This is a genomic window from Gordonia sesuvii (assembly GCF_036350415.1).
GTDB lineage: Bacteria > Actinomycetota > Actinomycetes > Mycobacteriales > Mycobacteriaceae > Gordonia > Gordonia sesuvii.
Genome location: NZ_JAZDUF010000004.1, coordinates 287,396 through 343,261, shown reverse-complemented (window position 1 = coordinate 343,261; position 55,866 = coordinate 287,396). Strand labels below are relative to the sequence as shown.

Annotated in this window: 55 protein-coding genes and 1 pseudogene (2 of these 56 only partly in view); 31 read left to right on the top strand and 25 right to left on the bottom strand. The window is 67.4% G+C overall.

Features of this window, described 5'->3' with window-relative positions:
- The 3 genes in view from VZC37_RS15420 to VZC37_RS15410 are tightly spaced (at most 32 nt apart) and all read left to right on the top strand, a layout consistent with a single transcriptional unit that may run on beyond the window.
- Window positions 1–736: the final stretch of an aldehyde dehydrogenase (NADP(+)) gene (locus VZC37_RS15420; protein ID WP_330433444.1), read on the top strand. The gene continues 875 nt to the left of window position 1, outside the view; the window shows 736 of its 1,611 coding nt (coding positions 876–1,611); its start codon lies beyond the left edge, outside the window; it ends in the stop codon at window positions 734–736.
- A 32-nt stretch (window positions 737–768) separates the two neighbouring features.
- Window positions 769–1,704, top strand: coding sequence for a 5-dehydro-4-deoxyglucarate dehydratase (locus tag VZC37_RS15415; protein ID WP_330433443.1), 936 nt, complete (start codon window positions 769–771; stop codon window positions 1,702–1,704).
- The gene (locus VZC37_RS15410; RefSeq protein WP_330433442.1) at window positions 1,704–2,984 is read left to right on the top strand and encodes a glucarate dehydratase family protein; all 1,281 of its coding nucleotides are present in this window, start codon (window positions 1,704–1,706) and stop codon (window positions 2,982–2,984) included. The genes VZC37_RS15415 and VZC37_RS15410 overlap by 1 nt, the downstream gene beginning before the upstream one ends.
- Window positions 2,985–2,996: 12 nt before the next feature.
- Here the strand turns inward: VZC37_RS15410 and VZC37_RS15405 are convergent, their stop codons facing one another.
- The 3 genes from VZC37_RS15405 to VZC37_RS15395 are packed head-to-tail and all read right to left on the bottom strand — an operon-like array spanning window position 2,997 to window position 4,694.
- Window positions 2,997–3,122 (bottom strand): PIN domain-containing protein, encoded by a 126-nt coding sequence (locus VZC37_RS15405; protein ID WP_330433441.1) that lies wholly within the window; start codon window positions 3,120–3,122, stop codon window positions 2,997–2,999.
- Window positions 3,119–3,391 (bottom strand): type II toxin-antitoxin system Phd/YefM family antitoxin, encoded by a 273-nt coding sequence (locus VZC37_RS15400; RefSeq protein ID WP_330433440.1) that lies wholly within the window; start codon window positions 3,389–3,391, stop codon window positions 3,119–3,121. Before VZC37_RS15400 ends, VZC37_RS15405 begins: the two co-directional genes overlap by 4 nt.
- Window positions 3,392–3,440: 49 nt before the next feature.
- Window positions 3,441–4,694, bottom strand: coding sequence for an APC family permease (locus VZC37_RS15395; RefSeq protein ID WP_330433439.1), 1,254 nt, complete (start codon window positions 4,692–4,694; stop codon window positions 3,441–3,443).
- Window positions 4,695–4,769: 75 nt separating this feature from the next.
- Here VZC37_RS15395 and VZC37_RS15390 point away from each other — a divergent pair, with 75 nt between their 5' ends.
- On the top strand, window positions 4,770–5,747 hold the full coding sequence (locus VZC37_RS15390) for an NAD(P)-dependent alcohol dehydrogenase (RefSeq protein WP_330433438.1): 978 nt from the start codon (window positions 4,770–4,772) through the stop codon (window positions 5,745–5,747).
- A gap of 77 nt (window positions 5,748–5,824) precedes the next feature.
- Window positions 5,825–6,718 carry a LysR family transcriptional regulator gene (locus VZC37_RS15385; RefSeq protein WP_330433437.1) on the top strand — a complete coding sequence of 298 codons (894 nt, stop codon included), beginning with the start codon at window positions 5,825–5,827 and terminating at the stop codon, window positions 6,716–6,718.
- A gap of 2 nt (window positions 6,719–6,720) precedes the next feature.
- On the opposite strand, the gene VZC37_RS15380 is transcribed toward VZC37_RS15385, so the two are convergent.
- Together VZC37_RS15380 and VZC37_RS15375 are read right to left on the bottom strand one after the other, a co-directional pair.
- Window positions 6,721–7,116: a universal stress protein gene (locus VZC37_RS15380; RefSeq protein WP_330433436.1), complete on the bottom strand. Its 396-nt coding sequence runs from the start codon at window positions 7,114–7,116 to the stop codon at window positions 6,721–6,723.
- Window positions 7,117–7,125: 9 nt separating this feature from the next.
- Window positions 7,126–8,130 (bottom strand): 2-hydroxyacid dehydrogenase, encoded by a 1,005-nt coding sequence (locus tag VZC37_RS15375; protein ID WP_330433776.1) that lies wholly within the window; start codon window positions 8,128–8,130, stop codon window positions 7,126–7,128.
- 395 nt (window positions 8,131–8,525) lie between these two features.
- On the opposite strand from VZC37_RS15375, the gene VZC37_RS15370 reads away from it, so the two are divergent.
- Genes VZC37_RS15370 through VZC37_RS15335 form a run of 8 tightly spaced genes read left to right on the top strand, consistent with a single transcriptional unit; the run spans window position 8,526 to window position 17,198 of the window.
- Window positions 8,526–10,103: an ABC transporter substrate-binding protein gene (locus tag VZC37_RS15370; protein ID WP_330433435.1), complete on the top strand. Its 1,578-nt coding sequence runs from the start codon at window positions 8,526–8,528 to the stop codon at window positions 10,101–10,103.
- A 14-nt stretch (window positions 10,104–10,117) separates the two neighbouring features.
- Window positions 10,118–11,044 carry an ABC transporter permease gene (locus tag VZC37_RS15365; protein WP_330433434.1) on the top strand — a complete coding sequence of 309 codons (927 nt, stop codon included), beginning with the start codon at window positions 10,118–10,120 and terminating at the stop codon, window positions 11,042–11,044.
- A 9-nt stretch (window positions 11,045–11,053) separates the two neighbouring features.
- Complete coding sequence (locus tag VZC37_RS15360) at window positions 11,054–12,052, top strand: ABC transporter permease (protein ID WP_431309223.1); 999 nt, start codon at window positions 11,054–11,056, stop codon at window positions 12,050–12,052.
- Window positions 12,049–13,068, top strand: a complete 1,020-nt coding sequence (locus tag VZC37_RS15355; protein ID WP_330433433.1) for an ABC transporter ATP-binding protein — start codon at window positions 12,049–12,051, stop codon at window positions 13,066–13,068. The genes VZC37_RS15360 and VZC37_RS15355 overlap by 4 nt, the downstream gene beginning before the upstream one ends.
- The gene (locus VZC37_RS15350) at window positions 13,061–14,074 is read left to right on the top strand and encodes an ABC transporter ATP-binding protein (RefSeq protein ID WP_330433432.1); all 1,014 of its coding nucleotides are present in this window, start codon (window positions 13,061–13,063) and stop codon (window positions 14,072–14,074) included. Before VZC37_RS15355 ends, VZC37_RS15350 begins: the two co-directional genes overlap by 8 nt.
- A 24-nt stretch (window positions 14,075–14,098) precedes the next feature.
- A complete protein-coding gene (locus VZC37_RS15345) occupies window positions 14,099–14,818 on the top strand; it encodes a sulfite exporter TauE/SafE family protein (RefSeq protein ID WP_330433431.1) in 720 nt (239 codons plus the stop codon).
- Window positions 14,819–14,859: 41 nt separating this feature from the next.
- Window positions 14,860–16,194 carry a glucarate dehydratase gene (gudD, locus tag VZC37_RS15340; RefSeq protein ID WP_330433430.1) on the top strand — a complete coding sequence of 445 codons (1,335 nt, stop codon included), beginning with the start codon at window positions 14,860–14,862 and terminating at the stop codon, window positions 16,192–16,194.
- A 5-nt stretch (window positions 16,195–16,199) separates the two neighbouring features.
- A complete protein-coding gene (locus tag VZC37_RS15335; RefSeq protein ID WP_330433429.1) occupies window positions 16,200–17,198 on the top strand; it encodes a 2-hydroxyacid dehydrogenase in 999 nt (332 codons plus the stop codon).
- Window positions 17,199–17,402: 204 nt separating this feature from the next.
- On the opposite strand, the pseudogene VZC37_RS15330 reads toward VZC37_RS15335, so the two are convergent.
- Window positions 17,403–17,696 (bottom strand): annotated as a pseudogene (locus VZC37_RS15330) (phosphatase PAP2 family protein); the annotation flags it as partial.
- 449 nt (window positions 17,697–18,145) lie between these two features.
- Here VZC37_RS15330 and VZC37_RS15325 point away from each other — a divergent pair.
- Window positions 18,146–19,258, top strand: coding sequence for a ferredoxin reductase (locus VZC37_RS15325; protein WP_330433428.1), 1,113 nt, complete (start codon window positions 18,146–18,148; stop codon window positions 19,256–19,258).
- Window positions 19,259–19,266: 8 nt separating this feature from the next.
- The gene (locus VZC37_RS15320; RefSeq protein ID WP_330433427.1) at window positions 19,267–20,508 is read left to right on the top strand and encodes a fatty acid desaturase family protein; all 1,242 of its coding nucleotides are present in this window, start codon (window positions 19,267–19,269) and stop codon (window positions 20,506–20,508) included.
- A gap of 317 nt (window positions 20,509–20,825) precedes the next feature.
- On the opposite strand, the gene VZC37_RS15315 is transcribed toward VZC37_RS15320, so the two are convergent.
- The 3 genes from VZC37_RS15315 to fmdA form a co-directional block, all read right to left on the bottom strand.
- Window positions 20,826–22,007: an HNH endonuclease gene (locus VZC37_RS15315; RefSeq protein WP_330433426.1), complete on the bottom strand. Its 1,182-nt coding sequence runs from the start codon at window positions 22,005–22,007 to the stop codon at window positions 20,826–20,828.
- A 231-nt stretch (window positions 22,008–22,238) separates the two neighbouring features.
- Window positions 22,239–23,732 (bottom strand): ArnT family glycosyltransferase, encoded by a 1,494-nt coding sequence (locus VZC37_RS15310; RefSeq protein WP_330433425.1) that lies wholly within the window; start codon window positions 23,730–23,732, stop codon window positions 22,239–22,241.
- Window positions 23,733–23,738: 6 nt separating this feature from the next.
- The gene (gene fmdA, locus VZC37_RS15305) at window positions 23,739–24,992 is read right to left on the bottom strand and encodes a formamidase (protein ID WP_330433424.1); all 1,254 of its coding nucleotides are present in this window, start codon (window positions 24,990–24,992) and stop codon (window positions 23,739–23,741) included.
- Window positions 24,993–25,071: 79 nt separating this feature from the next.
- Between fmdA and VZC37_RS15300 the strand changes: the two genes are divergently transcribed.
- The gene (locus VZC37_RS15300; protein WP_330433423.1) at window positions 25,072–25,359 is read left to right on the top strand and encodes an FmdB family zinc ribbon protein; all 288 of its coding nucleotides are present in this window, start codon (window positions 25,072–25,074) and stop codon (window positions 25,357–25,359) included.
- A gap of 5 nt (window positions 25,360–25,364) precedes the next feature.
- Here VZC37_RS15300 and VZC37_RS15295 read toward each other — a convergent pair whose 3' ends face one another.
- Together VZC37_RS15295 and VZC37_RS15290 are read right to left on the bottom strand one after the other, a co-directional pair.
- On the bottom strand, window positions 25,365–26,606 hold the full coding sequence (locus VZC37_RS15295; RefSeq protein WP_330433422.1) for an esterase/lipase family protein: 1,242 nt from the start codon (window positions 26,604–26,606) through the stop codon (window positions 25,365–25,367).
- Between the two features lie 28 nt (window positions 26,607–26,634).
- Entirely contained in the window at window positions 26,635–27,414 is a 780-nt protein-coding gene (locus VZC37_RS15290; protein WP_330433421.1) for a class I SAM-dependent methyltransferase, read from the bottom strand.
- Window positions 27,415–28,264: 850 nt separating this feature from the next.
- Here VZC37_RS15290 and VZC37_RS15285 point away from each other — a divergent pair.
- Together VZC37_RS15285 and VZC37_RS15280 are read left to right on the top strand one after the other, a co-directional pair.
- Complete coding sequence (locus tag VZC37_RS15285; protein ID WP_330433420.1) at window positions 28,265–28,837, top strand: hypothetical protein; 573 nt, start codon at window positions 28,265–28,267, stop codon at window positions 28,835–28,837.
- Between the two features lie 18 nt (window positions 28,838–28,855).
- On the top strand, window positions 28,856–29,317 hold the full coding sequence (locus tag VZC37_RS15280; protein ID WP_330433419.1) for a hypothetical protein: 462 nt from the start codon (window positions 28,856–28,858) through the stop codon (window positions 29,315–29,317).
- A gap of 203 nt (window positions 29,318–29,520) precedes the next feature.
- Here the strand turns inward: VZC37_RS15280 and VZC37_RS15275 are convergent, their stop codons facing one another.
- Window positions 29,521–30,189 (bottom strand): fasciclin domain-containing protein, encoded by a 669-nt coding sequence (locus VZC37_RS15275; protein WP_330433418.1) that lies wholly within the window; start codon window positions 30,187–30,189, stop codon window positions 29,521–29,523.
- A gap of 193 nt (window positions 30,190–30,382) precedes the next feature.
- Here VZC37_RS15275 and VZC37_RS15270 point away from each other — a divergent pair, with 193 nt between their 5' ends.
- Complete coding sequence (locus VZC37_RS15270; protein ID WP_330433417.1) at window positions 30,383–31,900, top strand: molybdopterin-dependent oxidoreductase; 1,518 nt, start codon at window positions 30,383–30,385, stop codon at window positions 31,898–31,900.
- Here the strand turns inward: VZC37_RS15270 and VZC37_RS15265 are convergent, their stop codons facing one another.
- The gene (locus tag VZC37_RS15265; protein WP_330433416.1) at window positions 31,901–33,379 is read right to left on the bottom strand and encodes a flavin-containing monooxygenase; all 1,479 of its coding nucleotides are present in this window, start codon (window positions 33,377–33,379) and stop codon (window positions 31,901–31,903) included.
- A 304-nt stretch (window positions 33,380–33,683) separates the two neighbouring features.
- On the opposite strand from VZC37_RS15265, the gene VZC37_RS15260 reads away from it, so the two are divergent.
- Together VZC37_RS15260 and VZC37_RS15255 are read left to right on the top strand one after the other, a co-directional pair.
- On the top strand, window positions 33,684–34,271 hold the full coding sequence (locus VZC37_RS15260) for a TetR/AcrR family transcriptional regulator (protein ID WP_330433415.1): 588 nt from the start codon (window positions 33,684–33,686) through the stop codon (window positions 34,269–34,271).
- A gap of 63 nt (window positions 34,272–34,334) precedes the next feature.
- Complete coding sequence (locus VZC37_RS15255; protein WP_330433414.1) at window positions 34,335–36,575, top strand: molybdopterin-containing oxidoreductase family protein; 2,241 nt, start codon at window positions 34,335–34,337, stop codon at window positions 36,573–36,575.
- A gap of 6 nt (window positions 36,576–36,581) precedes the next feature.
- On the opposite strand, the gene VZC37_RS15250 is transcribed toward VZC37_RS15255, so the two are convergent.
- Both VZC37_RS15250 and VZC37_RS15245 read right to left on the bottom strand, forming a co-directional pair.
- Window positions 36,582–37,151: a DinB family protein gene (locus tag VZC37_RS15250; protein WP_330433413.1), complete on the bottom strand. Its 570-nt coding sequence runs from the start codon at window positions 37,149–37,151 to the stop codon at window positions 36,582–36,584.
- A 129-nt stretch (window positions 37,152–37,280) separates the two neighbouring features.
- Window positions 37,281–38,849 carry an AMP-binding protein gene (locus VZC37_RS15245; protein ID WP_330433412.1) on the bottom strand — a complete coding sequence of 523 codons (1,569 nt, stop codon included), beginning with the start codon at window positions 38,847–38,849 and terminating at the stop codon, window positions 37,281–37,283.
- Between the two features lie 136 nt (window positions 38,850–38,985).
- Between VZC37_RS15245 and VZC37_RS15240 the strand changes: the two genes are divergently transcribed.
- A complete protein-coding gene (locus VZC37_RS15240) occupies window positions 38,986–39,801 on the top strand; it encodes a helix-turn-helix transcriptional regulator (RefSeq protein WP_330433411.1) in 816 nt (271 codons plus the stop codon).
- A gap of 4 nt (window positions 39,802–39,805) precedes the next feature.
- Here VZC37_RS15240 and VZC37_RS15235 read toward each other — a convergent pair whose 3' ends face one another.
- Window positions 39,806–40,075, bottom strand: coding sequence for a DUF7218 family protein (locus tag VZC37_RS15235; RefSeq protein ID WP_330433410.1), 270 nt, complete (start codon window positions 40,073–40,075; stop codon window positions 39,806–39,808).
- A 145-nt stretch (window positions 40,076–40,220) separates the two neighbouring features.
- Between VZC37_RS15235 and VZC37_RS15230 the strand changes: the two genes are divergently transcribed.
- From VZC37_RS15230 to VZC37_RS15205, 6 genes are all read left to right on the top strand, one after another.
- Window positions 40,221–40,679: a Rho termination factor N-terminal domain-containing protein gene (locus VZC37_RS15230; RefSeq protein ID WP_330433409.1), complete on the top strand. Its 459-nt coding sequence runs from the start codon at window positions 40,221–40,223 to the stop codon at window positions 40,677–40,679.
- Window positions 40,680–40,745: 66 nt separating this feature from the next.
- Entirely contained in the window at window positions 40,746–42,065 is a 1,320-nt protein-coding gene (locus tag VZC37_RS15225) for a response regulator transcription factor (RefSeq protein WP_431309421.1), read from the top strand.
- Between the two features lie 171 nt (window positions 42,066–42,236).
- A complete protein-coding gene (locus tag VZC37_RS15220) occupies window positions 42,237–43,325 on the top strand; it encodes an S-(hydroxymethyl)mycothiol dehydrogenase (RefSeq protein ID WP_330433408.1) in 1,089 nt (362 codons plus the stop codon).
- 2 nt (window positions 43,326–43,327) lie between these two features.
- Complete coding sequence (locus VZC37_RS15215) at window positions 43,328–43,954, top strand: MBL fold metallo-hydrolase (protein WP_431309420.1); 627 nt, start codon at window positions 43,328–43,330, stop codon at window positions 43,952–43,954.
- A 70-nt stretch (window positions 43,955–44,024) separates the two neighbouring features.
- Window positions 44,025–44,477 carry a DoxX family protein gene (locus tag VZC37_RS15210; RefSeq protein ID WP_330433407.1) on the top strand — a complete coding sequence of 151 codons (453 nt, stop codon included), beginning with the start codon at window positions 44,025–44,027 and terminating at the stop codon, window positions 44,475–44,477.
- Window positions 44,478–44,501: 24 nt separating this feature from the next.
- The gene (locus VZC37_RS15205; RefSeq protein WP_330433406.1) at window positions 44,502–46,022 is read left to right on the top strand and encodes an ATP-dependent DNA ligase; all 1,521 of its coding nucleotides are present in this window, start codon (window positions 44,502–44,504) and stop codon (window positions 46,020–46,022) included.
- A gap of 107 nt (window positions 46,023–46,129) precedes the next feature.
- Here VZC37_RS15205 and VZC37_RS15200 read toward each other — a convergent pair whose 3' ends face one another.
- From VZC37_RS15200 to VZC37_RS15170, 7 genes are all read right to left on the bottom strand, one after another.
- Complete coding sequence (locus tag VZC37_RS15200) at window positions 46,130–46,888, bottom strand: anti-sigma factor (RefSeq protein ID WP_330433405.1); 759 nt, start codon at window positions 46,886–46,888, stop codon at window positions 46,130–46,132.
- The gene (sigK, locus tag VZC37_RS15195; RefSeq protein WP_431309419.1) at window positions 46,881–47,552 is read right to left on the bottom strand and encodes an ECF RNA polymerase sigma factor SigK; all 672 of its coding nucleotides are present in this window, start codon (window positions 47,550–47,552) and stop codon (window positions 46,881–46,883) included. The genes VZC37_RS15200 and sigK overlap by 8 nt, the downstream gene beginning before the upstream one ends.
- A complete protein-coding gene (locus VZC37_RS15190; protein WP_330433404.1) occupies window positions 47,549–48,370 on the bottom strand; it encodes a DUF1295 domain-containing protein in 822 nt (273 codons plus the stop codon). The genes sigK and VZC37_RS15190 overlap by 4 nt, the downstream gene beginning before the upstream one ends.
- Complete coding sequence (locus VZC37_RS15185) at window positions 48,370–49,710, bottom strand: class I SAM-dependent methyltransferase (RefSeq protein ID WP_330433403.1); 1,341 nt, start codon at window positions 49,708–49,710, stop codon at window positions 48,370–48,372. Before VZC37_RS15185 ends, VZC37_RS15190 begins: the two co-directional genes overlap by 1 nt.
- Complete coding sequence (locus VZC37_RS15180) at window positions 49,691–50,518, bottom strand: DUF1365 domain-containing protein (RefSeq protein ID WP_431309418.1); 828 nt, start codon at window positions 50,516–50,518, stop codon at window positions 49,691–49,693. The genes VZC37_RS15185 and VZC37_RS15180 overlap by 20 nt, the downstream gene beginning before the upstream one ends.
- A gap of 29 nt (window positions 50,519–50,547) precedes the next feature.
- Window positions 50,548–51,861, bottom strand: a complete 1,314-nt coding sequence (locus VZC37_RS15175; RefSeq protein ID WP_330433401.1) for an NAD(P)/FAD-dependent oxidoreductase — start codon at window positions 51,859–51,861, stop codon at window positions 50,548–50,550.
- 86 nt (window positions 51,862–51,947) lie between these two features.
- Window positions 51,948–52,367 carry a YccF domain-containing protein gene (locus VZC37_RS15170; protein WP_330433400.1) on the bottom strand — a complete coding sequence of 140 codons (420 nt, stop codon included), beginning with the start codon at window positions 52,365–52,367 and terminating at the stop codon, window positions 51,948–51,950.
- 62 nt (window positions 52,368–52,429) lie between these two features.
- Here VZC37_RS15170 and VZC37_RS15165 point away from each other — a divergent pair, with 62 nt between their 5' ends.
- A complete protein-coding gene (locus VZC37_RS15165) occupies window positions 52,430–52,675 on the top strand; it encodes a hypothetical protein (protein WP_330433399.1) in 246 nt (81 codons plus the stop codon).
- Window positions 52,676–52,682: 7 nt separating this feature from the next.
- Here the strand turns inward: VZC37_RS15165 and VZC37_RS15160 are convergent, their stop codons facing one another.
- Window positions 52,683–53,261 (bottom strand): TIGR03086 family metal-binding protein, encoded by a 579-nt coding sequence (locus VZC37_RS15160; RefSeq protein ID WP_330433398.1) that lies wholly within the window; start codon window positions 53,259–53,261, stop codon window positions 52,683–52,685.
- 37 nt (window positions 53,262–53,298) lie between these two features.
- On the opposite strand from VZC37_RS15160, the gene VZC37_RS15155 reads away from it, so the two are divergent.
- Window positions 53,299–54,144: a helix-turn-helix domain-containing protein gene (locus tag VZC37_RS15155; protein WP_330433397.1), complete on the top strand. Its 846-nt coding sequence runs from the start codon at window positions 53,299–53,301 to the stop codon at window positions 54,142–54,144.
- Window positions 54,145–54,254: 110 nt separating this feature from the next.
- A complete protein-coding gene (locus VZC37_RS15150; RefSeq protein WP_330433396.1) occupies window positions 54,255–55,520 on the top strand; it encodes a GAF domain-containing protein in 1,266 nt (421 codons plus the stop codon).
- 3 nt (window positions 55,521–55,523) lie between these two features.
- Here VZC37_RS15150 and VZC37_RS15145 read toward each other — a convergent pair whose 3' ends face one another.
- A protein-coding gene (locus VZC37_RS15145) for a class I SAM-dependent methyltransferase (protein ID WP_330433395.1) crosses the window boundary here: on the bottom strand, window positions 55,524–55,866 show its 3' portion. Its footprint extends 260 nt past the window's final position; the window shows 343 of its 603 coding nt (coding positions 261–603); its start codon lies off the right edge, out of view; the stop codon is at window positions 55,524–55,526.

Here is a 55,866-nt window from a genome sequence, read left to right as displayed (position 1 = left end):
CGCCAAGGCCGCCGACCTGGGCAAGGCCTTCGTCGGCTCGCTCACCATGGGTTCCGGCCAGTTCTGCACCAACCCCGGCCTGGTCATCGCCGTCGACAGCCCCGACCTCGGCACCTTCGTCGCCGCCGCCGCGGACGCGGTGCGTGAGACCACGCCGACGCCGATGCTGACCCCCACCATCGCCGCCTCCTACGCCGACGGCGTGCAGACCTTCGACGGCGCCGCGCAGGCGGTCGCCCGAGGAGCGGAATCGACGGCGCCCAACGCCTGCCGCGCCGCACTGTTCACCACCACAGCCGACGACTTCCTGGCGTCGGAGACGTTGCAGCAGGAGATCTTCGGCTCCTCCAGCCTCGTCGTGAAGTGCCGCGATCAGCAGCAGGTGCAGGAGGTGACCGCGAAGCTCGAGGGCCAGCTCACCGCGACCATCCACGCCGACGACACCGATCACACCGCCGCCGGCGAACTGCTCCAACTGCTCGAGCTCAAGGCCGGGCGCATCCTGTTCAACGGATGGCCCACCGGCGTCGAGGTCGGTCATGCGATGGTGCACGGCGGCCCCTACCCGGCCACCTCCGACAGCCGCACCACCTCGGTCGGCTCGCTGGCCATCGAACGCTTCCTCCGTCCCGTCGCCTACCAGGACGTCCCGGCCTCGCTGCTGCCGACACCGGTCGCCGACGGCAATCCCGAACAGATCTGGCGCCGCATCGACGGCGAACTCTCCCGCGACTGACCAACCCGCACAACCATTTCCAAGGAGTCCCCATGCTCGACGGTGTCCTGTTCTTCCCCGTCACCCCCTTCGATCATGACGGAGAGGTCGACTACGACCGCCTCGTCGAGCACATCGAGCGCGGCGTCGCCGCCGGCCCCGGTGGCGTGTTCGTCGCCTGCGGAACCGGTGAGTTCCACGCGCTCGGCCTGGCCGAGTTCGGTGAGATCGTGCGCCGCACCGTCGAGACCGTTGCCGGACGTGTCCCGGTGTTCGCCGGGGCGGGCGGTTCGCTCGTGCAGGCCAAGGAGTTCGCGGTCAGCGCGAAAGTCAATGGTGCCGACGGCATCCTGCTCCTGCCGCCGTACCTGGTGACGATGCCGGCCGCCGGTCTCGCCGAGTACACGCGGGCCGTCGCCGCGGCCACCGACCTGCCGCTCATCGTCTACAACCGTGGCAACGCGGTGTTCGACGAGGTCTCGGCGGTCACGGTCGCCAAGCTGCCCACGGTCATCGGATTCAAGGACGGCACCGGCGATCTCGACAACGTCGCGCGGATCGTCATCGCCGTCAAGAAGTCGCTGGCCGGCACCGGCAAGGAGTTCCTGTTCTTCAACGGACTGCCGACCGCCGAGATCACCCAGCAGGCGTACCGGGCCATCGGCGTCACCCTCTACTCGTCGGCGACCTTCGCGTTCGCGCCGGAAATCGCTCTCGCCTTCTACAATTCGCTGGAGAGCGGCAACGACGAGCTGACCGAGGCCCTGCTGCGTGACTTCTTCCACCCGCTGGTTCGTCTGCGCAACAAGGTGCCCGGTTACGCGGTGTCGCTGGTCAAGCATGGCGTCACCGTGGAAGGCATCGATGCCGGACCGGTCCGTGCGCCGCTGGTCGCGCCCACTCCCGAACACCAGGCCGAACTCGAGCAGATCATCGCCGCCGGGCGCGCCGTGCTCGCGGGCTCGCTGGCCGTCAACGCCACCGCGTGATGACCGTGTCCACCATCCGCCGGGTTACGGTCACCCCCGTCGCCTTCGTCGACCCGCCACTGCTCAACACCGTCGGCGTCCACCAGCCGTATGCCTTGCGGGCGATCATCCGGATCGAGACCGACAACGGCCTGACCGGCCTCGGCGAAACCTACGCCGACACCGCGCACATCGCCCGGATGGAGGCGGCCGCGGACGCGATCATCGGATCGGATGTGTTCGCCCTCAACCGCATTCACCGAATCATCGACGACTGTGTGGCGCAACTGTCGGTGACCGGCGGTGACGGTGTGGCCGGCATGATCACCACGGCGAGTACCACCGACCGGGTGTTCTCACCATTCGAGGTGGCCTGCCTAGACATCCAGGGCAAAACCCTCGGGCGGCCCGTCAGTGACCTGCTCGGCGGAGCGGTCCGCGAGGCGGTGCCGTTCAGCGCCTACCTCTTCTACAAGTGGGCCGGGCATCCGGGCGCCACCGGAGGCATCGACGAGCACGACCAGTGGGGCGAGGCGATCGACCCCGACGGACTGATCCGTCAGGCGCACCGCATGATCGACGAGTACGGCTTCACCGCCATCAAACTCAAGGGCGGGGTGTTCCCACCCGACGAAGAGGTCGCCGCGATCAAAGCGCTCCACGCCGAATTCCCAGACATCCCACTGCGACTCGACCCGAACGCCGCGTGGACGGTCGACACGTCGGTGCGGGTGGCGGCCGAACTCGACGGGATCGTGGAGTACCTCGAGGACCCGACCCCCGGCCTCGACGGCATGGCCGAGGTGGCAGCCGAGGCGAAGATGCCGCTGGCGACCAACATGTGTGTGGTCGCATTCGATCACCTCAAGCCCGCCGTGCTGAAGAACTCGGTGTCCGTGGTGCTCTCGGATCACCACTATTGGGGCGGTCTGCAACGCTCCCGTCTGCTGGGCGGGATCTGCGAGACCTTCGGCATGGGACTGTCCATGCACTCCAACTCGCACCTGGGGATCAGCCTGGCGGCGATGACCCACCTCGCCGCGGCCACACCGAATCTCACCTATGCCTGTGACACCCACTGGCCGTGGAAGTTCGAAGATGTGGTCAAGCCCGGAGCGCTGCGGTTCGTCGACGGCGCGGTGCCCGTCCCGACGGGTCCCGGACTCGGCGTCGAGATCGACGAGGCTGCGCTCGAGCGGCTGCATCAGCAGTATCTCGACTGCGGTATCCGCGACCGCGACGACACCGGCTACATGCAGTCGATCGACCCGAGTTTCGTGAACACCAGCCCGCGGTGGTGAGGTTCCCGGCGTTCAGGCGTCGCCTTCTGCTCCGGGCGACGGGCTCGCCACACGCTCACCGAACCACGCGATCAGCGCATCGGACTCGTTCTCGCGCACCAACAGTTTGATCATCGCGGACGTATCGATGTAGGTCACCGTTCGGCGCGGATCTCATCGAGCACCGTGGTCAGATCCCGTTGCGGCAGCCGTTCCGGTGCGATGGCCTCGAGGAGGCCTGGCCGGCGGGCGGGTACCAGCACACCGGCGTCGATCAGCGCCTCCCTGCTGCGTTCGGCTTCTGACACCGGGACGATTCGCGCGACGGCCCGTCCGCGGTTGGTCACCGTCAGTTCCTCGCCCGCCTCGACCCGGGCCAGGTACCTCGACGCGTGCCGGCGTAGTTCGCGGAGGCCGATCGTCGTCATCACACCACGGTAGCGCTCACAGTGCTACCGCACGGTCGGTCATGAACAGTCACCGCCGCCGTATGAAGTACACCGCCGCACCCACGGCGACGACGACGATCCCCGCGACCACCGAGCCGATCGGCAAGGTCGCCGCGAGCACTGCGCAGCCGGCCAGGCCGATCGTCGTGACGACCCGCGACGGCCGGCGTTCGTCGCGACTCAACGTCGCCGCCGAGGCGTTGGCGATCGCGTAGTAGAGCAGCACACCGAACGACGAGAACCCGATCGCGGCCCGCACATCGGCGGTGGCGGCCAGGACCGCGACCACCACACCGATGGCGATCTCGGCGTGATGCGGTACGCGATGTCGGGGATGGATCGCGGCCAGCGTCCGCGGCAGGTGCCCGTCACGCGCCATCGCCAGGGTGGTGCGGGACACCCCGAGAACCATCGCCAGCAGGGAACCGATCGCGGCGATCGCCGCCCCGATCTGCACGACCGGCGCCAACGCGGGAACGCCTGCGGCACGAACTGTTTCGACCAGGGGTGCGGTCGCATCGGCCAGGCCGGACGGTCCGACGACGGCGAGAGCGGCCACGGCGACGGCCACGTAGGCGAGCAGGACGATGCCCAGCGCCGTGGGGATCGCGCGTCCGATGGTGCGCGCCGGATCGCGGACCTCCTCGCCGAGGGTGGCGATCCGCGCATACCCCGCGAACGCGAAGAACAGCAGCCCCGCCGCCTGCAGCACCCCATACACCGACGCGTCGGACCCGATGCCGAGGTTGTCCGCCGCATCGTCGGGGGTCGAGGCCACGGCCGCGACCACGACCGCGGCGAGCACCGCGAGGACCACCGCGACGATCACGCGGGTGACCAGCGCCGACTTCTGGATGCCGCGATAGTTGACCGCGGTCACCCCGACGACCGCTGCGACGGCGACCGCGTGCGCATACTCGGGCCACAAGTAGACACCCACGGTCAGCGCCATCGCCGCGCACGACGCGATCTTGCCGACGACGAAGCACCAACCGGCGAGATAGCCCCACACCTCGCCGAGACGTTCGCGGCCGTACACGTACGTGCCACCGGACACCGGGTACAGCGCCGCAAGTCGCGCCGACGACGTCGCATTGCAGTAGGCGACCACCGCGGCGATCGCGAGACCGATCAGCAGGCCCGATCCGGCGGCGTCGGCGGCCGGCCCGAGCGCCGCGAAGATACCGGCCCCCAACATGGACCCCAGTCCTATGGTCACCGCATCACCGACACCGAGTCGTCGAGCGAGTTCCCCACCGGTCGCGCCATCGGAGTGCGTCACGACCGCGACCCTAGTTGATGAAAGTTAAGGGTTTCCCCCGATGTCCCGAGAGCCTTCGGCGGATACGTTCGGCATGTGAAGGCAATCGTGCAGGATCGCTACGGCGGGCCGGAAACGCTTGCGCTCGCCGACGTCCCACGCCCGGAACCCGCCGCCGACGAAGTCCTCGTCGAGATCGCGGCCGCGTCGGTCAACGCACGCGACTGGCACCTGATGCGCGGCGATCCACGCATCGCCCGACTGGACCGGACGCACTTCGGCCGACACGCCCCGAAAGCGCGCATCCGCGGAACGGACTTCGCCGGCACCGTCGAGGCCGTCGGAGCCGAGGTGAGTGACCTGGCAGCGGGCGACGAGGTCTTCGGCGAATCCGACGGCGCCTTCGCCGAGTACGTGTGCGCCAACAGATCCGCCGTCGCTCCCAAGCCGTCGAACCTTACGTTCGCCCAGGCCGCGGCCGTACCCCTCGCCGGGATCACCGCGTTGTGTGCCCTCGCCCCCGTCCGGCCCGGCCAACGGTTGCTCGTCATCGGGGCCTCCGGCGGTGTCGGCACGTTCGCCGTCCAGATCGGTGTCGCGCGGGGCGCGCACGTCACCGGCGTGTGTAGCACCCGCAACGTCGACCTGGTGCGCTCGCTCGGCGCCGACGTCGTCATCGACTACACCCGCGACCCCGTCGTGGGCAGCTTCGGCGTCGTCGTCGACCTCGCCGGCACTCGTAGCCTCCGCACACTGCGTCGACTGCTCGCCGCCGACGGCACGCTCGTCCTGTGCGGCGGTGGAGCGCCCAACGGCGACCGGATCAGCGTCCTCGGTCCGATCAAGCTGATCGCCGCCGGCCACATCCTGGGTCGCCTGATTCGGCAGACGGTGGAGATCCCCACGGCTCATCCGGATCGCGCAATGCTGGCCGAACTGACGGAGCTGATCGAATCGGGACAGGTCAGGCCCGCGATCGATCGGACCTACGCCCTCACGGACGTCCCGGCCGCGATCGACTACATGGAAACCGCCCATCCGCAGGCGAAACTGGTGATCGACCTGAACATCTGACGGCCGGTGGCATCGGTGGGCTAGCGTGATCTACGAACCCCGCCCAGCATCAACGTCGTGATACCGAAAGTGGATCGATGTTCTCCTTGTCGCGCCTCTCCTGCTTCATCGCCGTCGCCGAAGAGCTGCACTTCGGCCGTGCCGCCGAACGGCTGCACATGACCCAACCACCGCTGAGCAGGCAGATCCAGCAACTCGAACATGAGCTCGGGGTGCAGCTGATCGAACGCAGCAGCCGCGCGGTGTCACTGACCGCGGCCGGATCGGCCTTCCTGCCCGACGCCCGCCGCATCGTCGCACTCGCCGAGAGCGCCGAGCTCACCGTGCGGCGTGTGCCGGCCGGGGACCTCGGCTCGGTCAACATCGGTTTCACCGGGGCGTCGGCCCGGGCGGTGCTGCCGCGACTCATGCAGCGGGCCCGCGAGCGGCTGCCCGATGTGCAACTCGTGCTGCGGGAGATGGTGACCGCGGCTCAGGTGGAAGCCCTGGCAGGCGGTGATCTGGATCTGGGCATCGTGCGCCCACCGATCTCGCGGCCCGGGATCTCGTCGCGGCCGCTGTTCCACGAACGGATGGTCGCGGCGCTGCCGGCCGACCACCCGCTGGTCGACGTCGAGCACATGGCCATCGAGGACTTCGACGGTCAGGCGGTCATCATGTACTCGCCGGTGGACGCCCGCTACTTCAACGAACTCCTGATCAGCACCTTCACCGCGGTGGGTGCCTCACCGCGCTACGTCCAGTACGTCACCCAGGTCCACACCATGCTGGTGCTCGTGCATTCCGGTCTGGGGATGGCGCTGGTGCCCGAGTCGGCGATGACCATGCACCCCGACGGCGTGGTGTTCAAAGAGGTGACCGCGATCCGCGACCGACCGGTACAGATGAACGTCGCGTGGCGCAGTGACAACACGAATCCGGCCCTGGCGCGTCTCATGAGAGACGTTCTGCCGGAACGTGAATGGATCTGAGATCAGACGGCTGCGCGAACGGGCGGCTTGACGGCCACCACGGGGCACTGCGCGTCGAGCAGCACACGCTGGACGACGCTGCCGGTGAGGAGCTTGCCGACGGGGGAGCGGCGTTTCTGGCCGATCACCAGTAGTTCGGCGTCCTCGTCGTAGGACGCGTCGATCAGCTGGTCGGCATGCGACAGACTCTGGTCGTTCTCCAGCACCTTGTACGCGACATCCGCGGCTCCGGCTGTCTCGCGGGCCTTTTCGAGGTCGACGACGAGGTCGGGTGACGACGCGCTGTCGCCGTCGGCGACCACGATCACGTCGGTGGCCCGCATCCGAGCCTCGGCGAAACCGAACGGCAGCGCGCCGCGACCTTCGGGGGTGGGTTGATAACTCAGGATGACGGTCATCGTGCTTCCTTAACGGCGTCGGGCAGGGGCTGGTGAGACGACCGGGGTGACGAGGTCGCCGGTGCGGAGGAAGGTGTCGAGGTTCTCCAGCGTCAATGCCTCCATCGCGGCGCGGGTCTCGACGGTCCCGCTCGCGAGGTGGGGCAGCAGGACCACGTTGTCCATCTCGATCAGCTCGGCGGGCACCTGCGGTTCCCCGGCGAACACGTCGAGTCCGGCACCCGCGAGGCGGCCGGCCGCAAGCAGTTCGACGAGTGCATCCTCGTCGACGACACTGCCGCGGGCGACGTTGACGAGAAAACCGTTGGGGCCCAGTGACTCCAACACGTCGCGATCGACGAGATGGCGGGTGGCCGAACCGCCGGCGGCCGCGACGATCAGGACGTCGACGGTGGCCGCCAGTTCGGCCGGCGATTCCGCGTAGCGATACGGCGAACCGGCGACCTCTCGGCGGTTGTGATAGGCGATGCGGCAACCGAATGCGTTGAGCCGGTGGGCGATGGCCGAACCGATGCGGCCGAGACCGAGGATACCCACGGCGGCACCCGAGACCTTGCGCGTCAGCGGTACGTTGCCCTCGACCGGCCAGCGTCCCGCCCGAACGAACCGGTCGGCGGCGGTGAAACCGCGCATCGTGTCGAGAACGAGCCCGACGGCGGTGTCGGCCACGCAGTCGGTGAGTACGTCGGGGGTGTTGCTGACGCCGATGCCGAGTTCGGTGGCGCGGTCGACGTCGGTCGTGTCGTAGCCGACCCCGAAGTGCACGATCGCGCCGAGGCCGGGCAGCTGATCCATCAGTTCTGCGTCGACCCCGGTGCGTCCCGACGTGACCACCACCCGCACATCGCGGGCATGTTCGGACAGGAAGCTCGCGCGTGCGGCGCCGTCCGGCAGTCGTTCGGCACCATACGTGGCGGTGAGTGTCTCCTCGAGCGAGGGCTTCAGTGGGCCGACCCGCAACACGCTGTTCGTCGTCGACGAATCAGCTTGACCCCCATCGACTTCGGGTGTCATGGCGGTGGTGGTGAGGCTGTCGGCCATCGGTCCTCCTCGACCGGTCGGGGCCGTCGACGGCCCTGCGCTGGATGTTTCCACGGTAAGAGGGGGCCGAGTCACCCGTCCAACACGTAAATAACATGGATCGATACCCAACCTGTATGGATGGTCGCCCTCTTGATTCGACGGCGGCAATGTCGGGTCGAGAACCGACAGGTCAGGGCCCGTTTCGCCGCTCTCGGGTGGTCGACGAGGCGTCTCGAATATCGGTGAGTACACCGCCAAAAACGCCGTTTCCTGCGGTTTTGCGCTGTTGACGTTCGACGACGGGCGCTCTTAGCGTGTGTCTACCGTCACAGACAGCGGTGCAGCCCAGCGAGGTCACTCGCACTCTTTGTTCATCGGAGGTTCCCATGCAGATCGCAGTTCTGCGATCCCCGAAGCGCCGCCGGCTCGTCGGTGCACTGGCCGCCTCCGCGGCGGCCGTACTGGCTGTCAGCGGTTGCAGTGTGGCCAACACGACGCAGAGCGAGAGCGCCAGCCCCGACACCCTCCGCATCGTCCTCCCGCAGGAACCGCCGACGCTCGAGCCGTGCGATGCCTCGCTCACCGCGACCGGCGTCGTCGTGCGGTCCAACATCACCGAACCGCTCATCGAGCGCGATCCCGACTCCGGCGACCTGCAGCCCAGCCTCGCCACCTCCTGGGAGCAGGTGGAGCCGAACGTGTGGCGCTTCCGTACCGCGCAGGACATCGAGTTCAGCGACGGCACCCCCTTCACCGCCGAGGACGCCGCCTTCTCCATCAACCGCACCTTCAACGGCGCCATCGGCTGCGACGTCAACGGGTACGTCTTCGACGACAGCGAACGTCAGGTCACCGTCGTCGACCAGAACACCCTCGAGGTGCGCACCACGACCCCCGACCCGATTCTCCCGCTGCGGATGTCGTTCATCGAGATCGTGCCGCGCACCACCGACGACTCCGGCAAGGTCCGCGAGCCGGTCGGGACCGGGCCCTACATGGTCGACTTCTGGGACTCCGGCCAGCGGATCGCGTTGAAGGCCAACCCGAACTATCACGGCGAGGCACCCGAATACTCCCGTGCCATCTACCAGTGGCGCACCGAGGGCAGCGTGCGCGCGGCCATGGTGACCAACGACGAGGCCGACCTCGCCACGTCGCTGGGACCCGAAGACGGCGCCGGCGACCTCGGCACCGCCTACGTCAACAACGAGACCACCGCGCTGCGAATTCAGGCCTACGACGCCCCGCTCGACGACTACCGCGTGCGGGAGGCCATCGATCTCTCCATCAACCGCGAAGGCATCGTCGACGCCCTGTTCCAGGGCCTCGGCACCCCCGCGGGGCAGCTCGTCGGACCGGGCATCGTCGGATACAACGAGCAGATCGAGCCCACACCCTACGATCTCGCCCGGGCGAAGCAGCTGGTCGACGAGGCCCGCGCCGACGGTGTGCCGGTCGACCGCACCATCACCCTGATCGGCCGTACGGGGCAGTTCCCGAAGATCAACGAGACGATCGAGAACATCCAGTACACGCTCAGCCAGGCCGGCTTGAACGTCGACATCCGGATGATGGACACATCGGGTCAGATGCAGTATCAGACCCGGCCGTTCGTGCCGGGTTCCGGGCCGGTGCTGCTGATGATCATGCACGGCAACCAGGCCGGTGACACCCAGTTCACCCTGGATCAGTACATGCTGTCCGACGGCTACCAGAGCACCTATGGCACAGCGGAATACGACCAGGAGATCCTCGCCGCGGAAGCCCTCACCGGGCAGGCCCGCCAGGACGCGCTCGCGAAGGTACTCGCCGACGAGCCGACCCAGATCCGCCAGTACGCCTACATCGCACACATGCAGGCCGTCCTCGCCAAGTCGAACAAGGTTGCCTACGAGCCCAATTCGGCCACCGGCGACGAGATGCGGCTGGCCGACATGACCCACGCGACAGCCAGCAACGACTGAAACCGAGGCAACCGATGCTCACCTTCCTCCGGCGCCGGATGATCACCAGCCTGATCCCGCTGATCATCGTCCTCTTCGGCGTCTTCTTCATGGCCCGACTCACCGGTGACCCCACCAACCTGTATCTGCCGGTCTCCGCGACCCCGGAGCAGCGCGCCGAGTTCGCCGCCGCCAACGGCCTCGACAAGCCGATCTGGCAGCAGATGTTCGACTACCTGTCCGGGGTCATCCACCTCGACTTCGGTGAGTCGCTCAAGACCGGTCAGGAAGCGGCGAGCATGGCGCTCAACGCATTCCCGGCCACCCTGCAGCTGGCGTTCGTGACCTTGCTGCTGTCGGTCCTCGGCTCGGTGATCATCGGCTGCTGGGCCGCCTACCGGCCCAACTCGCTGGCCGACCGCTTCTCCAGCCTGCTGTCGATGACCGCCGCCAGCGTCCCCGACTTCTGGTTCGCCATCACCGGCATCTGGATCTTCGCCGTCGTGTTGGGCTGGCTCCCCACCTCGGGAACCGGCGGTGTGCTGGCGTGGGTCCTGCCGATCGCCACCCTGATGATCCGGCCCCTCGGCGTGCTCACCCAGGTGGTGCGCGGCGCGATGGTGTCGGCGCTGTCGGCACCGTACGTGAAGGTCGCCCGCAGCAAGGGTGCCGGCGATCTGCGGGTCGTCACCCACCACGCCCTGCGCAACGCCGCCGCACCGGCACTGACCGTCGCCGGTGACCTCGCCGTCGGACTCATCAACGGCGCGGTCATCGTCGAGGCCATCTTCGGCTGGCCCGGCATCGGCAAGCTGATGATCGATTCGATCCTGCAGCGCGACTTCGCGGTTCTCCAGGCCGCTGTGCTGTTGACCGCCGTCAGCATCTTCATCCTGAACATCGTGATCGACGCCGGGCTCGCCCTGCTCGACCCGCGAGTTCGCGACAAGGCCACGGTTTAAGGAGCTCCGATGTCCCTCGCCACCGAACCCCTGGACGCCACCAGCCCCGTCGCGTCGACCGACCCGATGGGTGACTCCGTCGCCCGGAAGAAGGCGCCGTCCGGCCAGCTGCCGATGTGGCGCTTGCTGTTCCGCGACAAGTTCGCGACCGTCGCCGCCGGCATCCTGCTGTTCATCCTGCTCGTCGCCGCGTTCGGTCCCTGGCTCGTCGGGGATGCGGCCACCGAGCAGAACCTCGACGAATCCAACCTGCCGCCGTTCAGTCTGGACACCGGCTGGATGAACATTCTCGGCACCGACCCGCTCGGCCGCAGCATGCTCGCCCGGCTCGTCGTCGCCTGCCAGACCACCCTGTTGGTGTCGCTGCCGGCGGTGATCATCTCCTGCATCGTCGGTTCGGCCATCGGCATGTGGGCGGGCTATCACCGCGGATGGCGCGAAACCACCGCGATGCGTGTCGCCGACGTCATCATGAGCTTCCCGTCGCTGCTGCTCGCGGTCGTCATCCTCTACGTGTTCAACCCGAGCGCCGCCAACATCGTTGCGGTGCTGGCGATCACCCGTATCCCCATCTACCTGCGGACCGCCCGTGCCGAGTCTGCCGAACTGCAGAGCCGGGTGTTCGTGGACGCCGCACGCACCTTCGGTGCCAGCAGCAACGCGATCCTGCGTGGCCACGTGCTGCCCATCCTGCTCCCGACCCTGCTGACCGTGGCGACCCTCGACTTCTGCTACGTGATGCTCGCCGAATCGTCGCTGTCGTTCCTGGGCATCGGCATCCAGCCGCCCGACATCAGCTGGGGTCTGATGGTGTCGCAGGGACGCACTTACCTGCAGACCGCGTGGTGGCTGTCGTTCTTCCCCGGCCTGGCCATCGTGATCACCACCGTGTCGGCCACCATTCTGGCCTCCTGGGCACGTATCGCGACCGACCCCGGCCAGCGGTGGCGACTGACCACCCCGAAGGCGCGCAAGCGCTTCTTCTCCTCACGAAAGGCTGTGCGATGAGCGCCCCCATCCTCGACCGCTCCGACGCCGGCACCGACGGCCGGGTCGCCCTCGACGTGTCCGATCTGACCGTCGACCTCCGCACACCGACCGGCACCGTCCGCGCCGTCGACCACGTGTCATTCCTGGCACGCCGCGGCGAAACCCTCGCGTTGCTGGGCGAATCGGGTTGCGGCAAGTCGATGACCGCTCAGGCGCTCGTCGGGCTGCTCGAGCCGATCGCATCGGTCACCGACGGGTCCATCGTCCTCGACGACGTGGACCTGGTGACCGCGAAGGACTCGGTGCGACGCGAACTCGCCGGCACCGAACTGGCCATCGTCTTCCAGGACGCCCTGACCGCGCTCAATCCCGTGTACACCGTCGGCACCCAGCTCGCCGAGCCGTTCCGCATCCACCGCAAGATGTCGCGCAAGAAGGCACGGCGCGAAGCCATTGAACTGATGCGACACGTCGGCATCCCCGAACCGGAGTCCCGGGCGGATTCGTACCCGCACCAGTTCTCCGGCGGCATGCGTCAGCGTCTGCTGATCGCGATGGCTGTGGCGCTGAGCCCCACCGTGCTGTTGGCCGACGAGCCGACCACGGCCCTCGACGTCACGGTGCAGGCCCAGATCATGGAACTGCTCAAGCGGTTGCGGGAAGAGCACGACATGGCGGTCGTGCTGATCACCCACGACCTGGCCCTGGTCGCCGAACAGGCCGACCGGGTCGCGATCATGTACGCCGGCAACGTCGTCGAGACGGGACCGGTGGACGAGGTCTTCGGCAACCCGCGCCACCCTTACACCAAGGGTCTGCTGGATTCGGTTCCGGTGAGCGCCGAACGCGGTGCCGACCTCAAGTCCATCGGGGGCACGCCGCCGGATCTGCACTCGATTCCGTCCGGCTGCGTGTATCAGGCGCGGTGCCCGTTGGCCCGCGCCCGCTGCGTACAGGAACGACCGGTCCTCGACGTCGTCGGTGACGACCGGAAAGCCGCCTGCCATTTCTCGGAGGAGACACCCAATGTCTGAGACGACCGACCAGGTTCTCGAGGTTCGCGACGTCGGGAAGACGTTCACCGTGTCCGGGAAGTCCGGACGCAAGCAACTACGCGCCCTCGACGGCATCGACCTCGACCTGCGCCGCGGCGAGACCCTGGGCCTCGTCGGCGAATCCGGTTGCGGCAAATCGACGCTCGCACGAACGTTGATGATGCTGGAGCGGCCCGACGACGGCACCGTGCGATGGGACGGCACCGACCCGTACGGGCTGAAGGGCAAGGATCTGCTGGCGCTGCGCCGCAAGGTGCAGATGGTGTTCCAGGATCCGTATGCGTCCCTGAACAACCGGATGACCGCGGCGGAGATCATCGGCGAGCCGTGGCGCACGCACAAGGATCTGTATCCGCGTAAACGCGACCGCGCGGCCCGGGTGCGGGAACTCCTGCATCTGGTCGGCCTGCGGCCCAGCGACGAGCACCGCAGTCCGCAGGAATTCTCCGGCGGCCAGCGTCAGCGGCTCGGCATCGCCCGGGCGCTTGCGCTCAACCCGGAGGTCATCATCTGCGACGAGCCGGTGTCGGCCCTCGACCTGTCGGTGCAGGCGCAGGTACTGAACCTGCTCAACGACCTGCAGCAGGAGTTGGACCTGTCCTACATCTTCATCTCCCATGACCTGTCGGTGGTGCGCCACGTCGCCGACCGGGTCGCCGTGATGTACCTGGGCCGCATCGTCGAAACCGGCAGTACCGAAGCGGTATTCGACCATCCCGCACATCCGTACACCGAAGCGCTGATGTCGGCGGCACCCACTCTGGACGCCGAGCAGCGCCGCGAACGCATCCTGCTCACCGGCGAGGTGCCGTCGCCGCTCAACCCGCCGTCGGGGTGCCGTTTCCGTACCCGCTGCGCGCACGCCACCGATGTCTGCGCGACCGCGGTGCCGCCGACAGCCGTCGACGCGGCGGAGACCGGTCACATCGCGGAGTGCTATCACCCGCGGGGTCGGGTCACGCTGGGCATTCCGGCGGTGGCATGAGCGAAGCGCTGTGAGTGTAGGGACATGAGTGCAGTGGGTTTCGCGATCATCGCCGTCTCGGTGTTCGCGGCGTCGTGTATGCAGGCGTCCATCGGATTCGGGATGGGCATGCTCGCCGCGCCGGTCGTCGCACTCATCGAACCGGCCCTGCTGCCCGGAACCCTGATCGCGTCCGCGACCGTGGTGACCCTGATGGTGGTGATCCGCGAACGACAGAGCCTCGATCTGCGCGGCACCGGGTGGGCGCTCGTCGGCCGGATTCCGGGCACCATCGCCGGTGCGCTGCTTCTGGTCTGGCTGCCGACCCAGGGCCTGTCGCTACTGCTGGCCGCGGTGGTCCTCGGTGGGGTGATCCTCGCCTCCCTGGGCTGGCGGCCCGCCCCGCTGCGACGCAACCTCGCCACGGCGGGCGCGGCGTCGGGGCTGCTCGGAACCGCCACGTCGATCGGTGGCCCACCGATGGCGCTGGTCTACTCGGGGGCCGAGGGCGCCCGAGTGCGCAGCAACATGAGCGCCTTCTTCCTGGTGGGCAGTGTCATGTCGCTTGTCGCGCTGGCCGCCACGGGCAGCCTGCATCCGGACATCGCGCGGACGTTCGTGGCATTGATCCCCGTCGTCCTGCTGGGCTTCGCGGCATCGCGGGTGGTGAACCGGGTACTCGACAAGGACCGGCTGCGCACGGCCTCCATCACCGTGTCCGCACTCGGCGCGGTTCTGCTCATCGGACAACAGATCCTCTTCTGAACTGATTCTCTTCTGACCGGATTCTCCGAAAGGACATCATCATGACCGCCCACACCCCCGTGATCACCGAGATGCGGGTCATCCCGGTGGCGGGCCGGGACAGCATGCTGCTCAACCTGTCCGGCGCGCACGCCCCCTACTTCACCCGGAATCTGGTGATCCTCACCGACTCCGAGGGAAACCAGGGTGTCGGTGAGGTGCCCGGCGGAGAACCCATTCGGACCACCCTCGACGACGCCCGTGACATCGTCGTGGGCCGCGGCATCGGCGCGTACAACGCCGTGCTGCAGGACATCCGACGCACGTTCGCCGACCGCGACCGCGCCGGGCGCGGCGACCAGACGTTCGACCAGCGGGTCACCATCCACGCGGTCACCGCGGTGGAGTCGGCACTGCTCGACCTGCTCGGGCAACACCTGCAAGTCCCGGTGGCCGCGCTACTCGGCGAAGGCCAACAGCGTGAACGCGTTCCGGCGCTGGGGTACCTGTTCTTCGTCGGCGACCGGACCAAGACCACCCTCGACTACGCCGACGGCGCCGACGAGACCGACGACTGGCTGCGCCTGCGCCACCAGGAGGCGCTCGACGCCGACAGTGTGGTCGCCCTCGCCGAGGCCGCGCAGAAGCGGTACGGCTTCGCCGATTTCAAACTCAAGGGGGGCGTGCTCGCACCCGACGCGGAGGCCGACGTGGTGACCGCGCTGGCCGAACGCTTCCCCGACGCGCGGGTGACGCTCGACCCGAACGGCGGGTGGCTGCTCGAGGAGGCCGTCGCGATCGGCCGTCGACTGCGTGGCGTGGTGGCCTACGCCGAGGACCCGGTCGGACCCGAGGGTCGCTTCTCCGGTCGCGAGGTGATGGCGGAGTTCAAGCGCGCCACCGGGTTGCCGACGGCCACCAACATGATCGCCACCGACTGGCGCGAGATGGGACACACTATCCGGACGGGGGCCGTGGACATCCCGCTCGCCGATCCGCATTTCTGGACCATGGCCGGGTCGGTGCGGGTGGCGCAGCTCTGCGACGCCTGGGGCCTGACCTGGGGATCGCACTCCAACAACCACTTCGACGTGTCGTTGGCGATGTTCACCCATGTCGCGGCGGCCGCGCCCGGTGACATCACGGCCATCGACACCCACTGGATCTGGCAGGACGGGCAGCGGCTCACCGCCGACCCCTACGAGATCGTCGACGGACATCTGACGGTCCCGGACCGGCCGGGTCTCGGCGTGGACCTCGACATGGCTCAGGTGGAGGCGGCCCACCAGCTGTACCTGTCGGAAGGGCTCGGGGCCCGCGACGACGCGGTCGGCATGCAGTTCCTGATCCCCGACTGGGCGTTCGACAGCAAGCGTCCCGCCCTGGTCCGGAGCTGACGGCCGTGACCGACTACCTCAAGGTTGTCGTCGGTGAGCGAAATCTGTTGCCACACCGCGACCTCCTGGTGTCACAGCTCCTCTCCGCGGACATCGAACTGTCGTGGCATGACCGGTTCGACGAGGATGCGCTGGCCCGGGATCTCGTCGACGCCGACGTGTATGTGGGCGGACGGGTGACGCCGGCGATGGCGCGAGCCGGCCGGGGGTTGCGGCTGATCCACGTGGCCGGGGCCGGCACCGACAAGGTCGCCTTCGGTGAGCTGGGAGCGGACACGCAGGTCGCCAACACCTTTCATCACGAGGACTCGATCGCGGAGTACATCGTGGCGGCAACGGTGATGCTGCGGCGCGGCCTCATCGGCCAGGATGCGTCGCTGCGGCAGGGCGTGTGGGCGAGCTCGGTATATCAGGACGGGGTGGCCCAACCGCCGACGATGCGTGGGGCCATGGTCGGCTACGTCGGTTTCGGGCACATCGGTCGCCGCACCGCGCAGCTGCTCACTGCGCTCGGCGCTCGCGGATGCGCGGTCACCGGCTCGGGCCGCGTCGCCGACGCCGCCGGCCTCGACTGGCACGGTGACACCGGGGACCTGGGACGGCTGATGAAGGAATCCGACATCGTGGTGGTGTCGGCGCCACTGACCGACGCGACGACCGGGATGATCGGGTCCACAGAGCTGGCCCAGCTCGGCCCCGACGGCATCCTCGTCAATGTCGGGCGCGGTCCCTTGGTGGTGGAGGGCGACCTCTACGAGGCGCTGCGCGACCGGACCATCGGCGGAGCGGCGCTCGACGTCTGGTATCGCTACCCGACGGGTGGCGACCATGCCGAACCGGCCGAACTGCCGTTCGGGGAGCTACCGAATGTCCTGATGACGCCGCATACGTCCGGCGTCACCCGGGACACCTTCGTAGGGCGGGTGCATGACATCGCCGACAACATCCGTCGGCTCGCCGAAGGACGGACGCTGCAGCGGATCGTGTGGCCGGTGAACAGGTGACCTGCCCACCCCGAGCGCGAGCACCGCGATCGCCATGACCAGCGCGATCGCCCCGGCGGCGGCGACCTGGGTGATCGTGGGGAAGTAGAACGCGACGACGGCCGGCGCGGCGAGGGTGATCATCAGCGGCAACGCCCGCAACCAGCGCGGCGGCACACCGCGGACCGTGCCGCGCCACGGATCGGGCAGCAACACCCCGACCCCCACGACCAGCAGCGTCGAGATGATGACGTCGCTGGGCCGATGCCATCCGGCGGCGACCAGCACGAACTCGAGAACCGCCGCCCACGTCCCCACGACCGTTCCGACGAATGGCCGCAGTGCGGGGGGACTGGCGACCACCAGCACGACGACCGCGGCGGTTACCGCGGCCGCGTGCCCGCTCGGCGCCGAATTCGAGGTCTCCGCGATCCAGGTGTGCAGCTGCGGGCGCGTCAGCACATGATCGCGCAGCAACTGCACGCCCAGCACCGTGACCGGCGCGAACGCCAGCAACATCGCCGTGACGCCGAGTTCGCGCCGCGCATCGGCGCGCGACGAGAACCGGCGGCATTGCACCAGCACGACGACGGTGCTCGCGATCACCACCCAGAGCAGTGGGCTGGACACGATCCCGATGTCGAGCAGGAACGGCATCTGATCGACCGGAGGCAACGCCCGGCACACGTCGAGCAGCCATTGATCGACGCGTTGACCGGGCGCCGTCCATACCGCGACCACGAAAATCGCGGCGGAACAGACAAATGCGGCCATCACCATCGCTGCGCGTGAGAGGGAGGAACGGCGCGCAGCGATGGATCCGGTCACAGGAATGAATGTAGCCAGCAAAGCTGGGAACTCTCTGCAGGCAACCTGAGGAGTCTCGGTGTTGACTCAGATTCGCGGATCGTGCCCCGTCCGCATAGTTCTGTGTACAGTCGTGCACAAGGTTCTGGGAGGTGTTCCGAATGGATCTGCTGAAGTGGAGCAAACGCCCGGCGGCCGACGTCGAGGCCAGAAAACCCGAGGTCAACATCGTGCGTGGGCTCATCGCTCGCGCCACCACCCCGCTGTTGCCCGACGACTACCTCCATCTCGTCAACCCGCTGTGGTCGGCGCGTGAGCTGCGCGGCCGCGTCGTGGAGCTGGTCCGCGAGACCGAGGACACCGCGACCGTCACCATCCGCACCGGGTGGGGCTTTCCCGCGTCCTACAAGGCGGGCCAGTACGTCGGTATCGGTCTGCAGGTGGGGGGCCGCTGGCATTGGCGGTCGTATTCGCTGACCTCGATCGGCGACACCAGCGACAAGACCATCGCGATCACCGTCAAGGCCAACCCGGACGGCTTTCTGTCCACTCACCTCGTCGACGGCGTCAGCCCCGGCACGATCATCCGGCTCGCCGCGCCCAAGGGCGATTTTCACCTGCCCGAACCGCTGCCGGACAGCGCGCTGTTCCTCACCGCCGGCAGCGGCATCACACCGGTCATGGCGATGCTGCGCTCGCTGCGGTCCCGCGACACCGTCCCCGACATCGTGCACGTCCATTCGGCCCCGACCCGCGACGACGTCATCTTCCTCGAGGAGCTCGAGAAGATGGACGCCGACGTCCTGTCCTACGATCTGCAGTTGCAGCTCACCCGCGAACACGGCAAGTTCGACCTCGACCAGCTCGACGCCGCGGTGCCGGATTGGCGGGACCGGCAGTGCTGGGCGTGCGGTCCGGTCGCCATGCTCGACACCGTCGAAGAGCGGTTCGCCGAGGAGGGGCTGCGCGACCAACTCCATATCGAACGTTTCGCCATCGCCCGGACCGATCACGGCGGCGAAGGCGGTACGGTGACCTTCTCGAAGTCTGGGAAGACAGCCGAGATAGACGGTGCCACCACGCTCCTTGAAGCAGGCGAGGAGCAGGGCATCCAGATGCCGTTCGGTTGCCGGATGGGTATCTGTCAAACCTGTGTCGTTCCGCTTGCCGGGGGCTATGTGCGCGATCTGCGCAGTGGCGAGGAACGTCGCGAAGGTGAACGAATCCAGACATGCATCAGCAGCGTGTCCGGAGAATGCACACTCGACCTCTAGGGGGCCAGATGGCCATCACCGACATCGACCGATACGCACATCTCACCGAGGCCGACATCGACGCGCTCGGCGCCGAACTCGACGCGATCAGACGCGACATCGAGGAGTCCCGGGGTGAGCGCGACGCCCGCTACATCCGTCGCACCATCACCGTGCAGCGCAGCCTCGCTGCCGGTGGTCGTCTCGCGCTGATGTTCAGCAACCGCAAATCCGCGTGGATCGCCGGCACCGCCATGCTCTCGCTCGCGAAGATCATCGAGAACATGGAGTTGGGGCACAACGTCATGCACGGACAGTGGGATTGGATGAACGATCCCGAGGTCCACTCGTCGTCGTGGGAATGGGACACCACCTGCCCGAGCGTGCAGTGGAAGCATTCGCACAACTTCGTGCACCACAAGTACACCAACGTCGTCGGGATGGACGACGACGTGGGCTACGGAATCCTTCGGGTGACCCGCGACCAGCCGTGGGAGTGGTGGATGGTCGGCAATCCTGTCTACAACCTCACCCTCGGCACGTTCTTCGAATACGGTGTGGCGCTGCATCACCTGGAGACGGAGAAGCTGCGGAAGAAGGAGAAGTCCTACCGGCAGGCGTTCAAGGATCTCCGGATCATCGGACGTAAGGTCGGCAAGCAGGCCGCCAAGGACTACCTGATCTTCCCCGCGCTGGCCGGCGCCAACTGGAAGCCGACGATCGCCGCGAACTTCACCGCCAACATCGTCCGCAACTACTGGGCGTACATGGTGATCTTCTGCGGTCACTTCCCCGACGGCGCGGAGAAGTTCACCGTCGAGGAGTACGAGAACGAGGATCAGCCACGCTGGTATCTGCGACAGATGTTGGGCTCGGCCAACTTCCGTGCCGGACCGCTGATGCGGTTCATGAGCGGCAACCTCAGCCATCAGATCGAGCATCACCTGTTCCCGGATCTGCCCAGCAACCGGTACGAGGAGATCGGGGTCCGGGTGCGGCAACTGTGCGACAAGTACGACCTGCCGTACACCACGGGTTCGCTTGCCCACCAGTACTTCCAGTCGTTCCGTACCATCGCGAAGCTGGCTGTGCCGAACGGCATGCTGAAGGCGACGTCCGACGACGCACCGGAGACCGCGTCCGAGTTGCGGTTCGCCGTCCGCGAGGGCATGGCCAACCACTTCGGCGTCGATCCGGTGACCGGTAAGCGTCGCGGTCTGCGCACCGCCCTGCGTGAACTGAAGAACGCGCCGGTGCAGTCGGCGGCGTGACCACTCTCCGATGATCGAGTAGCCCGGAGCGCTAGCGGAGGGTGTATCGAGATCTGGTGAGGTGCGGCTGGTTTCGATACGCGGCGGGCTCGCAGGCTCGCGCGCCGCTACTCAACCAGCGGGTGAACCAGCGGTTGAATCGTGCGGGTGGGTGACCCCCTCCGATGATCGAGTAGCCCGGAGCGCTAGCGGAGGGCGTATCGAGATCTCGATCACCGGAGGGGGAGCCGTATGAAGTTCTCAAGGTACAACTGCGGTCCCGAACTTCCGCTCGGGTGCGTGGGCGTGGTGACTACGTGGCTAGATGGTGCTGGCGATCAGGCAGCGGCGGGAAGGTTGTCGAGGTTGAGACTGCGTCGGTTGTAGGCGGGTATGGGCCGGCGCTGCGGGTCGACGGCGGCGGGCGGGATCAGCCAGGGATGCCGGTCGTGGCCCATGATCACTTCCCATCCGTTGTGGTGGACATCGGCGTGGCACGACGGACACAGCAGACATCCGTTGTCCAGCACCGTGATTCCTCCGTCAGCCCAGTGCGCGATATGGTGGCCCTGGCAGCGGCTAGCGGAGACGCCGCATTTGATGCAGCACTGGTCGCGCTTGTGGAGAGCTTTGCGTAGGTGCGGTGGGAACAGGCGCTTGTCGCGACTCATCTCCATCGGTACCTGCTCGCCGTCGACGATCGCGACGGTGGCCGTGGCATCACACGTGAGGGTTCGCAGCATTGATCCGGTGATCGACCCCATGAACGGCAATTCGGCCAAGTCAGGAGTGTCGGCGGGAACGCTGATCAGTACCTGATGGCGCGGTGCGGCCGCCACATCACCACTGCGCGCAGCGATGTCGAGCAACGCCTCCAATGCATCGGCTTGACGACGATCAGTAGAGCGGGCGTCGGGTGATCCGTCGGGTTCGGGCCGTGGTGCTGCCAATTCCTCCATGGCGGCGGAGAACTTCTCTCCGACCTCGGTGTTGAGATCGGCTCGGACCTGCAACCTGCCATCAGTGTCGACACCATGGGTAAGAGCGTTGAGGTCACGGTCCTCTGCTGCGGGTAGCCCGCCGGTCTCGGCGGATTGCTTGTTCCCGAGGCTGCGGGCTCGCTTGCCGATCTCGGCAGGGGTGGCGCCGGAGAAGAACTGGGACAGTAGATCAGTCACACTGTTCAGACGCGCCAGCTCGTCGATCGGTTCCCCGGATCGCTTCGCGATGTGCTCGATGCCTTGGCCGATGGCGTCGACGTGCTCGGCCGAGATCGCCCCGTCGGCGGCGTGCGCGGACAGCGTGGGCAGCGTCGTCCGAGTCCCGGCGATGCGGACGAACCGTGACGCCACCGCCGGCGCCAGGCCCATCACGACCAGCAATTCGCTCAACTTTCGTCCGTGATCAGTCGCCACGCCGAGCCGACCGAGGTGACCGACCACGGTGGCGGCGTGATGCTCGATCAGGTTGCGCAGCGTGATCAGTGCAGTCATCGCGTCGAATGCGTCTCGCCCGGTCATGTCGTCGCCGAAGCGTAGGTCTCGAACAGAATCGGTGATGGTATTGAGTTCCCCCGAAGCTCCCATGACTCCAAGGTACTCGAACGAATGTTCGATGGTAAGAAGTTTCGCTTGAATCTTTCTGCACCACAGGATGTTTCACAACAACAGTGGTGAACTGCAGTGAACTGTCGTTGACTTCAGTGAACGGGAGTCACATCCGTACCACCTCGCGCGCTCGATCGGGACGGATCAGTAGTAGTGCCGCAAGTCCGGCCAGACCTTCGACCACGGGCCGCGGGGCCCCGAGCAGACCGCGACGACCGTGCCCTGCTCGGTGTTGTCGACGCCGTAGCCGTTGTCCACGCGCGCGACGGAGCGGCAGTCGACGAAGGAGTCCTCGATCGCCGCGCGGTCGGGAAACCGGACGAGGATCACGGGGCCGGTCATGCCGTCGTCGGGCGGCCCCCAGTCGGCGTAGCTCATGTGTCCGGAGTAGGCCTGCGGTAGCCCGTGATCCGGGCCGTACCGGTCGACGGCGCCGGCCTGCCCGTAGTTCTGTGTGAAGATCACCGCCGTCGAGCGGTCGGATTCGGGGATCGACTCCCAGACCTCGGCGACCGTGTCCACCATCTGCGGCCACCCGATCTGTTCACCCTGCTCGCGGTTGATCCCGTTGACCGTGTTGACCTCGGTGCGGGGGAGAACCGGAAGGGTGACGACGGCGTTCAGCACCGCCGACACCACGATCACCGTGACCAGGATCGAGGTCATCCCACGCTCTGTGCACCACTGAAGAACCGGTTGCGCACCGGCCGCCAGCAGGACGATCAACAACCCGATCACGTAGTACGGCTTCCCGCCGGTCGCCAGCATGACGACCACCAGCAGTCCGTAGGCGACCGGAATCGACCGTGACCACCGCACGTCCGGATCGCGCAGCATCCGCCAGATGCCGGCGATCCACAACAGCGCATACGGCGGCGCCAGCAGGATGAACTGCGACGGGATGAACATGATCCGGTTCTCGGCGCCGTCGTCGTCGGAGATGCCCTGCGCGACAGTCAGTTGCGGCCAGTCGTGGGTCGCCTGCCATATCAGGGTTGGTGCCGCGACAAGCGCGGCGATCGCGATACCTGCGGCCAACCACCAGGACAGGAGGACACGTCGTGGTCCGAGCAGCGCGATCGATGCGAGCAGCGCCACCGCGAGCAGAACCACGAGGAACTTGTTCAGGAATCCGATCCCGACGACGAGCCCGATCACCGCGTACCACCGCGGTTCCTGGGTGCGGAGCAGCCGGATCGTCAGCAGCCCGACGAGTGCCCAGACGAGGATGTCGGTGCTCGGGGTGCCCAGCATGTGGCCGGCGACCATGACCATCGACGACGTGGCCACCGCTGCCGACGTGAGGATCTGCGGACCCCGACCACCGCCGAGTTCCCGCGTGATGAGCGCCGCGACAAACACCGTCGCGATGGCCAGTAGCAGCGCCACGACCCGCAGGCCGACGACACTGTCGCCGAACACCGTGGTGGATACGCGCGCCAGCATGGGTGTCAGCGGCGGTTGATCGACGTAACCCCACGCCGGATGACGGCCCGCGGCAAGGAAGTACAACTCGTCGCGGTGGTAGCCGTACCGACCCGACAGCGACAGCAATACGACGGCGAGCACCGCCGCGATCGCGGTGATCTCGCGAACGGCGAAGGCGGGCAACCGCGTCGCCGCGCCGTCGTCGTTCACCTGAGGTCAGAAACTCGCGGTGGGGGCACCCATCCCGGGGTCGATGGTCACCGGACCGTCCTTCGACGGCGCCACCGGGAAGTCGAAGATCGCGGTCGGGATGTACACGGTGGCACAGGAGTTGGGGATGTCGACCACACCGGACAGCCGGCCCTCGATCGGCGCCGACCCGAGCAGCAGATAGGCCTGCTCCGGGGTGTATCCGAACTTCGTCAGGTAGTCGATGGCGTGGAGACAGGCTCGCTGGTAGGAGAGGTCGGAGTCGAGGTAGCGCTGTTCACCGTCGAGCGTGACCGACGTACCCGAGAATGCGATCCATTCCGAGTACTGCGGATCGGTGTTGCCGGGCATGAAGATCGCGTTCTCGGTGACGCCGTAGGTCTGCATGCCGCCCTTGATGAGGTCGACGTGCAGGTCCATGAACCCGCCCATCTCGATGGCGCCACAGAATGTGATCTCGCCGTCGCCCTGGGAGAAGTGGAGATCGCCGAAGGAGAGGTTGGCGCCGGGAACGAAGACCGGGTAGAAGACGCGGGTCCCCTTGGTGAGGTTCTTGATGTCCTGGTTGCCGCCGTTTTCCCGCGGCGGCGCGGTACGCGCGGCTTCGCCTGCCACACGGTCGAATTCGGCTCCGGTGAGCGTGCCGAGAATCGCGTCCTTGGGCTGCGGCGGCAGGGCCAGGGGAGGCACGCGGTCCGGGTCGGTGGCGATGAGGGCGGCCTCGCGCGCGTTCCACGTGCCCAGCAGTTCGGCCGACGGGGCGGTACCCATCAGGCCGGGATGGACGATGCCGGTGTACTTGACGTGGGGCACGTGCCGCGACGTCGCACTCTGTCCGCTGAAGTCCCAGATGGCCTTGTAGGCGTCGGGGAACTGGTCGGTGAGGAAACCGCCGCCGTTCTGCTTGGCGAAGATGCCGGTGTAGCCCCAGCCCTGTCCGGCGAGTGGGCCCGAGTCCTCCTGCGGGATCGGCCCGACGTCGAGGATGTCGACGATGAGCAGGTCACCGGGCTCGGCGCCCTCGATCGCGAACGGCCCCGACAACACGTGCACACCGTCGAGCGGAGCGTTGAGGATGTCCTCGGCCGAGTCGTCGTTGTGGATGGCGCCGTCGAACCATTCACGACAATGCGCACGAAACGTGTCACCGGGTTTCACCGTCACCGCGGCCGGGATGTCGGGGTGCCAACGGTTGTGCCCGACGATCTGCTGGTCGGTGAAGCTCTTCGATGAATCGAGGGGATATAGCAACTCCGGCATGAGTCGAGTGTAGTGACGAACCGGTCGGTCGGCAGGCCAACAGACGACGTCGTATGGGTTGGGGCACTAGGGTGACGGTATGCCGACCTACGTGTTCCGCTGTCGTTCGGACTGTGCGGATTTCATCGAGCGCCACTCGATGGCGGCGATCCCGGACGCGGCGTCCTGCCCGGAATGCGGTGCGGATGGGCGGCGCGTGATCGGCTCACCCGCCCTGGGTGCCGGGGACTCCTCGGCGATGCGACTGCAGGACGCGACACGGGCCAGTGCCGAGGCGCCGGCCGTGGTGTCGAGCGTCCCGGGTCGCGGACGTCGGGCAACCCCGGTGTCGTCGAATCCGCTCCACCGAAAGCTGCCGCGGGCGTAGCCGACTCAACCCGGCGGAAGTGCCCGGCGGGGCCGCAGATTGGCGTGCAGCCAGCGGTAGACGACGTCGGAGTTGAGCAGCGTGAAGTGGTGGGCGCTGCCGATGTCGAGGCCGTCGGAGAATCGCAGCCCGAGGCGGCTGCGGGTGGGCTCACCGCGTCCACTCGGCGCCAGCACGAGACCGTCGCCGACGAGACGGCCGAACGGGTTGTCGGGGTTACTGGTGACTGTCGCCGTGACGAACAGATGCCGAGCGGTCGCGAGGAGCGGCACGTCCGCGCCCGGTGGATGTTGCCATGCGTCGGGGTCGCGGTCGGCCCAGTCCGCCGGGGTCAGGTTGCCGTGGAACAGGTCACGGACACCGGCGCTACGTCGCCGCAGCAGATTGCTGATCGGGCGGGTCGTCGGCATGCCCTGCAAGGCAGACGAGAGCACGTGTACGCCGCGTTCCAGCGGCGCACCGAGATGCGGCGTGCCGAGGCACGCCGTCTCCGTCACCAGCTTCGGCCACCAGAGTCCGTGCTCGACGGCTGTGTGGGCGGCACTCCGCACGACGAGGCCGCCCATCGAATGCCCGATCAACGTGAGCCGCGTGACCGGGACCGGCCACAGGAGCACGAGATCGGTGAGCAGGGCGGACAGGTCGCGGCCGTTGTCGCTGATGTGCCGACCCGTGTTGTACCGGATCTGGACCTCGGTGGCGTCGATGTCGGCCGATAGTCGGGAACCGTAGGTCTCTCGCCCGCCGATCGCCCAGGCGCGCTCCGTTTCCATCAGGCCGTGCAGGAACACGACAAGGTGTCCGCGGGCATCGGGGAAGGCACGGCGCAGAGCCGACGTCTCGACCGCGACCGGCTCCCCGCCGACGCGAAGCGACATGGGCGCGGCCAACGGCGATCGCGTGGCCTCGAGTTCGTCGCCGATCAGTCCGTTCAGGATGCCGAGGAGCAACGCGCCCCGGGCGGTATGTGAGATCGGTCGATCGGTGGTCGGCAGCGCATCCGTGACCGTGTCGGCGGCGTCCAGCAGGGCGCCCAACGACTGGTAGGCGCCCTCGCTGGCGGCGTCGTGCACCATCCGGGGTGACTCGACCGCGCGGCCGAACACCGGACGCAAGGCGCCGAACACGGTGCCGGAGACGGATCGGTGGATGGTGCCGATCCCGGCCACCGCCGAGCGCAGTTCCGCGACGCCGAGCTGCGCGAGGGCGCCGAACTCGTCGGTTCTGGCCTCGGAGGATGCCGCCATGCCGTTGAGTGTACGCCTGTACACCCACTCAGGGCGACGGGAGCGTGAGGGTTGCCCGCAGTTGACCGAACCGGAACAGGGCCGCCGCGCCGATCACCTCCTGGTAGCGGTCGACGACGTCGGACGCGAAGGCGCGCGCGAGATCGTCGGGGACGCGGTGCGTCCACGCGGTGGCGCCGACCTCGAACCATTGGGTGAAGTCGTCGACCGACTCGAACTGCCACTGCAGATCGTCGACGCCCAGGTCGGCCACGACGAAACCCGCGGCCCGTGCGTTCTGCGCGAAGTGCTCCGGCGAGACATGGATGAACGGCGCCGGGAAGTCGGTGAACCGGTCCCGCCACGGTGTGGCCGCCGCGACGCCCATCGCGACATCTTCGATGCTGGGGCGCTCTGTCTCGCACACCTGCTGGATGACCGCGCGTCCGCCGTCGTCGAGGCTGTGGGCGATCTGCGTGAGTGCCGCCGTCTGATCGAGCACCCAGTGCAGTGCGTTGAACGACACGGCGATGTCGAAGTCGCGCTCGAAGGGCAGGGCCAGCACGTCGTCCACGTGGAATTGGACGCGCAGCCAGTCGGGCGGGACGCGGGTCAGCGCCCGCTCGATCATCCGGCGCGATGCGTCGACACCCACGACGCTGCCGTTCGGCAGTCGTTCGGCGAGCAGCATCGTGATGAAGCCGTCGCCACACCCGACGTCGAGGAGCCGCTCGTCGCCGGTCAGTTCGATGTCGCCGATCGAGGCCTCGGCGACCATGCGCTGTAGCGCGCTCACGTCGGCGTAGCGTGCGCCGTCCCAGTCGACCATCGCGGATCTCCGTGTCTCTCGCGGGTTCGTGCTTCCCATCTTCGCCCTGTGCGGCCGGCTTCACGGCCGATACGAGAATCCCGCCGGCACCCACGACGCTCCCGGAGGGGTGGTTTGTTCCCGGTGTCGGTCGCACGGACGCTCATTTGTCGTTCGACAGAGGGACTTTCGGGTGCTCGGTGTTCTGTCGATACGCGCCGCAGACCTACGTTCGGCTCGGTTCTCACCACCACACAGAACGGGTCGGAACACCATGCCAACAACCACAAGAACCAGAACTCTGATACGTGCGTGCGTCACCGTCGTGACGCTGTTTCTGATCGTCGCCCTGCCACTGACGCACGCCGATGCGGCGTCGACGAACAGCCGCAGCGGCCCGCAGTCGTCGGCTCAACCCCGGGGCGGCGAAGCGAAACAGATGAAACCCCGGACGGACCCGGGACCGTCACGCGGCAGCAACAGTTCACCGTCCTCACCGTCCTCACCGGGCACGTCGGGTCCGAGCAGTGGGGGAGGACAGCAGAGGCCCTCGGCGCCGGAGACGAAGAAGCCCGAGAGGCAACGCAAACCCATTCCGAAGCCCGACCGCGGGCCCAACAAGTTCTCGCCCCAAACCAAGGCGCCACAGACCCAGATGCGTGGTTCGTCGCAGCGGGATCGGAAGTCGAAGAGGGACAGGGACAAAGCCGCCGAACGCCGGTCCGGTCCATCGGAGAATCGGGGCCCGAACAAGTACTCGCCGGGTACTTCGGGGCGCCCGGATTCGGAGTCGGACGAACAGGATTCGCCAGGACGACCTGGTCGGGACAAGGACAAGAAGCGATCCCGGGACCGGAACAACCCGCCTGCCGTGGCGCTGAACGGCCCCGGAGGAGCGGGCGTCGACGGCGAGGACAACGACGGTGACGGGATCGTCGACAACGAGAACTGCGACGTCGTCTGTCCGGTGTATCCGGTACCAGGATTGATCGGTGGTGGCGGTCTTCCTGGCGTACGGCCGCCGGCTCCCAAGCAGACGCCGGCACCGAAGCCGTCCGAGCCCGAGCAGCCGAAAGTCGATGATCGCCGCGACCGAGGTGATGGCCGCGACTCGAAAGGACGCTACGCCAACGGGAACGACGGACGAAGCGGCAAGGACGAGGAGAAGCGAATCCTTGACAATGCCGAGAAACGCTTCGGTGCCGGGATCATTCGTGACCAGCGACAGGCCACCATCGAGGGTGGCAAGCAGTCGCGGTACTACGACGGGTTGATACCGAACGGAGACGGAACGTACTCCGGGATCGAGGTGAAGAGTGGCGGAGCGCGTAAGACGCCGGGGCAGCGCGACTTCGATGAACGTGTCAGGTCCGGAACGCCGGCAACGGTGAAGCTGCCGGACGGGACCACCGTTAAGATCACCAACGTCATAGATCTCCCGTGACCGGGAAGGGATGAAATCGTGAAACCGACGCACATCTATGAGTTCGCCGACGGAACGACTGCGACCCTGGGTCCAGAGACCCCGGAGCGATTCCTCACTCATCCGCTGACCGTTCTCGATGGTCTCGAGGAGAATCACCTGATTCTGTCGCGCCTCGTCCGACCGGAGTGGTTCGACGACCTGAGCGAACAGGAACGTGACGAATCACTGTCGGCATTCCTGCAAGCGGGAGGGAGCGCCGAGGCGATGACACTGGAGCTGCGACGTACAGAATCCGACGGGTCGTACCGCCAGTACATTCTCGGCCGCGGGGAGGGTTCTGAGTCCGGGTCGACGGTGGAGATCAAGGTCGGTGACCACACCTACCGTGTGACACCCGACGAGGTGTTCACCGCAGAAGACGCCGGCGAGGTTTTCGTGCACTACTTTCGGCACGGCGATGTCCCGGCGGGCTTGTCACTGCGGGAGCTGGTCCGGTGAGGTGATGTAGTACCTCGAATCGACACGATGAGGAGCGTATCGAGGCCTTGGGGGGTCTCGATACGCTCCTCACTTCGTTCGTCGCTACTCGACCAGCGGTGGTGAGCGACTTGGTTTGTCGCTACTCGACCAGCGGGCGGGGAACGACTTCGTTCGTCGCTACTCGACCAGCGGGACGAGCGACTCGGCCAGCGGCAGGAGGATCACTCTGCCGGCGGCGTCAGCACCGTGTCGATGAGATAGACAGTGGCGTTGGCGGTTTGGACTCCACCGCACACCACACCGGCATCGTTGACCATGAGCTCGTCACCCTCACCGGTCACCTCGACCGACTGGCCCTCGAGCAGGGTCTCGTGCTCGCCGACGACCGCGTCAGGTGCGGCCTGGCCCGAAACCACGTGGTAGGTGAGGATATCGGTCAGCATTGCAGCATCGGTCTGCAAGGTCTCGACCGTCTCCGGGGGCAGCTTGGCGAAGGCGTCGTCGGTCGGCGCGAACACGGTGTACTCGCCGTTGTTCAGCGTATCGACCAGGTTCACCTCCGGATTCAGCTCTCCGGACACCGCCTGCGTCAGCGTCGTCAGCATCGGGTTCGATGCGGCGGCGGTCGCGACCGGCGCGGTGGACATTCCCTCGACGGAACCGGGGCCGGTCGGATTGGCCTCGGCGTAGGCGGCGCAGCCCGGTCCGACGAGGCCGGACGCTGCTGTGGCCGATTCACTCTCGGTGGCCATGCTGGTCATCGGCGCACTGGTTGCCGCCGTGGTCTCATCCGCGGAGTCGTCGTCCGAACCGCAGCCGGCCACCAGTCCGACGGTCAGGACGACGCCCGATGCCGCCGTGAGAGCGCGATGAAATCGCTTGTGAGCCATGATCGATCCAATCTGTGGTTGGTCCCCCGCCGCGTGACGGGTCATGGAGTCATTCGGTGCACCCCTCCCGCCGGATGGGTCGAAATCGGGCATTTTTCCGATCGGCTGATTTCGGCTGGTCAGAGCGCATACCAATCCGATCAGAGGTGTCCCACGAATGCCGGGGTAGACAACCACAGTGGGAGGAGAGGCCATGCGGGCCGGAAACGATGTTCGCGCCGCGGTGTCCGGCATTCTCGCGGTGGCAGCCGGGGTGTCGGTGGGAGAACTTGTGGCGCTGCCCATCTCGCCCTACGCGTCGCCCTACCAGGCAGTGGCGGCGTTTCTGGTCGACTTCGCGCCCGCGTTCGCACGTGAGTGGGCGATCGACACCTTCGGTACCGCGGACAAGCCTGCGTTGATGGTCGGGGTGGGTGCGTCACTGGTGGTGCTGGCCGTCGTGGCCGGAATAGTGCAGGCACGTCGACCACCGTGGGGTGTCGCCGTGGTGGTGTTGTTCGCCGGCGTCGGTGTGATCGCCGCGGTGACCCGCCCGACGATGCAACCCTCCTACCTGGTGCCGCCTCTGGTGGCCGGGCTCGTCGCCGCCGCAGTGCTCGTCGTGTTGTGCCGAGGGGCGCGCACCACAGCATCCGACGGACAGTGGAGCAGGCGGCAGTTCCTCGTCGCGTCCGGCCTGATCGCCGCGGCGTCGGCCGGCGCGGCACTGGTCGCGAGGCAGATCTCCCGTGCCGGCGACGTGCTCGCCGAACGTCGGGGTCTGACCCTGCCGGAGCCCACCACAGTGGCAGATCCGATTCCAGCCGGTGCAGGTCTGCAGGTGGACGGTGCGACACCGTTCCTCACCGACAACGCCGACTTCTACCGGATCGACACCGCGCTGCAGGTGCCACGGCTGAGCACCCAGGACTGGCAGCTGCGTATCCACGGCATGGTCGACGACGAACTGACGCTGCGATGGGACGACCTGATGGCGATGGATTCCATCGAACAGATCATCACGCTGACCTGCGTCTCCAACGAGGTGGGCGGCGACCTCGCCGGCAACGCCCGATGGATCGGCGTCCCGATGCGGGAGATCCTCGACCGGGTGGGCGTCCGCGGCGACGCCGACATGCTGTTGTCGACGAGCGTCGACGGATGGACGTCGGGAACCCCGCTGAGTGCCGTCACCGACGGCCGGGACGCGATCCTCGCGGTCGGGATGAACGGCGAACCGTTGCCCCTCGAACACGGCTATCCGGTGCGGCAGGTCATTCCCGGCCTGTATGGATACGTCTCGGCGTGCAAGTGGGTCGTCGACTGGGAGATCACCCGCTTCGACCGCGCCCAGGCGTACTGGACCGAACGTGGTTGGGGGGTACGTGCCCCCATCAAGACCGCGTCACGCATCGACCGTCCCGCGCCGCTCTCGGTGCAACCGGCCGGCCGGGTGGTGGTCGCCGGCACCGCGTGGGCCCAGCATCGCGGGATCAGCGCCGTCGAGGTCCGGGTCGACGACGGGCCGTGGCAACCCGCCCAACTCGCGGACCAGTACTCGATCGACACCTGGCGGTTGTGGAGCTTCGACTGGGACGCCACGCCCGGCCAACACACGCTGTACTGCCGCGCCACCGACGGCGCCGGCCGGGTACAGCCGGAGCAGCGCGTCGCACCGATCCCCGACGGCGCGACCGGGTGGCACAGTCGGGTCCTGCGGGTCGACGGCTGATCAGACGCGAACGGGTGCTCTGCCGAATACCATCGACTTCTCGATGTCATCGGTGTGATGGTCGATCGCGTCCCGGTAGTAGTTGTGCCGCACCTTCCAGTAGCCGTGCGTACCGGACTTCGGTAATGCTTCCGGAGCGCGCTCCACGTACCCGGCCTTCAGGTCCCACAACGGCTGTGCCGGCATCGACACCTCACCGAGATGCGGGTAGGCGTGCGTGTAGCCGTGAGACCGCATGTAGCGCAGCAGTTTCGCGACAGCTCGCGCGGTCATGTCGGCGCGCAGTGTCCACGACGCGTTGGTGTAGCCGACCGACCAGGCCAGGTTCGGGACGTCCTCGAGCAGGTGGGACTTGAACACGAACCGGTCGTGCGGCTTCACCTCGGCATCGTCGACGCGGATGCGGATGCCGCCGAATCCCAGCAGATTCAATCCGGTTGCGGTGACGATGATGTCCGCGTCGAGGTGGCGTCCCGATTTCAGCGCGATGCCGGTGCTGTCGATCCGGTCGATGTGCTCGGTGACCATCTCCACCGAGCCGTCGGTGATCGCCTCGAACAGATCGGCATCGGGGACCATGCACATGCGCTGATCCCACGGGTCGTAGCTCGGGTTGAAGTGCACATCCACGGGGTAGTTGTCGGGCAGTTCCTTGCGTACCCCGCTTGTCAGCAGCTTGCGGCCGACATTCGGGAATCGGTGCAGGCCGTGCACCATCGCCGCTGTCTGCGCGGCGTACCGGGCGCGGATCACCTGATGAGCGGCCTTGGCGGGTAGCAGCTTTCGGACCAGTGGAGCGAATCGCTGGGTCTGCGTCATCGACACGATGTACGACGGCGAGCGCTGCAGCATGGTGACGTGGGCGGCCCGCCGCGCCAGCGACGGGATGAGGCTGACCGCTGTTGCCCCACTGCCGATGACGACCATGCGCTTACCGCTGTAGTCGAGGTCCTCGGGCCAATGCTGCGGGTGCACAACGGTTCCGGTGAAGTCGTCGATGCCGGCGAAGTGCGGGCTGTACGGCTCGTCGTAGTCGTAGTAACCGGTCGCGAAGTACACGAATCGGGTCCGGTAGGTGCGCGGTTCGTCATCGACGGTGGCGGCGATCGTCCAGACGTCGCTGCCGGAGTCCCAGTCGCACGTCGTGACGTGGTGGCCGAAGCGGATGTGGCCGGCGATGCCGTGCTTCTCCGCGGTCTCGGCGACGTAGTCGCGGATGTCGGCGCCCTGCGCGAGCGCCTCGGGCCGATGCCACGGCTCGAACGGGAAGCTGAGCGTGTAGATGTCGCTGTCGGACCGGATGCCGGGGTAGCGGAACAGGTCCCAGGTGCCGCCGACCCGTTCGCGTCGTTCCAGGATCAGGTACCGCAGCGCCGGGTTCTCCTGCGCCAGCCGGTAAGCAGCGTCGATGCCCGAGAGACCGGCCCCGAGGATGATCACGTCGTAGAGCGTGTCGGAATCAGCCTTGTTCTCACCCATCGGGTACCTCCTCGTCGAGAGCGCCGGCCTCGACGCCCACGGTAATTCGTCCGGCCGACGAATAGTGCGGAATGCGGAAGTGGACGGAACGTGAATCGTGCACTGGCGCAACGCGGACCCGACGATTCGGCGGCGACTGTCGAAAGTCGGGCCCCACCGTCGCGGACGGCCGTACACACCGGTGCCGACGGTCGTCGCGAGCCCGACTCGGTGACTGCTGTCGTGCGGCCCCGACCACTGCACGACAGCCACCCGGACTGCCACCGCCGTCGCCGAAATGCGACACCGATGTTGCATGTACGCTATGCCTGTGACGCTCGCCACGCAACCCCGTGCAGACGTCGAACGCAATCGTGCGGCGATCATCGCCGGCGCGATCTCCCTGCTGGCGTTGGCGCCGACATCGTCGATGCAGCAGATCGCCGACGCCGCCGGCGTCAACCGGGCCACCCTCTACCGGCACTTCACCAACCGGGATCAGCTGCTGACGGCCCTGCATGCGAAAGCCCTCGCGGATTCCGCGGAGGTCGCCGATCGCCTACCGACGTCGGGACCGGTCGTGCCGGCGCTGCGCACCTACCTCGACGACGCGATCACGATCGGCGAGCGGTATCGCTTCATCCTCAACTATCACCGCACCGATCCGACCCTCTTCGATCTGGAGGCACGGGCGACCGCGCCGGTGGTCAGGGCGATACGGCGTGGTCAGGAACGCGGCGAGATCGACGCCCGCCTCGACCCGCTGTTCGCGGCCGGTCAGGTCACCATGCTCGTCATCGGGGTCGCCGGTCTCGTCGAACGCGGCGCGATGACCCTCGACGACGCCCGACGTCAGGCACAGATCAGCTTCGGCAACTCGATCGCCGCTCCCGAAGAGCGCATTCGGCCGTGAAGCCTAGCGCATCGTGCAACACTTGTTGTCAGATCTGAACGCCACCAGCCCAGGGGAGTCCCCATGCGCGAGGACAAGGTCACCTACTGCCGGATCTGCGAGCCACTCTGCGGCATGATCGCGACGGTCGAGAACGACGAACTCGTGTCGCTACGGCCGGACAAGGACCACCCGTTGTCGAAGGGTTTCGCCTGCCCGAAGGGCATCGCGTTCACCGAGATCGTCAACGATCCCGACCGCGTGCTGCATCCGCTTCGCCGCACACCCGACGGAGACTTCGAGGAGGTGTCCTGGGAAACGGCCATGGCCGACATCGGCGAGCGTCTCCGGGACGTCCACAAACGGCACGGCAGCTCGGGCATCGGCTGGTATTTCGGCAACCCGGCCACCTTCTCCACCGGCCACACCCTCTGGACCGCGACTTTCACGAACCTGCTGGGCACTCCCCACGTCTATTCGGCCGGATCGCAGGACGTGAACCAGCGATTCGTCGCCAGCCACTTCCTCTACGGCAACCCGGTCGCCGCCCCCATCCCGGACATCAACCGCGTCGACCTGCTGGTCATCATGGGCGCCAATCCGGTGGTGTCACACGGCAGCGTGATGAGTTCGCCACGTATCCGGGAGGGCCTCAACGCGATCAACGCGCGCGGCGGTCGGGTGATCGTGGTGGACCCCCGGCACACCGAGACGGCCCGCGAGCACGAGTGGCTGCCCATCGTCCCCGACACCGACGCGCTGCTCCTGCTGTCGTTGCTGCACGTGATGTTCGACGACGACCTCGTCGACGAAGAAGCACTGCGTCGGCAGGCCACCGGCGTCGACACACTAAAACGGATCGTCGCGGAATATTCTCCCGAGTCGACGACGAGTCGCACCGACGTCGCCGCCGACGTCGTCCGTGAACTCGCACATGCGCTCGTGACCGCCGAACGCGCCGCGGTCTACGGGCGGATCGGCACGTCGCTGGGCCGGACCGGGACACTCACGACGGCCCTGCTGGACACCGTCAATCTGGTGGCCGGCAATCTCGACGTCGTCGGCGGGGCCATGTTCGGGGATCTGGGTATCCCCGGACAGCGTGTGGGAGTGACTGCACTGCAACGTGTCCCGACGTTCACGTGGTCGGGTCGGCGGAGTCGGATCGGGAATCTGCCGCAGGTTCTGGGGACCGCTCCCGCATCGGTGATGGCCAAGGAGATCACCACACCGGGTCGCGGTCAGCTGCGCGCGCTCTTCGTCAGCGCCGGTAACCCGGTGCTGTCGGTGCCCAACGGCGCCGAGTTGAGCGCAGCGCTCGACGAGCTGGACCTCATGGTCTCGCTGGACATCTACCGCAACGAGACCAACGCCCACGCCGACTACATTCTCCCCGCGACGACCATGTACGAGCGGGGCGACTTCCTGCTGCCGTTCCAGGCGTTGTTCACCACTCCGTTCAAACAGGCCACCGACCCGGTGATCTCGCCACGCGGCGAAGCCCGCGAGGAGTGGACGGTCATCAACGAACTCGTCGCCGCACTGTCGAAGAGCGTGCCGATGATGGGTGTGCTGCACGTCATGAACACGGTGTCGTCGCGGATCGGTCGGACCTGGAACCCGGAGCGGCTGTCCGACCTGGTGATCCGTATGGGATTGGGCGGCAATCGTTTCGGTCTGCGGCGAGGAGGTCTCACCTATCGGCGGTTGGTCCGTGACAACCCGCATGGCACCGTCGTCGCCGACAACCTCGAACCGGGCCAGTTGCGCGACACCATCGTCCACCGCGACCGCAAGATACACCTCGACGAACCGGAACTGCTCGCCGAGTTCAACCGGCTCGTGGCCGACACCGATCCTCGACTTCCGCTGCGGCTGATCGGGATGCGTGAGATCCGTTCGGAGAACAGTTGGCAACACAACGCGCCGATGCTGCTGCGGGGCGGGCGCACACATGCGGCGCGGATGCATCCCGACGATGCCACCGAACGCGGAATCGCCGAGGGAGACCTCGTGGTGGTGCGCTCCGCGCATGGGCAGATCGAACTCCCGGTCACTCTCACCGACGACATCAAGGCCGGTGTGGTCGCCGTCCCGCACGGATGGGGCCACAATGGTTCCGGCGGATGGACCCGCGCCAACTCCGCCGCCGCCACCGAGATCGGCAGCGGCGGAGCCAATGTGAACGCGTTGATCTCGTCTGATCCGGCGGACCTGGAACGGCTCGCGGGGATGGCCAACATGACCGGCGTTCCGATCGAGGTGACGCTGCTGGATGCCGCCACCGGGGCGGCGCCCAGCCGGCACACCGTGTCCGCGGTCTGACCGAACCTACTCGATACCCCACTCGGAGGGGTCCGGTCCCTCGTAGAGGGCTGCCATGGTGCTCTGACCGTCGAGGGCCTCGCGGATGATGTCGGCATGTCCGGAATGATGAGCGGTCTCGCGGAGCTTGTGCAGCAACATCTTCCGGATCGTCCACCACTCCCGTTTCGGCTGCCAGGGCGCGGTCATCTGGGGGATCAGTTCGTCGAGGCTGTCGACCTTCGCGACGTAGTCGTCGAGGGCTGCGGCGGCGCGGTCGTACTCCTCGACCCAGTAGGCGAAGGTCTCGTCGTCGGTCAGGTCGTAGGCGTGTGCTGCCGCGGCCATGTCGAACTCGGCGGTGTCATCGCGCTCGACGAGTTCCTGCAGGGTGCCCTGCTCGCCTGTGGCGAGGTGTTTCACGAGCCCACCCAATGTCAGTTCACTCACCGTGGTCCGCTGCCGTGCCTGCTCCTCGGTGACGTCGCGCAGCGTCACCTTGAACAGACCGCGCTGATCGGCGAGCAGGGTGAGCAGATCCTCCTTCTCGCCGTCGACGGTGAACGGGAGCGTGACGGGGGTGTAGGTGCCGGCCATGGTCTTTCCCTCTCGTTGTTCTTGCTGGTGAGAACAACGCTATGAGGGATTGCGGACAGGTTCGGTCCTTGTTTTCCGCCCTCGCTGAGCCCAGTCGACGGGAAGTTGCGCCCAGTCGACGGGAGCGGGTCAGTCCTGCTTGCGCAGGATGAACCGCTGGATCTTGCCGCTCGGAGTCTTGGGTAGCGAGTCGACGAAGTGCACGGTGCGCGGGTAGGCGTGGGCGGCGAAACCGGTCTTCACCAGCTGCTGCAGTTCCTTCTCGAGTTCGTCGGAGCCGTCGACACCCTCGGCGAGCACCACGAACGCCTCGAGGACCTCACCGCGCAGCTCATCGGGTCGGCCGACCACCGCGACATCCAGCACGGACGGGTGCGTGATCAGCACGCTCTCCACGTCGAACGGGCCGATGCGGTAGCCGGCCATGATGATCACGTCGTCGTCGCGGGCGGTGAAGAAGTAGCGGCCCTCGTCGTCCTTGCGGCCGGTGTCGCCGGTCAGGTACCAGGCGCCGTCGTCGGTGAACCGTGCCGCGGTCTTGTCCGGTGCATCGAGGTAGCCGGTGAACCACATCATCGGGCTGGCAGTGACGTCGATGGCGATCTGGCCGTCGACGATGCCGGTGGCGAAACCGGGCATCGGGGTGCCCATCGAGCCGGGGACCAGGGGCTGCGCGACGTCGGGGTGCCAGTGGTTGTTGATGAACATGCCGTGCTCGGTCTGCCCGTAGTGATCGCGGACCTCGGTCTGGATCGCCTCGCGGGCCCAGTCGATCACGTCCGGCGTCAGGGGCTCTCCCGCCGACGACGCCCGGCGCAGCGAGAAGCCGGTGAACGACGGTTCCTTGGACAGCGACCGGTACACCGTCGGCGCGGCAGCGAAATTCGTGACACCCAGCTCGCGCATGATCCGTGCGGTGAGGTCGGGCGAGAACCCGGCGTGCAGCAACAGGTTTCGGCGACCCAGCGCCATCGGACCGAGGATGCCGTAGTAGAGGCCGTACGCCCAGCCCGGGTCGGCCGCGTTCCAGAACACGTCGTCGGCGGCGACGTCGAGGCCGTAGTGCATGTAGCAACTGAACGACGCCAGAGCGCGCACCGGCACGGGCACCCCCTTGGGTGCTCCGGTGGTGCCGCTGGTGAACAGCAGGATCAGGGTGCCGTCACCGCCGACGGCCACCGACTCGGTGACCGGTTCGGAATCGGCGACGAGCCGATCGAACTGTTCGCCGGCCACCACGGTCGTGATGCCGTCGATCCCGGCGAGCTTGTCGGCCTGGCTCGGTTCGGTGATCACCACCCGGGCATTGCCGGCGGTCAGCCGCATCTCGATCGCCGGGGTCGCGAAAGCAGTGAACAGCGGGATGTACACCGCGCCGAGGCGGGCGATCGCGAGCAGCGACACGACCAGTTCGGACCGTTTGCCCATCAGCACGCCGACCGTGTCGCCGCGACCCACCCCCATCGCCGCCAGCGCGCCGGCGAACCGCTTCGACGCATCCGCCAGTTCGCCGTAGGTCAGATCGACCGTGACCAGGTCGTCGCCGTCGACGTCGATGGTGGTGAACGCGACCGCGGACGGGTCGTGCCGATCGACGAGCAGATGAGCGGCGTCGGCGTCCGCAGCGCCATAGGTCGTGAGCCAATCGTGCAGCGTCGCGTCGACGCCGGTCTGGGCGGTCGGGGTCGTCTGGGTCATCGTCGAACCTCACGTCGCAGGTGTTCATGGTGGCCGCGGGCCGTTCCCTGCGCCCGCGGGTAATGTGGGTCACATTCTGCGCGCCGACCGGCGTCGAGAACACCCCCCGAAGAGGGGGAGCCGCGAGAGAGGTGACATGACCGAGGCGAACCTGGTCCTCGATGCCCTGCGGCGTATCCGTCGATCCAGCGGGGTGTCCCTGGCATTCGCCGGGATGGTGGGACCCGCGGCCACCCCTCGGGCACAGGCGGTGCGGCTCGAGCATTTCGTCGGCAACACCCGTGGCGCGCTCAACGGCGTCAGCGTGGACATCGGACACGGGCTGGGTGGGAAGGTCATCAAGGTGCGTCGTCCGGTCGCGGTCGACGACTACCTGCGCACACCCAACATCACCCATCGGTACAACGCGATCATCGCCACCGAGGGGCTGCGGGCCATGGCGGCGGTGCCGGTGATCGTGGACCGTCGCCCGGTCGCCGTGCTCTACGGCGCGGTCCACACCGACAACCCCCTGGGCGGACGCACCTTCGACGTGCTTGCCGACGAAGGGCGGGCGCTGGAACAGCGGATCGTCGCCGAGCGATTCGCGGCGGACACGGGCATGGCAGCCGACGACGCGCTCCGCGATCGGATCACCGACGTCTACGGTCGGCTGCGACGACTCGAACGTTCCCTCGACGACCGGTCCGTGGCCGCGCAACTCGAGCAGATCATCGGCGGGCTGCTCGACGACATGCCGGGTGAGCAGACGTCGGTCGCGCTGACTCGCCGCGAGCAGGACGTGCTGTCGCTGGCCGCGATCGGCCACAGCAATGCACGCATCGCCGAGGATCTCGGCATCAGCGTGCAGACGGCCAAGGGCTACATGAAAGACGCGATGGCCAAACTCGGTGCCTCCACGCGGCTCGAGGCCGTCGTCATCGCGCGGCGATCAGGGTTGTTGCCGGGCTGAGGAATCAGTGGTTACGCAACGTCTCGATCAGCTCGTCCTTGTTCATGTCCGAGTATCCGCTGATGTCGAGTTCCTTTGCCCGGTCCTGTAATTCGTTGACGGTCCAGTCCTCGTACGACGGTGAGCTACCGCCCTTGGCGCCGACCTCGGACCGTGACTGATTCGCCGCGGCGTTGGCGATGCGGGCCGACTTCTCCTTTGAATTGCCTTCGTCGCGGAGCTTTTCGTAGAGCTCGTCGTCCTTGACCGACGGGCCGGGATCGCGTTCTGGCATCGGAGTACCTCCTGTTTCGTTTGACGCACCCCGGGTACCCATTGTGACTTGACCCTATGCCGACCCGCGGCGGAGACCAGCCCTAAAGTGCAACTTCCCCGTTAGGGTTTGCATAAGGACCGGCAACGACGCAGAGGAGAGTGAGATGGGCAAGAAGAAGACGATCAAGCGCCTCGAGAAAGAGGTCGACCGCCTGAAGGCCGAACTCGACAAGACCGAGACCAGTGCGAAGAAGAAGCTCAAGAAGGTCGAGAAGAACGCTGCCGCACTGCAGGACAGGGTCGTCGAGCTGATCAAGCAGCGCGACGCGAAGCGGGTACCCGACGAGAAGCCGTCGAGCGCAGCGAGCGGATCGACCTCCGCCGCAACGTCGTCGACGCGTGCATCGAGCTCATCTGCATCGTCGCCCGGACGTAAGCGCGCGCCCGCGAAGAAGGCAACACCCCAGAAGGCAACACCACAGAAGGCGACACCCCAGAAGGCGCCCGCCAACAGCATCACCGCGTCGAAGACGGTGGTGCAGCTACGGTCCGAGGCCAAGGCGAAAGGCATCAAGGGGTACTCGACGATGAACAAGGCACAGCTGGTCCATGCCCTGAGCTGATCAGCCGTGTGGCCCGCCGTCCGCAGGCGAGCCGGTCGGTTCCGCCACGGTCGATAGGCTTGGCCTGTGATCGATCATCCGACCGCGCAGGGAACAGCCGGGAACGGTGTCGCCGCCGGGACCGACGATGCGGCACGGTGGCAGCAGCTGCGTGCGGTGATCGACGGACCGCTGCCCGAGATCGCGCTGCGGTTCTCTCGTTTCCTCGCTGCGGATTGGCCGCATCAGGCGCTGATCATCTTCACCCGCGAATGCACCGGAAGGCCACGCAAGGTGGCCGGGGATCCGGCAATCGTCGACCGCGTCACCATCGACGAACTCGACGCGATCAAGGAAGAGGTCTCGTCCGGCGAGGTCATCACCACCTCGGTGGTCGTCGGTGGCGAGGTGCGGCCCATCCACACGGTGCGCGACGCGACCGACACCCTCCTGGTGATCATTGCGAAGCCGGGCCGCAGCGTGCTGTCCGCGCCGACGCCGGCGGCGGGTGAGCTGCTGCGGGCATGGTTCGCGATCGTCGCGACATCGATCCGTCAGCAGGTCGCGCAGGCCAGCCCGGACTACCTCGCCGAATCCCGCGCGGCGTCCAGCGAGCGTGCCCGCACGATCGCCCAGCTCACCCAGAGTCACGAGGACGCACTCACTTCGATTCTCGGTGCCCTGCGAGCCCGCGACCTCGACGATCGGACAGCGCGTGCCCGGGCGGCGGAGACTGCGTCGTCGGCGCTCATCGCGCTGCGCGCCGTCGGCGACGCGGATCGTCGACTGGCCACCGAAGAACTCGGCGTCGCGTTCGAACGGCTGCAGGCCGAGCTGACTCCCGTCGTCGAACAGCTGCACGCCGACGTCGAGTACGTGGGACCCGCGGGAGGCGGACGCACCCTGCCCGGCGAGATCGCGCACGCGGCGCGGGCGATCGTGCGTGCGGCCGTCGTCGCGTTCGGATCGCCTCGCGGCGTCTCGCGGATGCGGGTGGCATGGGAGTGCGTCACGAACGACCTCGTCGTCGACGTCCGTGACCAGGGGCCGGGCGAACTCGACGGCGAGGCGCTCGTCCGGCAGCTCACCGGGCGACTTCGGACACTCGGTGGTGAGCTCGACGTGGAGACGATCCCGGGATGGGGGTGTCGCGTGTCGGCGCGGATTCCGCTCGAGGTGTCGTCGGAACGGCCGGCCGAGGACGTCCTGTCCACGCTCAACCCCCGCGAACTCGAAGTGCTGGGGCATCTCGCGCTCGGGCGGCGGAACAAGACGATCGCGACCGAACTCGGCGTCAGCGAAAGCACCGTCAAGTTCCATGTGACGGCGATCCTGCAGAAACTGCAGGTGTCCAACCGGGGAGAGGCCGGTCTGCTGGCCGCCCGGGCCGGGATCACCGCGGAGTGAACCGACCGACCTGTACCTTCGGCTAGGTAGAACCATCCATTCGGATGGATGCATGTGTTGTCGGACGGCACAAGACTGAGACGGGTATCGGACTGTCGACGTCCGCACAGTGTCAGCTGCGCAACGTCGACTGGTCCACCAGCAATCACCGAGAGGATCGAGAAAACCGATATGTCGCAGACAGTCAAGGGAGTCATCTCACGGAGCAAGGGCGCGCCGACCGAACTGGTCGACGTGGTGATTCCCGATCCCGGACCCCGGGATGTGGTGGTGTCGATCAAGGCCTGCGGCGTCTGCCACACCGACCTCGCCTACAAACAGGGCGGTATCAACGACGAGTATCCGTTCCTGCTGGGTCACGAGGCCGCCGGGACGGTGGAGTCGGTGGGCGCCGACGTCACCCACGTCGAGGTCGGCGACTTCGTGGTGCTGAACTGGCGCGCGGTGTGCGGCCAGTGCCGTGCGTGTAAGCGGGGGCGGCCGTGGTACTGCTTCGACACATTCAACGCGAGTGTCCCGATGACCCTCGAAGACGGCACCGAGCTGACCCCGGCGCTGGGCATCGGCGCGTTCGCGGAGAAGACTCTCATCCACGAATTGCAGTGCACCAAGGTCAATCCCGAGACCGACCCCGCTGTCGCGGGCCTGCTGGGCTGCGGCGTGATGGCCGGCATCGGTGCCGCGATGAACACCGGCAACGTCGGGCGCGGTGACTCGGTGGCGGTGATCGGTTGCGGCGGTGTCGGCGATGCGGCGATTGCGGGTGCCAAGCTCGCGGGCGCGACGACGATCATCGCGATCGACCGTGACCCGGCAAAGCTGGAGTGGGCCAAGGATCTCGGCGCGACCCACACCATCAACGGGGCCGAGGTCGACGACGTCGTCACGGCGGTGCAGGACCTGACCGACGGCAACGGCGCCGATGTCGTCGTCGACGCGGTGGGCCGTCCGGAGACCTACGAGCAGGCCTTCTACGCCCGCGACCTCGCCGGAGTGGTGGTCCTCGTCGGTGTGCCGACGCCGGAGATGCGGTTGGAGATGCCGCTGCTGGACTTCTTCTCGCGCGGCGGAGCGCTCAAGTCGTCGTGGTACGGCGACTGTCTGCCGGAACGTGACTTCCCGATGCTCATCGATCTGTTCGAGCAGGGCCGGCTCCCGCTGGACAAGTTCGTGACCGAACGAGTCGGCATCAACGATGTCGAGGCGGCATTCTCCGCGATGGAGGCCGGCAAGGTGCTGCGTTCGGTGGTGGAGCTGTAATCATGGCGCTGAACATCGAAAACGTCGTCACGTCCGGACAATTCTCCCTCGACGGCGGAACCTGGGACGTCGACAACAACATCTGGATCGTCGGCGACGATTCCGAGGTCGTCATCATCGATGCCGCCCACTCGGCGAAGCCCATCCTCGATGCGGTCGGTGACCGCACGGTGAAGGCGATCGTGCTCACCCACGGGCACAACGACCACGTCACCGTCGCACCGGAGCTGTCGGAGGCCACGGGTGCACCGATCCTCCTGCACCCCGGTGACGACATGCTGTGGAACGACACCCATCCCGACGTCGCGCACGCCGATCTCGAGGACGGTCAGCAGATCGACGTCGCGGGAACCACGCTCACCATCATCAACACACCCGGCCACTCGCCCGGGTCCTCGGTGATCCATGCGCCCGAAGCGAAGGTGTTGTTCTCCGGCGACACCCTGTTCCAGGGCGGACCGGGAGCGACGGGTCGTTCGTACTCGAGCTTCCCGACCATCATCGCGTCGATCCAGGAGAAGATCTTCACGCTTGACCCGGAGACGAAGGTGTACACCGGCCACGGGGACGGCACCACGGTGGGCACCGAATCGCCTCATCTGGAGGAGTGGATCAAGCGGGGAAGCTGACCCTGTGGCATAGCCCACAACCATGCGGCCAGGTATGGACGGTCGCACGAGCAGCTGCTTGAGTTAGGTAATGCTTACCTTCCTCGAGAGTCAATCGCCGTATGCCATCAGTGCCTTCCGGATCGTCGTGGGGTTCCTGTTCTTCTGCCACGGGACGTCGACTCTGTTCGCCTGGCCGGTGGCCCCCTACAGCGGGGCCACCGCCGACTTCGCGGCGTGGCCGTCGTGGTGGGCCGGCGCGATCCAGTTCATCGGCGGCTTGATGATCATGATCGGACTCCAGACCAGGATCGCCGCCTTCATCGGGTCGGGATCGATGGCGGTGGCCTACTTCTGGAAGCATCAGCCCGATGGACTGACGCCCATCCAGAACGACGGCGACTCTGCTGCCCTGTTCTGCTGGTCGCTGCTTCTGCTGGTGTTCATCGGCTCCGGCAAGTTCGCGCTCGATGCGGTGATCGGCAAGGCCCGGTCGGCGCAGTCGACCCGGACGGAAAGTCGGGTGGCCGAACCCGTTTCGTGACGGTCCCGGGTAACGTCGGGGGAGATGGAACTGTCCCGCGTCGTCGATACATCGACGGCCGTCGCCGCCACCCGGTCGCGTAAGGCGAAGACCGCCGAACTCCGGTCGCTGCTCGATGCCGCTGCGGCCGAGGAGATCCCGACGGTGGTCGCGTGGCTCAGCGGTGTGATCCCGCAGGGGCGTCTCGGTATCGGATGGCGGTCCCTGTCCGCCCTGGCGCCGTCGCCGGCCAGCGAGGCCTCGTTGACCGTCGACGCCGTCGACGAGGCCTTCACGGGACTGGCCGGCGCCCATGGTCCGGGTTCGGTGACGCTACGGCAGCAACTCCTCGGCGATCTGTTCGGCGCCGCCACCGAATCCGAGCAGGGTTTCCTGCGTCGGCTGATGACGGGCGAACTGCGGCAGGGCGCACTGGCCGGGGTGATGGTCGACGCCATCGCCTCGGCCTCCGGGCAACCCCTCGACCTCGTCCGCCGCGCGCACATGCTCACCGGGTCGTTGCCGGAAACGGCGTCGCTCGCGGTCCATGGCGGTGCCGATGCGCTCGCCGACGTCGGACTCCGGGTAGGCCGTGCGGTGGCACCGATGTTGGCGACGCCGGCCGAGTCGCTCGCCGACGCGGTGACGACATTGGGGCCGGATCTGGTGGTGGACTTCAAACTCGACGGCGCGCGGGTGCAGGTGCATCGTCGCGATGATGACGTGTCGGTCTACACGCGCAGTCTCCGCGACATCACCTCAGCGGTACCCGACCTCGTCGCGGTGGTCCGCGAACTTCCCTGTCGGACCGTCATCCTCGACGGCGAGACCCTCAGCCTTGACGCCGACGGGCGACCGCGACCGTTCCAGGACACCATGAGTCGCTTCGGATCCGCAGGGGACCTCGACGGCGACCCGTCGGGTCTGCTGCGTCCCTTCTTCTTCGACTGCCTGCATCTCGACGGCGTCGACCTCATCGACCGGCCACTGCGCGAGCGATTGGATGCGTTGACGTCGTTGGCGCCGGAATTGCGGATACCGTCGGTCGTCAACCCGACCGTCGAACAGGCCGAACAGCACCTCGATGCGGCGCTCGCCGCCGGGCACGAAGGTGTGATGGTCAAGTCGCTCGACGGGCCGTATGCCGCCGGACGCCGCGGAAGGGCCTGGCAGAAGGTCAAACCCGTGCACACCTTCGACCTTGTGGTGCTCGGCGCGGAGTGGGGCTCGGGTCGCCGTACCGGCTTCCTGTCCAACCTGCATCTGGGTGCCCGTGACCCCGACGGCGGACCGCCGATCATGGTGGGCAAGACGTTCAAAGGGCTCACCGACAAGTTGCTGCAGTGGCAGACCGACGAGTTCCCCCGACACGAGAGCCACCGCGACTCGTACACGGTGTACCTGCATCCCCGGATCGTGGTCGAGATCGAACTCGATGGGGTACAACGCAGTTCCCGCTATCCCGGCGGGGTGGCGCTGCGGTTCGCACGGGTGGTGCGATACCGGCCCGACAAGACGGCTGGCGAGGCGGATTCGATCGAGACGATTCGAGGGTTGTTGCCGTAGGGGTTGGTTGCGGGATCTCGATACGCCCTCGCCTAGCGGCTCGGGCTACTCGATCAGCGGGAAGGGGGGCTCGGGCTACTCGATCAGCGGGTGGGGGATCTCGCGGGTCAGCTGAAGGGGAGCTCGGCGACGAACGGGCCGGTGGGCGCGGTGGAACCGCCGGGGGGCTCCACCGTGAACGCGAGGGCGGTTGCGTCTCCGAGGCCCTCGATGACCGCGGTGGTGGACGGGGCGACGTCCTCGTCGGTCATGGTGCCGGCCGACGTCTCGCCGCCCGGCCCCACCAGCCACATCTGATAGACGGTTCCGGGCTGCGGCGGCGGGACGTCGTTCATGACGAGCACGCCGGCGTCGGCGGACGGCGAGTACGTCACCGTCGCACGTCCGGTTGCCACATCGCCGGACGTCGAGCGCACGTCGCCGGCGGCGAACACCTGCTCGGCGGTCGGGGTCGGGGCGTCGTCGGAGCTGGACGCGACTCCGATGACCCAGCCGATCGCACCGATCGCCACCGCGACGACGGCGGCGGCCGCCGCGTAGAGGATGCGGCGCCGACGCTGGAGTGGGATCACTGTCGCCTCTGTCTGCTCTGACAGCTCGGGCTCCGCGGTCGGCACCTCCGGCGCTGCGGTCTCGGCGCGCGCAGCGGCGAGTACGCGGTCACGCAGCGTCTGCGGCGGTGCCATCGCGGTCACGTGGCTGACATTTGCCATCGCCTCGCGGGTTGCCGCCACCTCGTGGTGGAAGGCGTCCCGCACCTCGGGGGAGGCGGAGTCGAGCCGCTGGGTCACCTCGTCGAGTTCGGTGCCGTGCACGGCGTCGAGTCCGACGGCCGGCGCGAGATCGAGGAGTTCGTCGTCAGACATGACGATCCCCCAGACACTGACGTAGTCGCTTCAATCCGTCACGGATACGCGACTTCACGGTCGGCAACGCCACCGTGAGACGTTCGGCGACCTCCCGATAGGACAGGCCGTGATAGTAGGCGAGGTCCACCGACTGACGTTGCACCTCGCTGAGCGTATCGAGGCAGCCGGCGACCTCACGGGTGACCTCGCGAGATTCCACCGCCTCGGTCACCTCGTCGAACGTCGACCGCATGCTCTCGAGTCCGTAGGTGACGTCGCGGCGGGTCGCGGCCGATTCCGAGCGGACCCGGTCCACCGCACGGCGATGGGCCAGCGTGATCAGCCACGACAGCGCACTGCCGGCCTTCGGATCGAACGCCTGCGCCGAGCGCCAGACCTGCAGGAACACCTCTTGCGTGGTCTCTTCGCTGAAGCCGGGATCACGCAAGACCCGCAGCACCATCCCGTAGACACGGTCGCTGGTCAGGTCGTAGAAGCGTGCAAAGGCCTCGGAGTCGCCGGTCGCGATCCGATCGAGCAGAGCCGGCAGCGCGGCCACCTCGGATGCGGGATCTGCGGTCACCGCGAGCACTCGGTCGTCATCGTCGATCAGCCTAACCGGCGGGCGCCCGGCCCTCAACGACTTGGGCTCGCGCACGCGTCCCGGCGCGAGCAGCATCATGGCGTCGACGCCTTCTTCGACCGCGGGGGCAACGGCAGGAAGTAGGAGGTGCGTCGCTGATACTCGGGGTAGCCGGGCCGCTTGCTCATGGATTCCTCGAGCAGGCGGGCGCCGGTGGCGTAGACGAGGAAGTACGTCATCGCGACGGGCGACAACACGGTCAGCACCCCGGGCCAGCTACTGGCCGCGATGAGCCAGATGCCCCACCAGATGCTGGAGTCACCGAAGTAGTTCGGATGCCTCGTCCACGACCACAGGCCGCGATCCATGATCTTTCCCTTGTTGGCGGGGTCCGCCTTGAACCGACGCAACTGGGCGTCCCCGATCGCTTCGAAGGCGAATCCCAGCACCCACAGCGCGATGCCGGCGACCAGCACGATCCACCAGAGACCGGTGGTGGCGTCGGATACCGCCGACACCTGAATCGGCAGTGACACGAACCACTGTGAGATGCCCTGGGTGCCAAAGATCTTGCGCGCCACGGTGACCAGATCGGACCCGCCGGACCGTTCCAGCAACTCCGTGTAGCGGGGGTCCTCGCCCTTGCCTGCCGACTTCTGGTACATATGCCAGCTCAGCCGCAATCCCCACACGGTGACGAGGACGGCGAACAGCCACCGGCGAGTGGCATCGCCGGGACCCAGGATCAATGCGAGCCAGGCGATCCCGACGAAGCCGAGTCCCCACGCGACGTCGACCACGTTGTAGCGGCCGATGCGATGCCCGATCGCCATCGTCACGCCGTGCAGTACGACGAGGAACAGCAGGGAGGCGACCGCGATGACCGCGAACGCCGCCCACCCAGACGCGCCGGACATCATCGCCGGTCACCGTCCGTGAGGTCCTCGCGGGTGAACACCAACTGGTGGACGTCCAGATACCCGGCCCGGAAACCCGCCTCGGAGTAGGCGAGGTAGAACTCCCACATCCGGCGGAAGGTGTTGTCGAATCCCAGTGCGGCGACGTCGTCACGGCGCGCCGTGAATCGTTCGCGCCACAACCGCAACGTCTCGGCGTAATGCGCGCCCATCGCCTGCCGTTCGGTCATCCGCAGCGACGTCTGCCGGCGGGTCACCGCGTCGAGCGCCTTCAACGACGTCAACTGACCGCCCGGGAAGATGTACTTGTGCACCCAGGTGTAGGTGCTGCGGGATGCGACCATCCGGTCATGGGGCATCGTGATCGCCTGGATGGCGACCCGCCCGCCGGGGGCCAGCACGCGATCGATGGTCTGGAAGTAGACGGGCCAGTACTTCTCGCCGACGGCCTCGATCATCTCCACCGACACGACCGCGTCGTAGGTCCCCTCGACCTGGCGGTAGTCGCACAGATCGATCTGCACCCGGTCGGCGAAACCGGCCTGCGCCACCCGCTCCCGGGCCAGCGTCTGCTGCTCCGACGACAGGGTGACCGAGCGGACCGTCGCACCGCGCGCGGCGGCGCGTAGACACAACTCGCCCCAGCCGGTACCGATCTCGAGGAGTCGCGTGCCCGGACCGACGCCCGCGGCGTCGAGCAGTCGATCGACCTTGCGGCGTTGCGCCTCCGCCAGATCCGACCAGGGTGCCCGCGTGCCGGGCCCGAGGTCGGCGAAGAGTGCGCTCGAGTAGGTCATCGTCTCGTCGAGGAACACCGCGAACAGATCGTTCGACAGGTCGTAGTGCCGGGCGATGTTGCGTCGTGTGTTCGACGTCGAGTTGTCCTCCGACGACGGATGTTTCGGCAGAACGACACGACGTAGGGCCTGCAGGGGGCGCGGTACGAGGCGGGCGACCCGGGTGGCGAACGGGGTCAGCACCCCGACCAGGTCGTCGGTGGTCCAGTCGCCGGCCATGTAGGACTCGCCGAACCCGATGAGGCCGCCGGTGCCGATACGGCGGGCGAAATCCTCAGGGTGCCGGATGATCATGCGCGGCAGCACACGGTCGCCGTGATGGCCGACCACCTTGCCGTCCGGGAACTCGACCCGGACGTCGACGCCGCGGAGGGCGTGGCGGAACAGGCGGGCCGCTGCGGCACTGCGGATGGCGGTGGACCGGCCCCGTGGTGGCTGCGCGACGTCGGGCCAGCGCTCGGCCTCTGCGGGTGTCAGGACCGGGGTGGTGTCGTCGTGGTCGTCGGCGGGATGGCCGGAGATGTCACGAAGCGGAACGTTCATCGTCGTCCTTCCGGGAGTCTGTGGCGGATGCCGGGCATCCGGCGATGGTGAGGGAGTTACGGTGCTCGGGTCGGGTGATGACCGGAAGTCGCTTGAACCACAGCCGGATTCCGTGCATCCGAATCCGTGCGGACACGACCAGCGGGGCGAGGGGAGCGGTGAGCTGCGTGCGGATGATCGCAGCCGTGGTGGCCGGTCGAGCGCGGCCGGAGACCGATGCGGTGAACGGGTCCTGGCCGTCACGTTCGAGAGTGACCGACACGGCCACCGCGCCGTCGGCCGAAGGTGGCGGCACGTGCAGACGGTAGGTGCCGGCCACCTCGTTGAACGGCGACACATAGAACTCCTTGGGCACCAACGCATCACCGCGGGCATCCGGGATCACCACATAGCAGTGGCGTTCGCCGTAGGTGTTGTGCACCTCGGCGACCACGCAGGAGAGCGACCCGTCCGACTCGTGGCACCAGAACACGCTGAGCGGGTTGAACACATGGCCCGCCACACGCGGCGACAGGAGTGCGACGACGCGGCCGGACGGTGCATCGACCCCGGCGGCGGCGAGCTGTTCGTCGAGCCGACTGCGCAGGGTGTCACGAGGGTGCGCAGGTTGTGGAAAGTGGTCGGCCGCATGGAATCGCGCGAACGGTCGCAGCGGTAGCGGCACCCGTGGCGGGTGGTCGACGTCGATCAGCCAGGATGCGCTGCGGTGGGTGAAGGCGTGCCGGACGGGCGAGGTGCGGATATGCCGGATGCGGGTGTGCACCACTGCCGGGACGGCGACGTCGTCGCGGCCGGTCGGCGTGGTCACGGGCCGAAGTGTGGTGGACGGTGTGCCGGTCATACCGCCACCTCATGTGGGGTGGCCGGTTCGGTGGCCGGCCACGCGACGCCCAGGTGCTGCGCGGCCCGGGCCCCGGCGAGTGCGCCGTCCTCGTGGAATCCCCAACCGTGGTAGGCGCCGGCGAAGGCGATCCGGTCGGTGTTGGCATCCGGTAGTAGTGCCTGTGCCGCAACGGATTCGGTGGTGTAGACGGGATGTTCGTAGGTCATCTCGTCGATGATGGAACTCGGGTCGACCAGGTCGGTGCGCCCCATGGTCACGAGCATCCGGGGGTGCTCGGTGGACAGCCGCATCAGCCGGGTGAGGTCGTAGGTGACGGCGACATCGGAACCGTCGGTACGGATCTGGTAGTTCCACGATGCCCGGGCGCGGCGTGCGCGCGGCAGCAGGGAGGTATCGGTGTGCAGCACGGCGTGTTTCGCCGAGTACGAGATCTCCGACAGTGCGCGCGACTGTGTAGGGGTGGGGTCGGTGAGCATGCTGAGCGCCTGGTGCGGGTGGGTCGCGATGACGGCCGCGTCGAAGGATTCGCTGCCCGCAGAGCCGGTCGTGATCTGAACGCCTGCTTCGCCGGGCGCGACGGCCCGCACGGGGCTGCCGCGACGGATCGATCCGCCGGAGCCGACCACGCGGTCGGCGATCTTCTCCACGTAGCGGGCCGAACCGCCCACCACGGTCCGCCACGTCGGGGACCCGAACACCGACAGCATGCCGTGGTGTTCGAGGAAGGTGAAGAGGTACCGCGCCGGGTAGTCGGCGGCGCGGTCGGCGTCACAGGACCACACGGCAGCCACCAGCGGCAGGAGGAAGTTGTCGACGAAGTAGCGGGAGAACCGCTCTCGGGCGACGAACTCCGACAGCGGTTCGTCGGAGTCCGGGGTGTCGAGCAGCCGGCGGGCGCTGCGGTGGAAGCGGGTCACCTCGCGCAGCATCCAGAGGTAGCGGCCGCGGGTGAGATTGCGCGCGGTGGGGAACAGCCCGCCGACTCCGAGCGCGCCCGCATACTCCAGTCCGGTGAGCTCCGAACGCACCGACATCGACATGTCGGTGTCCTGGGTCGCGACATCCAGTTCGTCGAAGATGCGCAGCAGCGTGGGATACGTGCGGTCGTTGTGGACGATGAAGCCGGTGTCCACGCCGATCACCTGCCCGTCGGGCATCGTCACGTCGTGGGTGTGGGCGTGGCCGCCGAGACGGTCGTCGGCCTCGAAGAGGGTCACCGTGTTCTCGGCGGAGAGCAGGTGCGCGGCGGTCAGTCCGGCGACACCGCTGCCGATCACCGCGATCGAACGGGGCGAAGAGTGGCTCATGACCGGTGTTCGGTACCGCACCCCGATCGGATGGGTCGGCACGGCTGTGATGTGACGCAGAACCGACCGGTCTGTTCATGGTGTCGTCAATAGGTGGCGCGCTGCACCGGCGCACCACCGGACACGATGTCCTGATCGGTGGACACGATCTTTGCGCCGAGCGGGAGCAACGACACGGGCACCATCTTGAAGCTGGCGATTCCGAGCGGGATGCCGATGATGGTGATGCACATCGCAAGTCCGGTGACGATGTGTCCGATGGCGAGCCAGATCCCCGCGACGATCAGCCAGATGACGTTGCCGATCAGGGACATCGCGCCCGCCGTCGGCTTGCGGACCACGGTGCGGCCGAACGGCCACAGCGCGTAGTTCGCCATCCGGAAGGAGGCGATTCCGAACGGGATGGTGATGATCAGAATGCAGCAGATGATCCCGGCCACCACGTAGCCGATCGCCATCCACAACCCACACAGCAACAGCCAGATCACGTTCAGGATCGTCTTCATGCAGCCATTGTCCGCCACTGTCGGCACGGCGTCGAGCACTGGGAAACCGTTACCCTGTCGCCATGGCCGACCGGGGACGCGAAGTGGTGTGGGCGGTGCTGACCACCCTCGTCCTCGTCGTCCGCATGCTGGCCACCATCGCCCTCGTCCTGCTCGCGATCGGCTGGGCGGTCGTCTCCGTCCGCGACTCGATGGACAACGATTTCCTGTGGCCGGCACTGATCACCGGTGCGGTGCTCCTGGTGAGCACCTACCTGTACAGCCTGTTGCGTGCCCGCTATCCGCGGCGCAACGGGTGGATTCCCTGAATTCAGGTCACGCCGACCGGCCGAGCTTGGCCAGCAGTCGCGTCTGTCGGTCCGCATCAGCGGGAACGTCGACGCCGGACTTGCACACGCCCTCCCCGTAGAGCGCCGGACCGAACCCGTCGGCGGCGGTCTCCATCAGCGACAGCTCGTCGTCGGTGAACCGGACGTCGTTGCCGACGGCGGTCGCCACATCCCACCGGTGCGCCACCATGTCGAAGCCGTAGAACCGCATGAGGGTCTCGCCGACGGTGGTGGGTCCGAAGTGGCCGTCGAAGGGCGTGGCGCCGACCGCGGGATCGGCGAGTCGGTCGGCGACGACGTCGCTGTGCGTCCGCCACGCGGCTGCCGGATCATCGAGACCGGGTCGGGGACCGAGGTCGATCCTGTGTGTCGTGAAGAAGTCGCGCTGGGTGTCGATGACGTGCGCGACGACGTCGCGCGCGGTCCAGCCGTCACACGGGGATGGCGACGACCAGCGGTCGGCCGGTGCCGCGTCGAGGACAGCGCCGAAGCCGTCGGCCAACGAGCGGTACCGACTGCTCACGTCGGTGTTCATAGCGGGTGCGGTGTCAGATGAAGTGGTCATGATGGAAACGTAACGAGACCGACCGGAGCGGGGATTGATGAAATCCGACAGATCAGCCGGGCAGGCCGGCGACCGGCTCGACGACGTGGAACGGGCCCACCTCGTCGATCCGGCCGACACGTCATTCGCCATCGGGCGGTGGGCGGCGTCCCCCGACCTGACCGACCTGATCCGGCGGTTCTGGGTGCCGGTGTGGTCGGTGCCGGCCGGTGCCGAGGCTCCCCAGCGGGTGCTGCAGTACCCGGTGTGTCTGGTGGTGGTGACCGCCGAGTACGCGCGGTTCTACGGCGTGGCCACCGGTCTGTCGGAGACTGTTCTGACGGGTCGAGGCTGGGCGATCGGCACCATGCTGTCGCCGGCGGCGGGCGGTCTGATCGTGGGCGGACCGGTCGCCGACTGGACCGATCGTTTCGGGACCTTGCCGGAGGTGGCGGGGACCGCGGGTGCCGTCCTCACCGACGACATCCGGTCGGTCATGTCGGCCGATCCGCTCGACGAGTCGAATCAACGCGCGGCGACCGACCTGGTGGAGACGTGGATGCGGGGATATCTGCCGGTCGATGATGACGGAATGCTGGTCAACGGCATCGTCGAGTTCGTCGAGAGCGACCCGTCGGTGACCTCGGTGACGCAGATCTGCGATCGATTCCACGTCACCGAGCGAACTCTGCAGCGCCTCACCCACCGACGTCTCGGCCTCACCCCGAAGTGGCTGATCCAGCGGCGTCGCCTGCAGGAGGCCGCCGGGCGGCTGCGGTCGGCCGACACCACCCTCGCGCTGATCGCCGCCGAACTGGGTTACGCCGACGAGGCCCATCTGGTGCGCGATTTCCGGGCGGTCACCGGGATGACGCCGGGGCAGTTCGCCTCGCGATTCGCGTAGCGGAACAACCAGCGCGCTAGGGTTGCTGGACGGGGGTCGTGTTGCTCCGATCACATCAGGCGCGGCACGCACAGATACCGGGGCCACACGAGGCACACGACGGAGGACCGATGAGCGATATCGCGTCGTCGTCTTCGCGTGTTCGACAGGCCTACGAAGACTTTCTGTCCGGGGTCGCCCCACCAGCGGATTCCGTCCGGTCGCTGGTGCGGGACTCGTGGGCGAGGTCGCTCGAACGGGGCGTCGACCCCGGTGAGGCGATGCCCGACGCCGTGTCGATGACCGCGGCCGAGTTCGCCGAGTACCGCGCCGCACATCCCATCACCGCGGTCCGCCCGTTGGTCCAGTCGCTCATGCTCGACGACATCGCCGACACCGGCGTCGTCGTCGCGCTCACCGACCAGGTGGGCCGGCTGCTCTGGGTCGAAGGCGCCACCGACGCGCGCGACAAGGCCGCCGACATCAACTTCGTCGAGGGCTCGATGTGGAGCGAGGACATCGTCGGGACCAATGCCCCGGGACTCGCGCTCGCCGTCGACCGCGGCGTGCAGGTGGTGGGACCGGAGCATTTCGCCGGACCGGTACAGCAGTGGAGTTGCGCCGCTGCCCCGGTCCACGACCCGACGACCGGTCACGTCATCGGCGTGGTCGATGTGACCGGTGGGCGTGAGGTCGCCGCGCCGTTTGCGCTGGCCGCGGTCCGGTCGGTGGTGGCTGCGGTGGAGCGGGAACTACGTTCTCGTGCAGTTGATCTGGGTGATCCGGCGACGTTCTCCGGGGCCGCGGACGCGCGGCTGTCCGTGCTCGGTGGCTCGTCGTACACCTGGCGTCGGGCGGGCGACTCGGCTCGTGGTCTCTCGCGACGTCACGCCGAGATCCTGCTGCTCCTGGAGGCCTACCCGGAGGGTCTCAACACCGAACAACTGGCCCTGTTGCTCGCCGAGGACGGGATCGACCCGGTCACGGTGCGAGCCGAGATCTCCCGGCTGCGAAGGGACTTGGGTACCGATGTGGTGGCGTCTCGCCCGTACCGGCTGACCGCGCAGATGTCGTCCGATGTGTCCGAACTGCGGAAGCAGGTGGGGGCAGGGTCCGAGTTGACGGCCGCTGTCGACGTTCTGGGTCGCGGCGGTCTGCTGGCCGAGTCGTCGGCCCCGGGGGTGGTGGAGTTGTTCGAGGAGATCCGGGAGGATCTCCGCTCGCGCATCATCGCCGACGGTGACATCGCGGCGCTGCGGAAGTGGACGTCGTCGGCGCACGGCCGCGACGACCTGGTCGCCTGGCGTCGGCTCGAACACCGTCTGCCGTCCGGCCATCCGGACCGAGCCGTCGTCGGCGGGCGTATTCGCCTGCTGGACAAGCGGTACGGGGTGTAGCGCTCAGGCGTCGCGCTGTGCGTGTAGCACCACGTCGTGTGTGTGGGCGCCGCCGCCCGCGGCCACACCGCGTTCGCGGGTCTCGTCGGTGAGCACCGTCCAGCCGGCGCCGAGTAGCGCCGCGACGTCGGCGGGCTGGAAGTAGTCGTCCGGGTTGCGGCCATGAGCGCGGATGCCCTCGGCCTCGTGGGACACCATCAGCAGCCGCCCGCCCGGCCCGACCGCGTCGATGATGCGGCGCATCGTGGTCTCGTCGGACCGAGGCACGGGGAAGTATTGCAACGACACCAGGCCGAAGTCGCGGCCCGGGATCGCGTCGGTGGTGAGGTCGGCCTGCAGCCACGTG

Bases quoted from the DNA above. Each gene is read 5' to 3' on its own strand.
- VZC37_RS15415 (WP_330433443.1), top strand. From the start codon at position 769: ATGCTCGACGGTGTCCTGTTCTTCCCCGTCACCCCCTTCGATCATGAC.
- VZC37_RS15410 (WP_330433442.1), top strand. From the start codon at position 1,704: ATGACCGTGTCCACCATCCGCCGGGTTACGGTCACCCCCGTCGCCTTC.
- VZC37_RS15400 (WP_330433440.1), bottom strand. From the start codon at position 3,391: ATGACGACGATCGGCCTCCGCGAACTACGCCGGCACGCGTCGAGGTAC.
- VZC37_RS15385 (WP_330433437.1), top strand. From the start codon at position 5,825: ATGTTCTCCTTGTCGCGCCTCTCCTGCTTCATCGCCGTCGCCGAAGAG.
- VZC37_RS15380 (WP_330433436.1), bottom strand. From the start codon at position 7,116: ATGACCGTCATCCTGAGTTATCAACCCACCCCCGAAGGTCGCGGCGCG.
- VZC37_RS15375 (WP_330433776.1), bottom strand. From the start codon at position 8,130: ATGACACCCGAAGTCGATGGGGGTCAAGCTGATTCGTCGACGACGAAC.
- VZC37_RS15370 (WP_330433435.1), top strand. From the start codon at position 8,526: ATGCAGATCGCAGTTCTGCGATCCCCGAAGCGCCGCCGGCTCGTCGGT.
- VZC37_RS15365 (WP_330433434.1), top strand. From the start codon at position 10,118: ATGCTCACCTTCCTCCGGCGCCGGATGATCACCAGCCTGATCCCGCTG.
- VZC37_RS15360 (WP_431309223.1), top strand. From the start codon at position 11,054: ATGTCCCTCGCCACCGAACCCCTGGACGCCACCAGCCCCGTCGCGTCG.
- VZC37_RS15355 (WP_330433433.1), top strand. From the start codon at position 12,049: ATGAGCGCCCCCATCCTCGACCGCTCCGACGCCGGCACCGACGGCCGG.
- VZC37_RS15350 (WP_330433432.1), top strand. From the start codon at position 13,061: ATGTCTGAGACGACCGACCAGGTTCTCGAGGTTCGCGACGTCGGGAAG.
- VZC37_RS15345 (WP_330433431.1), top strand. From the start codon at position 14,099: ATGAGTGCAGTGGGTTTCGCGATCATCGCCGTCTCGGTGTTCGCGGCG.
- gudD (WP_330433430.1), top strand. From the start codon at position 14,860: ATGACCGCCCACACCCCCGTGATCACCGAGATGCGGGTCATCCCGGTG.
- VZC37_RS15325 (WP_330433428.1), top strand. From the start codon at position 18,146: ATGGATCTGCTGAAGTGGAGCAAACGCCCGGCGGCCGACGTCGAGGCC.
- VZC37_RS15320 (WP_330433427.1), top strand. From the start codon at position 19,267: ATGGCCATCACCGACATCGACCGATACGCACATCTCACCGAGGCCGAC.
- VZC37_RS15315 (WP_330433426.1), bottom strand. From the start codon at position 22,007: ATGACCGGGCGAGACGCATTCGACGCGATGACTGCACTGATCACGCTG.
- fmdA (WP_330433424.1), bottom strand. From the start codon at position 24,992: ATGCCGGAGTTGCTATATCCCCTCGATTCATCGAAGAGCTTCACCGAC.
- VZC37_RS15300 (WP_330433423.1), top strand. From the start codon at position 25,072: ATGCCGACCTACGTGTTCCGCTGTCGTTCGGACTGTGCGGATTTCATC.
- VZC37_RS15295 (WP_330433422.1), bottom strand. From the start codon at position 26,606: ATGGCGGCATCCTCCGAGGCCAGAACCGACGAGTTCGGCGCCCTCGCG.
- VZC37_RS15290 (WP_330433421.1), bottom strand. From the start codon at position 27,414: ATGGTCGACTGGGACGGCGCACGCTACGCCGACGTGAGCGCGCTACAG.
- VZC37_RS15275 (WP_330433418.1), bottom strand. From the start codon at position 30,189: ATGGCTCACAAGCGATTTCATCGCGCTCTCACGGCGGCATCGGGCGTC.
- VZC37_RS15270 (WP_330433417.1), top strand. From the start codon at position 30,383: ATGCGGGCCGGAAACGATGTTCGCGCCGCGGTGTCCGGCATTCTCGCG.
- VZC37_RS15265 (WP_330433416.1), bottom strand. From the start codon at position 33,379: ATGGGTGAGAACAAGGCTGATTCCGACACGCTCTACGACGTGATCATC.
- VZC37_RS15260 (WP_330433415.1), top strand. From the start codon at position 33,684: ATGCCTGTGACGCTCGCCACGCAACCCCGTGCAGACGTCGAACGCAAT.
- VZC37_RS15255 (WP_330433414.1), top strand. From the start codon at position 34,335: ATGCGCGAGGACAAGGTCACCTACTGCCGGATCTGCGAGCCACTCTGC.
- VZC37_RS15250 (WP_330433413.1), bottom strand. From the start codon at position 37,151: ATGGCCGGCACCTACACCCCCGTCACGCTCCCGTTCACCGTCGACGGC.
- VZC37_RS15245 (WP_330433412.1), bottom strand. From the start codon at position 38,849: ATGACCCAGACGACCCCGACCGCCCAGACCGGCGTCGACGCGACGCTG.
- VZC37_RS15240 (WP_330433411.1), top strand. From the start codon at position 38,986: ATGACCGAGGCGAACCTGGTCCTCGATGCCCTGCGGCGTATCCGTCGA.
- VZC37_RS15235 (WP_330433410.1), bottom strand. From the start codon at position 40,075: ATGCCAGAACGCGATCCCGGCCCGTCGGTCAAGGACGACGAGCTCTAC.
- VZC37_RS15230 (WP_330433409.1), top strand. From the start codon at position 40,221: ATGGGCAAGAAGAAGACGATCAAGCGCCTCGAGAAAGAGGTCGACCGC.
- VZC37_RS15220 (WP_330433408.1), top strand. From the start codon at position 42,237: ATGTCGCAGACAGTCAAGGGAGTCATCTCACGGAGCAAGGGCGCGCCG.
- VZC37_RS15215 (WP_431309420.1), top strand. From the start codon at position 43,328: ATGGCGCTGAACATCGAAAACGTCGTCACGTCCGGACAATTCTCCCTC.
- VZC37_RS15210 (WP_330433407.1), top strand. From the start codon at position 44,025: ATGCTTACCTTCCTCGAGAGTCAATCGCCGTATGCCATCAGTGCCTTC.
- VZC37_RS15205 (WP_330433406.1), top strand. From the start codon at position 44,502: ATGGAACTGTCCCGCGTCGTCGATACATCGACGGCCGTCGCCGCCACC.
- VZC37_RS15200 (WP_330433405.1), bottom strand. From the start codon at position 46,888: ATGTCTGACGACGAACTCCTCGATCTCGCGCCGGCCGTCGGACTCGAC.
- sigK (WP_431309419.1), bottom strand. From the start codon at position 47,552: ATGATGCTGCTCGCGCCGGGACGCGTGCGCGAGCCCAAGTCGTTGAGG.
- VZC37_RS15190 (WP_330433404.1), bottom strand. From the start codon at position 48,370: ATGTCCGGCGCGTCTGGGTGGGCGGCGTTCGCGGTCATCGCGGTCGCC.
- VZC37_RS15185 (WP_330433403.1), bottom strand. From the start codon at position 49,710: ATGAACGTTCCGCTTCGTGACATCTCCGGCCATCCCGCCGACGACCAC.
- VZC37_RS15175 (WP_330433401.1), bottom strand. From the start codon at position 51,861: ATGAGCCACTCTTCGCCCCGTTCGATCGCGGTGATCGGCAGCGGTGTC.
- VZC37_RS15170 (WP_330433400.1), bottom strand. From the start codon at position 52,367: ATGAAGACGATCCTGAACGTGATCTGGCTGTTGCTGTGTGGGTTGTGG.
- VZC37_RS15165 (WP_330433399.1), top strand. From the start codon at position 52,430: ATGGCCGACCGGGGACGCGAAGTGGTGTGGGCGGTGCTGACCACCCTC.
- VZC37_RS15160 (WP_330433398.1), bottom strand. From the start codon at position 53,261: ATGACCACTTCATCTGACACCGCACCCGCTATGAACACCGACGTGAGC.
- VZC37_RS15155 (WP_330433397.1), top strand. From the start codon at position 53,299: ATGAAATCCGACAGATCAGCCGGGCAGGCCGGCGACCGGCTCGACGAC.
- VZC37_RS15150 (WP_330433396.1), top strand. From the start codon at position 54,255: ATGAGCGATATCGCGTCGTCGTCTTCGCGTGTTCGACAGGCCTACGAA.